Genomic DNA, 53,428 nt, shown 5'->3' on the forward strand with positions numbered 1-53,428 from the left:
CCCTCGGTCCACGGACCTACCAGAAGATTCATTATTCTCTTCTGCTAGCTCACGAGTGCCTCGAGCACGCCACACTCGAGTTGGATAATACGGCTCCCGAGCTGGATTGGACTCGGTGGCCGGGCCGTGTTTGCTTAGATCCCACGGCCCCATTCCGCACCCGTGAACGGTCTTCTGACCGTCTACGGTTTTCAGAATGGTGTTGACCCGGTCAGTGAAACTACGGTATTCCACACCGAGAGATATCCACCGAGCAGAATCAGCTCGATCGGGACGCCGATCGCGTACTCCCGTGGCGCGAGTCGATAGAGGCCGTAACAGACGCCGACGGCCAGCGCTTTCAACGGCACCAGCGCCCAGAACCCCAGCGCGTCGATCGCCGGCCCACCGATCGGATGGGTTTCGACGGCGCCGAACTCGGCGATGAAGTAGATGGTCGTGACGAGATCGCCGACGCCGAAGAGGACGAGCGCGAGTATCCAGAGTGTGGGCTTGAGGCTAGGAGTTTCGAGGGATTGTCTCGAGTCGGCGTAGCTCATTACGCGAAAGAAAATCAGGAATCGTGTTAGGTCTATCGGCGACTACCTTAGGCCGTGTTGCCTTCCACAACAACGGTCTTTTCGCCTTCTTGCACGACTGTCGAAGTATCACCGGAGTTTGCGGTTGCGACAATCTCCACAGTCACTTCGTCACCCTCGTATTGGGCGTTGTTTCCGCCCGTTTCGGTATCATTGATGAGCACTTGAACAGAGGAACGATCGCTGACACTCTCGAGCGTCTCAGTGGTGCTCGTCCCGGTGGCCTCATCATTCAGCACATATGTACTGGTCGAGTTATCGCCACCGACAATCTCATAACTCACTTCGACGTTATCGGCGTTTCCTTCAGCTTGCCAGGTAACACTCACTCTATCGTCTTGAGAACTGGTATCGACGCCTGCTTGCGCTTCGCCACCCATATCATTACCGAGATCCATCACGAAAGCGGCAATAACTGCCGCTAATATGACGGTTATAGCTACCATCAAAATGACACCTATGACGGGTGACACTGCGCGCTCTTCTTTACTTCCTACCAGCTTGCTTCGGTATTTACTTAAATCCATAGTGGATCACGCACCCGCAAACGGTCGGAAGGGTTATTGCCAGTGGTGCGAAACCACCGCAATGCGCGTCAGGGGATTGGGCTACCAACCATCCCGGCACATCCCTTCCGTCTCCGTTATCTGGATGCTAAATTACTCGAGACAGTCATCCCTACATATAGGTAGGGGATTGTGAAGGTTCAATTGTCAGAGATCTATCTCGAGACAGTTTCAGATTTGATAAGCAGCGGCCCGCTGAACCCGTTCAGCGGCCCCTTGGATTGTTCATGGCGGCTGATATCAGCGGTTTCAGAACTCGGCAATAACGGTTTTGGCCGCCCGGTTCATCGCCCCGAGTATGACCGATTCGCCGCTTGTGACTGAGCGCGCTCTCGCGCGCACCTACGATAGTCGTGCCTACGCTGACACGTGGGATGCCGTCGACGACTATCGCCGCGTCCGTGACTACGCCCACCGCAATCCGTCGAAGGGCTCGAGTGCGATCGCCTCCGCGCTAGATCTCCCGCGGGGCCGCATCCGACCGTGGCTCGACGAATCGAAACCCGATGCCGTCCACGGTCTCGAGACAGCCCGCGAGTACGGATGGCTCGACTGCGAGTTCGGCGACCCTGCGTTCACCGCGTTGAACACGCTCGTCGCGAACGTCTTCTCCGGTGGGTCGCTCGCCGAACAGTACTACCAGCCAAGTTTTGCACTGAATCGCCGCGGCGAAGACAGCCACGTACTCGACGCCCTCGAGCTGGCCGGCGTCGACTATCGCGTGGTCGACGATCGCGACGGCCGGGCCGACGAAGTCCGCCCGACTGACGCCGCCAGCGTCCTCGGTCGTGTGCTCTCCGTGCTGGGTGCCCCGGTCGGTCCGAAAGCCGACCAGCATCTTTCCTTGCCGGCGTATCTCGACGAGGCGCCAACCGAGGTTCGGGAAACGTTCGCCTACGCCTATCTCGAGAATCGGGCGATCGAACACGACGGGAAGGCCACGCTGACGATTCGGGAAGAACGCAACCGGGATTATCTCGAGGCGTTGGCTGGGTTGCTCGCATCGGTTGCGGGTGGCGGTGTCGAACTCGGGGAACGGGATATCGTGATTTCTGCCGACGCGGCGACGGCGCTGGGGACAGTTCGGTAGTCCGACCGGACGCTTTCCGTCGTTAGTTAGCGTTGCTACTCACTGTGTAAGGATTACTCACCCGATAATGTCCTGAATGTCATCTTTGACAGAACTGCCGCGACGAGTGACCTGAATCCTGCATCGTCGAGCGCTAGCAGGAGATTGAATGTGTCCGCGCGACCGTGCTCCCACGAGGTGAGCGATAGTGGTGGATCGGACGGTCTACTAAATCCAGACCGACGGACGTATCTGCACAGTGTCAGCAGTTATTGATTAGTTTTATACTTTCACCGGCCCCGTACTGGAGCAATGAGTCGTAAAAACCGTTTTCTTGAACTCTATCGGTCAGGCGGTTTACGGAATATTACTCGAGGGGTCTGGGATTGGGTTCTAACGACCGAATTATCGAAACGCATTCGGGCGCAGGCAACCCGCTTCGGCGGAGAATCCGTCTGGGAGAGAGACTGGGACGTTCTTTGCATTCTCGATGCGTGCCGTGTCGATTTGTTTCAAGAGGTAGTTGGCGAATGTAGTGTAATGACTTCAGTTGGATCAACTAGCCGTACTTGGATTAATCGAACGTTCAATAACCGAAACGTAGATTCGGTCGCATATATCTCTGGAAACCCGTTCGCAGACCAACTTGAGCCTGACAGTTTTGGGTATCTACATATCGAAAGATCAAGGAGTACCGATTATGGCGTCGAAACTATCCCTCCACGTGCTCTTTCCGATCGTGCAATTGATGTCTGGCGTCGTCGAGACGAGCTTGGTGTTGACAAACTAATCATTCATTTCATGCAGCCACATGCACCGTTTCGGTCTCAACCGGAATGGTTCGAACGCGCTCGCGGGACAAGTAGTTTGAGCGGCAACATTTGGGAGCGACTTCGAGAGGGTGAATTCACGTATGATGAAGTATGGGAGGCGTATGCGGACAATCTCGAATGGGCAATGACCGATGGGATTGCCCCTCTTACTCAGAACTGTGAGGCTACAATTGCGTTATCGGCCGACCATGCAAATGCGATCGGTGAATGGGCCGTCTATGGCCACCCGTTGGGTTGCCCTATTAGTGCTCTCAGGGATGTCCCATGGAAAGTAATCGACGGTGTTGATAAGCAGACGGTTGATCCAACAATCTCTGATGAAACGGCCGAGATCGATGTTGAAGAACAACTCGCGGCACTTGGCTATATGTGAGAAAGTTACCTTTCTTGCTTCTCTAATGTAACCTTCTGGTGGTGTGCTCCAATGTACACCGCATCCTCTTTTGAGGATACAACAGTCCTCAAATCACAGGATTCGCACATGACATGCCATTCGTACTCGACGGACCAATACCGAATCAAACGTTCAAGCTGCGCCCCGAGCCAGTTGATGACCATACCAAATATCGAAATTGAAACGGATTAAATCTACCTACGCCGAATCCAGTTCGACGATTCTCGAGTCGCGATGACGACGACTTTCCCTTCGGGTGTATCGTTGTCCGGCTCATATGCTCTGGTGGTTATCTGATACCCCTCTCCGATTGCTGCGATCGTATCCTCCGCTGGAACGCCTTTCTCTGGATGAGTCTCACAGATTATCGTCTCTGGCTGGTTTCCAAGACCTGATAGAATACTTTTCTCTGCACCCTCACAGTCAAGAACCAGGATGTCCGCGAATGAAAGCTCAGATGGCGGAATTGGTTCCGCTTGTTTCCCGTCACCATAGATATCGATACCTTCCCCTACGATTGAGTGCCGAACCTCTAATTTACCGTCACCAGTCCGGTTCACATCGACAGTATGCTTTCCAATTTCGATCATTTCGGCTGCCGCTTCATGGGCTGTGACCTTGGCTGCGCCGGCACTGAGGGCATACACTGTTGACACTCCGCGACCGAACCCGACTAGTTCGACTTCATCCCCTTCATTGACGTGCTCTGTAATAGCAGTAAGTAACCCCTCTTTGTAATACGATTTCGTCGATGTGATGTCTAAAATCGGGCCGTCATAAACAGCAACTCCTGCGAACACACGATATTTTTTCGGCAATATATCTCGGAGGGTGTTATCATAGAAACCCCGAACCAGATCGAGCATAGGTACTCTCTGTGCAGTGTTTTCCCTTTACTCTATTGGAAACATATTACCTCCTGGGCAGTGTAACCACTACGTGTAGCCCCTCCCGGCCAAGGTCATGGGGCTCCGGCCTACTCGCGGTTTTTGACGATGGTGTACTCGTCGGCGTTGTCGATCTCGAGCTGTGTCTCGACAGCGGTCTCGATTCCGTCCTGATAGTCTGCTCGCACAGGACTATTCGCAACCAACTCGTCAAGCGCTTTCTTCGGCAACGTTACGCTGACACGAATTTTCTCGTCCGACGACTCACCATCATTGGGCTTGTCGCCCATGCGTTCTCGGTGACACGGCCGCGTCAATAATGTATGGCATTTCGGAGTCTGGAACTAGCTCGCAGTAGCGTGCGATTACTCGAGAATGCGCGAACAACTGTGCGCACACTCACGAAAATGCGGTTGTAAGGGCAATCAATAAGTAACTAGCCGTGTAGATGTCTATTAAGAAGCTCATCGCAGCGGCGTCCTACTGAGGACGGGTGCCCGGAGTCGCGAAACGGGGGTTGAAATGCTCTCGTCCCTCCGACACACGGAACGCCAGCGGGCGGCCGATCTGCGTGGGCAGTTCGCGGACGAGAGTATATCCAATGTTTTCACCCATGAGCCAAAGCCAACAGCGCCTCGAGCAACAGCGACGCGAAGCGGCCGATGAGTCGCCATTCCGTCGCGATATGTGGTGGGGCAAAGACCGAGACGGCACTGAGAAGACAACTGGCCACGACCCGCAACCGTTCCACTACCGGAAAGAGCGGTGTGAGTACGTCATGACCGGCTTTTGGAAAGAGACGGCCGAACGCCTCCTCTGTCCGGTCGCCTATCACGAACCCGGCGAGTACGATCTCCATGACGAGCCCTGCGAGGTCGAAGTAAGCGACCCAGCGGTGTTCATCCCGAAACGGGCGCCCGACTGGCACGCCGACGGCGAGTACGGTGCGATGAGCCACCGCGTGCGGGTTAACGAAGAACACGGCAATCTCACCGGCCCACTGGTTCCCGATCGCCCGAAGCCGGATTTCATGGAGGGGGTCAACGACCTCCTCGGACACTGGGGCGACGAGCTAGATCTCTCGGACGGGAACCTCGAGACGCTTCGCGAGACGGCCGAACGACGAAAACGCAACGGCGATGATCGCGACGTCGATATCGTGGCCGGGCTGATGCAAGACGCCTGGCGCATGGCGAAAACTGGAGAGTAACTGATTCTCATGCACGACAAAACCGCCGACACCGAGAGCCGCTGGACTCGCCTCACCGCGGCGATCCCGACCGGAGCACAGGCGCTGACGATCGTCTTCGTCGTCCTCCTGGTCGCGTCGATGCCCGCGCCGTTCGCGTTCGCGGCCGGCATGAACAGCGGGACGGCCGCTGCCGCGACCTCAACCACGACGACGACGTCGCTGAGTTCGGCGTCACTGTCGACCACGACCACGGCAACGCTTGATGACAATACGTCCTACTATGACGATTTCGAAGACGGAACTGCGGACGGCTGGAACGATAATGAGTCGACTGCAATAATTTCCAGCGAGTCGTTCTACGGGAACAATTCACATCTGGTCTATGACGGCAACGGCTCAGCAGCTAACGTCACATGGGCGGGTGGCCCCACGTTCTCGAGCCAAGAGAACTTCGAACTCACTGGCACATACCGCGCAGATCACGGCGATGGCAGCGGCGGTGCGATTCGATTTGGCCTTGGAGAGAAAGACACAGTCGAATCGGGTGGCCCCATCTGGGCTGTCGTTTACATCCAACCCAACGAGAACGAGATTTGGCTCGAGTCGAGCGGACCGGACACGACGACGAGCGAAAAGAGCTCCGAAAGAATCAATGCAACGTTCGATGACATTTGGGCCGACTTCCGGTTGCAGTTCGACAGCGGCCAGATGAAATACAAAGTCTGGGAGGCTGGCACAGGAGAGCCAACTGACTGGATGATCACACACGACGCACCGGAGGATGTCAAATCACAGTTCTTCGCCCATGCCGGCCAGTCCGAACACGGGCAAGAGATCCAGTTCGACCAAGTCGACGCTGGCGGCCACGCAATCACTGGACAGTTCGTTGACTCAGACGGAAATCCAGTCCCGAACGCGACCGTTGAGGGCTATGGCGTCGACTACGCGAACGTCGAACAGCGGCTCAAGGAACAGGCCGATGATAACAACGTCACCGCCGAGGAACTCGAAGAAGAGGCTCAGAAACTCTTAGATGAAGCGGAGGGCGTTGAACCGCCTGACGGATGGACAAATTTCTACGAGACGTATAAAGAGAGTCCTGAAGCGATTAGTTCTGAGGAGTTTTCCGAGGGACTTGACGGAACGTATCCGTTGGTCCACGAGTACGACGACTGGGGGCAGGGAAGTACAGACATCCTCAGCGAGGAGGTGGACGCCCCACACCACACGGTTGACTCTGGCGAAATGGTTGTAATCTCGCTGTGGGATCTTGAGGAAGAAAACCCGATCCTCCCAGAAGGTCCGGTTAGCAACTCCCACCCCGGCGAGATTACGGACGGGCCAGTCGTCATTGAGGAATACTCGGCTGGCGATCAAGTCGACTCGAAAATAGTCGGGATGCAGGATGACGCGTTCGTTATCGAACGTCCGTCGGTCATGCCGAACACCGACGTTCCGGCGTACAAAACCTACCTCTCGACAGGAATCTACCGCGTCTACCCTGAGGGCAGCCCTGAGAAATCCTACTGGGTTCAGGTCGGCGACGCCGAAGAACAGTGGAACGCGCTCGAGACCGAACTCGAGAACCGAGCCGACGATCTCGAAGATGAATCCGACAAACGCACCCAACGCGCGCAGGATCTCCTCGATAACATGGAGGTCGGCGAAATGGAACGCCGGACGACGACGACCGACGAAAACGGGACGTTCTCGATCCGATTCCAGACGGGCGTTCAGAGGGCCGCCGTGCAAGGCTACCGTGCCGACGGGACCGTATTGACCGACATCACGGGACCGTCGTTCGACGACCTTCGTGATGAATCCGAGTCTGGATACAACGGCACCTACGTTCTCAGCGCGCCCAAGCGCTTCGACGTCCCGGCCGAAGGCGTCACGATCGAAGGCTACCGCGCTGACGAACTGCCACAACACCCAATCGAGGACTTCAACGACTTCTTAGAGTGGAAACAAAACCAAGTCCTCAACGAGACGGTCAACGACCTCCAAAGCGAGTACGACCAGCGACTTGAAGAACTGAACCGGACCCAACTCGAGGCTCGCTACACGACTCACCGACCGCTCATTGAGACGGTGCCGGGAGCGGAAGAGCGCTACCTCAGCCGCTCGCAGTTCGATTCCATCCAATCCGCTGAGGACCTCTCGGACGACGACCTCGAGACCGAGGTCGGTCACATGGAGACGGTCCTGCGGAGCACCGACCAGATCGCCCCGCCGGAGACCGATGACTCGGACTCGCCGATCTCAATCGAGGACGGCGAGCTGAACGCCGAGTACGGGCCAATACCGAGCGGCATTGACACGGACACACTCCAGCCGGAACTCCACTGGTCGAACGGCGAGAGCGAGGAAATCCCCGAAGAGTACTGGTCGATCGAATCGACGGGTGCACTCGGACGGAGTTCCCAACTCGTCATCGAGGGCTACCCGATCGACGACACTGACCCGGCGGCGTTCGACCTGCGTGTTCTCGGCGGCGGCGCTGGCGGCGTGCTCGATGACCGCCTCTCGGCGCTGAACCCGTCGTTCAGCGGTACAATCCCCGACGTGCAGGCGTTCGATCTGAACACGATGGCGCCCGGAGACAGCGAGACAGTCTCCATGACCGTGCGACTGGGTGATGACGACAACTACGGCGGCCTCGAGTCGGTCGAAGTCTTCGGCCCCGAGGGCCAGCAACTCACGACCGACGTGACTGGCGACAAAGCGTCGTTCGAAACCAACGGCGCCGGCAAACACTTCGTTCGCGCGACCGTCACGGACTCGACCGGCGGCCAATTCGTCCACACGTTCCAGCTCCGCGCACTCGAGCAAGGCCGGGACGATCCGGCGACGGTTCGGGCTGAGACAGCGATCGGCGACCGCGTGTTCGCGCTGGTCGGCGAGAAACTCGAAGACGCAGAGATTCGCGCCAACGGCGGCTCGCTCGAGGTCGACGCGATCGCACCCGGCGGCGAGATTCCCTCGTCGATCCACATCAAGCCACGCGCCGCGATGGAGCAGTCGGCGACGGATATCAACATCCGCGTTCTCGAGGGCCACGACGAGGCGACCGTCGACACGACTGTCGAGACGGTCATCCATCTGGATTCACTCGCCGACGGCGCCGTTGTCTGGCGTGGCGATCCCGGCCTCCTCGGCCAGCCACTCGCCGACGGTGGCACGCGCTACGGCGAGGTGATGGAGCGCGACCTCGGCGACGGCGAGACGAAGTACGTCATCCGAACGTACTCGGACTCCGACGGCTCGGTCTCGTTGACCATCAACGAGGACCCGGGGCTGTGGGCCGGAACCGAGCACACGATTGCCAAGAGCCTCCCGCGCCCGTCACTCCCGGTCCTCTCGATCGTCTCGAGCCTATTCGGCTCGCTATCGGTCGTCGGCGTCGGACTCATTGCGCGCCGCCGGCAGCCAAAACTCCGGTGATACCATGTTCAGGAGAGACTTTCTGACGACGGCAGGAGCAACGGCAGGCACACTCTCGACCCCAGCGTTCGTCGGCCCGTTCGACGGCCGGATCGGCTCGAGTGACACACTCACACTGGCTGCGCTCGACGCGGAGAACATCAAGACGTTCGGCGATTTGAACCCGTCGTTCGTGTTCTTCTACAGCGACGACAGCGCCCGATCATCGTTGCAGTCGTGGGTCGACTCGAGCGACGACCGCGTACTCAAACGCGACCATCCGACGGTCGGTATGATGACGATCTCGATGCCCTGGTCGGAGGTCGGCCTCAAGCAGTACTCCGCTGGCGTCGGAGACTACGATGTCGGCCTCGAGCGCATCGACGGCGGTGCGCAAGCCCTCGAGTACGTCGATACGATCGACGCGAACATGGTCATGTCCCGACCGGAACCGCTCGAGGAACTCGAGGGGACCGGCGTGGCCTCTCTTGACCTCGGATTCCGCGAGAAGGTCTCGATGCTCGCCGAAACGGGGGCGTGGAATCCCACGCCCGAGACGGCCGGACTCGCGTTCGACGAGGACGCGCCGGAAGCGACACTGTCCGAGTCACGCGCTCACGTGCGCGCGGACGATACCGTTCTCTCGGGTGTCGACACCTCGAGCCTGACCGTCGCCGTCATCGACACCGGTGTCAACACGGGGCTCAACCTCGACGAAAGCCGCCTCCACGGCGAGTCGACAGGCTACGCGAAGGATGGCGACCCGACATACAGCGAGGAGGGCACCGACGCGATCACCGACGGCGACGGACACGGAACGTGGGTCGCCCACTGTATCGCGGGTTCGAACGGCTTCGCTCCCGATGCGACCGTACTGGGGCTCAAGGTGCTGGGCGACGACGGGAGCGGCGACACGAAAGACATCATCGCCGGCATCGAGAAGGCGATCGACGTCGGCGCCGACGTCGCCTGCCTCTCCCTTGGCAGCCCGCAGTGGTCCGAGTCGCTTGCGGCGGCGCTCAACGACGCTCGAGAGGCCGGTGTGTTCTGTGCGGTGGCAGTGGGCAATGATCGCTATGGAACCGTGTGGGTCGCCAGCCCGGCAGACGCTGACGGCGGCTTCGGCGTCCAGGCGTGTAACGTCCCCGAGTCGGGCGACCGCGACGATACGGAACTCGCGTACTTCGGGAACACCGGACCGGACCCCGGCAGCACCGACCTCTCCGGTGGCGACTCGGAGGGTGCGGTTCCACTGCTGGCCGCGCCGGGGATGTCGATTACAATCGAACTCCCCAGTGGCCTGAGCACGCTCTCGGGAACCTCGATGGCCGCACCCCACGTGGCTGGCGGCGCGGCCGTTTCCCGAGCAGCGGGCTACGGCGTCGACGAGACGTGGTCGCGACTCATCAAGTACGCTTACCCGCTCCCGAACGCGGGCGCAACCGAGGCGAAACACGGTCTGCTCGACGTTCAGGCGCTACTCGAGGGAACCGAACCAGCCGACGATCCGGCCGACGTGCGGACGGTTGAAGCCGCCGCACGCGACGACTTCAACGAATCGCTGTCGACGGTCCTATAGACCATGCACCGACGAGAGTTCCTTGCGACCACCGCGAGTCCCGCGTTCCTCGGGCTCGAGTGGGGGCCGTTGGCCGACAACGAAGGCCCGGAGACCAACAACCTCGAGTACGACGGTTCGATCCCTCAGTTTCCCGACCACATCACCGACGTTCGTGACGATATCGACGAGCTGGAAAACTACCAGCCGCGACTCGAGATCGCAACCCAACAGGCCCGCGACGATATGCAGGGGATGTACGGCTGGTCGGCCGACAGCGAGGACTACGACGTGACGGCTCACTACTACTGGGTCCGCTCACATACCCAGCGATCCCTCCTCTGGTACGCCGGCCTTGACGGAATCGGCCCAGAGGAGCATTTCTATGACCACGAGCCCATTCTCGTGTTTCAGAATCCCGACGGCACCGTGGACACGGTCGTCTTTTCGGGCGGCCATCACCTCGCCGCGGAAGAAGACGGCGAGTTCGGCCATCTCATCGAGGACCGCGTGGCCGATCGCCGAACCCACGTCGTCCTCCGGCAGATGCGCCCGCACAACCATTTCGTCCCGGCTGAATCGACGACCGACGGCGAGTGGATTCAAGGCCACTCGGAGTTCGGCAGTTGGCTCGACAAGCGCGAGTCCTGGTATCGCAACGGCCGCTACGACAAGACCAGCGACGTCGCCGTGATGGACCCGTTCAGCTTCTACGAATCGGGCGGCCGGACCCACTGGTGGCGCGAAGGGACGTGGGACGCGTGGGCGGCACAGAACGTCTACGTCCGCCGACTCGCGACGCCGGACACAATGCGGTACGAGGAGGTGTAATTTTCAGTTATGACAGAACACACACTCACACGCCGTGACGCGATGGCCGGGACGGCCGCGGCGGCGATCGGTGCCGCCGGTGCTCTCTCGATCACCCAGCGTGTCGCGGCCACGAATTCAGGAGAGGCAGAGCTCACGATCAACGGCACGATCCCCGATGGGACGTCGATCGATGCAACGGCCAACGAATACGACACGTCAGATTCCTCGACACCAATCAACTCCCAGACCGTCACTGCAACCAGTAGCGGAACGCTGGTCTATGACGGTCTCGAGGGGATGGGAGATTACTACTATGAGATCACGCTCAGCGTCTCTGGTGATGGGTCGGCAACGCCGGAGCTTGAGACGCCGCTGGTATTCGAAGTACCGCCGAACTTTGCGTATACGAACTACACCTTATCGCAGGAGTGGTCAGAGAAGCCAGATGGCGTACAAATCATCTGGGATGAACAACGACTGTGGAAGTACCAACCACTCCTCCAAATGGATGCGGAGACGAGGGACCGATTCGACGGCCTCTACGGCTACGTCGCGACCTCCGAGGACGAGGATACTGACGTTCTGTGTTACTGGTCAAAAACCGAACGCGTGAAATCCTTACCAGGTGGTAACGATACACTCGGCAGTTCGATCGGCGACCACGATCCGATCTATGTCTTCGTCAACAGCGATACGGGCGAGCTCGAGCGTATCGTCTATAGCGGCTACAATCTCGAGGCTGCCGAAATCCAACCGGGTACGGATGACCTCGTGACACAGCGGGCCGACTCGCCGACCCATGCGACGTTCACGGTCGTCAACGGCTGGCACCACTACCGGCACACTCCTGAGAAGACCGGATTCTTCACGGCACTCAAATCGTGGCCAGCGGTTCGAGATACGTGGTCTAACAACGGTTTCGGCCCAGATACAACAGCGGTCCAAAATCCCTGGGAACTAACGACCAAGAACGACTGGCGGGCCAATAGCGGACTGTTCTCGCTGACGGATATTTGGATCAGCCTCGGCAAAACATTCGGCTGGTATGGTGCAGACGAAACTGACGACCTTCGAGGGTGATACACATGGCATACGAAACAAGCGGCACGGCCAAGACAACGCGGCAGAGTCCGACAGACGAGAAGATAACAGTCGATAACTGGGACAACCCTACGCTCCAAAACCTCGTCAACGACAATGGGACTCTGCGGTTAGCTGAAACTGCAACAATTCCCGATTCCGCGATTTATCGTTGGGCGTATGGTAGTGGAAGCGGATCGACTGCGACGGATAGCATCGGCAATGCCGATGGTACGATCAACGGGGCGACATGGAACAGTGGGACATGGATCAAAGATTACGCGCTTGACGGAAACGGAACGGATAGCTATGTATCAACGACCGGTCTGGGGGACTTCGGCACGACTGTGATGAACGGAAGTCACGCGATCGCCTTCACAATGAAGTCGAGCGATATTACGTCCAGCTCATCCCTATTCGGGACATCCAATTCCAGTGGGCGCCCCTCGTTTTGGATCGACTCCGGGCAGTCGGGGACTGGTGGAAATATAGAGGTCTTCAATAGAGGTGCGAGCTCGGGTGGAGTAAGATTGGCAACAGACAACACGTTCGATGATGGTAACCCACACCGGGTCGTCATTAATTACTCAAGCCAATCTGCCTCGGGTATAGACATCTATGTTGATACGAATTCAGAAACGTTCACAACAGTTACAGACGACCACGATGGGACGTTTGAAGATTTCGCCAACCCCTTCTTGCATTTTGCACGATATAACGGCGGTGCTGAAGCATTCGCTAACGTAACTCTCGATGATATTATAATTTTCAACGATACGCTGAACAGTACTCAAAGACAAGATGACTACGACCGACAGCCGTGGTCGTGACGAGTTCTCCACCGATATGATGTCATCTGATCAAATACCGTCCGACAAGCGAGATTTTGACGCCCAACCAATGACGACTAGACGAGAGGTACTGGCTGGCAGCATGTCACTCGGAATGCCGGCATGGTTAGGCGGCTGGGGCGACGAGTCCGACACATTGGAAGATCTTGGTTTCTTCGACACGCATTACGTCGCCAATAGTGGAAAGAAACTCAAAATCGACCCCAGCGTTCTAGACTTTGACGAAAATCTGGAAGCGAGACTTTCATCTGAGGGTGTGACGATTTCAGGCTCACGAACACCGACTTTAGACGAAATCTCGGGCTCTATCGCTGGTGGTGGGACGATTTCCAACCTCACGGGGACGAATTTGTATATCGACGATACCGGGACGCTCAATGCCACTGCAAGTAGCGACTCAACCGACACGACTCTCAATACAATCCATCTATCGGATTCAGACGACATTCACAACGTCATCGACTCTGCAGCCCCCTACACGCGGATTATCGGCGACAGAGACAACCAACATACACTCTCAAAGCGGATTGACATCACAACTGACGGCCTGATTCTACAGGACTGCAACCTCAAACTCGGGGCAAGCGTCAACGACGACGTCATCTACGTCCACGACTGCAAGGACGCGAAGGTCCTCAACTGTTTCATCGACGGAAACTACCAGAACCAAGACTACACCAACAACGGCGTCAGTAACGGGGTTGAGGTCTCGAACGCGCATAATATCGAGGTCGGAGACAACGAAGTCGTCCGCGCTGCTGGACAGGGTATCACGGCCACTTCGTACCCGCTCGCGCAAAACAATGATTACGGTGGCGACAAGCCGGGTGGCCCGATCTCAAACATCTATATCGAGGATAACGAACTCTCGGAGATTCAGAACGGTGATATCCTTCTCTCCGGCGGCAACGGAGTTGCCGCTGAGTACGGTTATATCACCGGGAACGTTTGTACGTCGACCCAGCAGGATATTCTGAACGTCATTGACGGCTTCCAGCACGCGAAAGTCGAGGACAACTACTGTATCGGTGGCGGTGTCGGGCTCGCCATCGAACAGCACGGGAGCCGTGGCGTTGACCGGAAGGTCCACGATGTGACTGTCCGGAACAATACGTTCGAGGTGTCGGGCGCGAACGGCATCGAGTTCGACCACGACACGTACCCGTTCCGAAACATCAAGCTCAACGATAACACGTTCATTGGGAACAACACTGGCGTGTACGTCCCCTCGAGTTTCGACCTTGATGGCTTCATGGTTCGGAACAATACGTTCGAGAGTTGCAGCACGGACATCAGCATCAACTCCACAATCTCGAACCAGTCTGTAGGCGACAACCTGACATGGTGATTCTCGTATGACCACTAACCCAACTGAGACAATTCGTTTCGCTGGTGGAGGGGTACCGCCGCCGCCGCCTTCGGTCCCACCGCCGTTTGGACCCGCGCCTGTATCGCTCTCTAACCAACCTCTTCATTCAACACAAACACAATGAGAAACTTCACCAAGCGAGTCGCAACACTCGGCATCATGCTGGCGGTCATCACCAGCATGTTCGCGATGCCGGCTGCCGCAACGTTCTCAACCCAACCCGCAGTCGATAGCTCCTCGGACATTTCCGACGGCGCAACCATCTCGGTCGTCGACGCCAACGAGAGCAACGTCTCTGCGCTGGTCGTCGACACAGACGCAAACGACACGATCGAGTCGGCCGACGTCACGGTCGACCTGAACAACTCCGATCGGAACTACACGGTCTACGACGCGGATACTGCGAGCAGCGAGTACTCGGTCAATAGTAGCATCGACACGGACAGCGACGGGACTGCGGACACGGACCGTCACACCTGGAACGTCAGCCACGACGAGTTCGCTGACGTCCCAGTCGCCTACAACGACACGACTGACCTCGACTTCACCGTCGAGTTCACCGACGGCGCTGGCGACACGGCCAACGTCACCGGCACGATCACGATCTCCAACGACGGCGAGCGCGCCGTGACGGTCGTCGACAGCGCGTCGATCGATAATAGCGGCGTCGGCCCGTCGGTCGAAAGCGAGAGCCAGGAGGCTGGCACCCTCGCGAAGTACAGCCCGTTCCACGACGAGCCCGAGCACGACATCTACACGCTCGATGACTCGTTCGGCTCTGACGCAAACGTCACGCACGAAATCTACCTCGCTGACGGCGACATGGCCAGCGCCTACGACGCCAGTGCCGAGGACACCGAGGCAGGCGACGTCCTAATCGGACAGACGATGCTCGCCAACGACGGCCTCGTGCTGACGTTCGACTCCGAGGCCGACTCGGATCTGGTTGATACCTCGAGTGATGCCTACGCCGTCTACGACAGTTCGGCGGACAAGCTGACCCTCGAGCCCGCCGACGACAATGCGACGCTCGACGTCGTCTCGATGAATCAGAACCCGGTCGACGTCGAGAGTGTGAGCAACGACGACATCGCGAGCACGTTTGACGACGCGTTCGGGACCTACGCGCTGTTCAGCAACTTCTCGGTTGGCGTCCTGATGGCCTCGTTCGGCCTGCCGACGCTGGCGTTCCTGTTCGCCGTCGGAGCGCCGAAGGCCCGCAGTCGCATCGAAGCGTAACCACCCAACTACCCCTACCCGTTCTCGCCGCGCAGGCGCGTACCGCTGGTTCGATTCCGCGGGCGGCGACTTTTCATGACTACCAAATACCCATCCCTCGAGCCACTGCTCCACGAGATCGGCGTCGACACCGGTCCCACCACACCTCGCGCAACGGTCGACCGCCGGTACGCACCGTTCATCGGCACCGAGTCGGAACCCTTCGAGTACCTCCGCGACGCCCTCCGGCGCGAAACCCGACTACGAGTCACGCCGCCGGACCCGTGGCGTATCCGTGAGGACTCCCGACGTGCCCACTCGTGGACGATTCCCCGGCTGGGCTATGAGGTGCGGCTGACGACTGACGGGATTCGGGACGGCTGGACGCTCGAAGTCAACGGCGACGTCGAGCTCGCCGACGCCTCGCGACTCGAGGCCTTCGAACGCGCGGCCGAGCGCATGAGCGAGATCGCCGCGCACGTGCCCGCGGAGGTGTCCGAGTAGATGCGCCACCGACTCGCGACGCTTACGCCGGAGATCGACCGCGAGACGCTGACGCTGTACGGCGGACTGTTCCTGGTCGTGATGGCCGCGAGTGGAATGGCAGTTTCCGTCTCCGCCTTTGGAGTCAATTCGACGGCTGGCCTCTCACCCGGACTCTGGACGTACGTCGCCCTCTATTACGGCCACGTTCCGGCGTTCGCCGCGGTCCTGTTCCTCAAAGGCTACCGCTACGCCTACCCGCCCGATGCGTAACGACGACCCGCGACCCAGCGGCCGGGACTGGCGTCCTGCAACGCGGGTTCGATTCCCGCCGGCTGCGTGCCCGGCTTCGGCCGGGCCACCAGTGGGGGCTCGCTTTCCTCGAGTCCTCGCACTCCGTCCCCCTCTCCCACCCATCATTTCAGTACAACCAACCATGACACAGAAATCCCAAACCAGACGGCAGTACCTGCAACGCACCGGCGGCGCCGCGCTCACGGTAACGGGAGCGAGCGCGCTGGCAACGACAAGCGCGAGCGCCCAATCGGACAGCCAACAAGGCATCCTCGCCGATGGCGTCGGCGAGGGTGGCAACTTCCGGGCGTTTCTCGAGGGCAAACTCTCCGGCGTGAGCGTTGGCGGCCCCTCTGAGAGCGCCGAGGTCTATGCCGACCGAATGCGCAACGAGTTCAATGCGAACTCTGAGCATTGGATCAACTACGGCAACTGGTTGATCGACGAGTACGACGTGCAAGCGGCCGGCGATACGGTCGTCGGCGTCGACGTCCAGGTATCGAAGTTCCTCCGTGGCGACGACGTTGTCTCGACGACGGTCGACGTCGGCTACGATTCCGAGACAGACCAACTCACGTCTCTTGAGTGGCGTCTCGGCGCCCCCGAGGAACCCGATTACGAAGTCGTGCTGATTGATGACGCCGCCGAAAACGGCGCCGACGAGCTGGCCGATCTCCGCCGTGAGTTCATCGATACCAGCGGCGAGGGCGACCACTCGGTCCCGTCAGAGGAGTACGTAAGCCGGCACGTCGGCCAGTACTCGAGTTTCATCGACCTCGGCAATGACGGCCAGACCGTCTTCGAAATGCTCCTCGGAGAGGTGAAACAGTAATGCCCTGGAAGCGAGACGACGAGTACAACGACAAGCCGTATGGCGACCCGCGCCGGGCGGCGAACATCCGGTGGGAATCCCGGCCGAAACGCACGCTCCGGCGCACACGAGAGGGCGCGGGCTCGCTCCTCGGTCTCGTCGTGTGGCCACTCCGTGCGCTGGGGCGGTCACTCTCGAGACTCACTAGGGGGCGATAGCTATGCCAGACCTTCGACGCGCTGGCGGCTACCTCGCGTCAGCGGCAAAAGCCGTCGCCCTCGCACCGGTCGCACTCGCCCGGTTTGCGGGCCGGCAAGCCTCTGGGACATACCGTAACGTCCGCGGCTTTTTCGGGTGGTTGTCGATCGATAACGCACTCCCGCCCGCGGTCGCGTCAACGCTCCGGTGGCTCGGCGAGACCGTCCCGAAAGCGCTCGGGCTCGGGTCGTCCTACGAACAGACGGCTGCGGCAGGCGTCCTCATCATCGGTGCGATTACGGCGACGATTCTGACGTTCGGACTCACGGCGGCGATCGTCGTCGCGGCGGTTCCGTTCCTGTTGATCGGCTTCGTGCGATTCGTTCCGCTCGCCAACGGCTACTGGAAGGCTGGCCGCAGTAAGATTCGCGACCGAGACGGGGTGAGTAAACCGAAATGGGATCGCTAACCACGCCTCGAGTCCTGTTCTTGTGTCTGGTCCTCGTGCTCGCGCCGATCGGCGCCACGATGCCGGCGACGGCGAGCACGATGACGATGACCGACGACCAACCAGAGTGTGAGACGACGGTCACGCACGACGCGTTCCGAACGGACAACGAGACGGTCACGGCGGCCCAGAACGGCACTGCAACGAGCACGGTCGACAACACCGACGTTTCGGTCGATACAGACGTCGGGTTCGTTCACCTAAACGCGAAGAATCCGAACGGTTACTGCGTGCGGTATGTCGTCGAGATGAGCCCCGACGTGATTGACCCGGCTGACCTCGGTCATATCGACGCGAACAACGGCTCGGAGACGGCGACGTGGCGCGCAATTCACGACTTCGACGCCGACGAGACCTACACCGAAGTCGAGTTCGTCCTCCAGGGCGGCGAAGAAGCGACCTTCGCCCCCTCGAAGCTCCGGGTCACGTCGCTCAAGTGGACCGGCACGGCGAAAAACGCCACAAACGGGTGGCTGCCACAGGTCGATCTCAGTCTCGGATCGCTCTTCGGCGACGGCGACCTCGAGCAACGACAGTACACGCTATCCGCCGAGAACAACAGCGAAGACAGCGTGTCGGTCTCGCTGGCCAACGAGAGCCTCGGGAAAGAGGTCTCGGAATATCAGGCGGTCTACCGGACTGACGACGGCCGGTGGACACCAGTCGGCACCGATACCGGCGACCCGGTCTACAAATCCGAGTCGGGCGACGGCTCGGTCGTGAACTTCCACTTTAACGACGCCGACGCGGAGGTCGAGTTCACCGCGAATCCGACGGCCGTCGACAAAGCGAAACACCAGTACCGCTCGTATCTGAGCGGAATTGATTTCCTCGATGGAATCATGCCCGGTCTCGCTGGTGGCTCGAGCGTCCTACAAACACTCTCACTGCCGCTTGTAGCGGAGGTGAAACCGAATCCATGAACTGGTTTAACACAATCGTCGCGGTTGGCATCGCTATCATCCTCGTCCCAGCACTCCTCGGCGGTGGATGGATCATCGCGTTTGGGTTAGCCCTCGCATGGCTGGCCGTTACGTTCGGCGGTCGGATCGGGCTGGATATCTTCAAGGAACGCCAGTCCGGTGCAACGGCGGCGAAATACAAGTCTCGAACGCTCTCTCGAGAGCGCGACGACGGCCAACGGTGGGACCGATGAACGGACTCCTCTTCGCCCTCGTCGCGATCGGGACGGCATTTCTCGTCAGCGGCGAGCTGTACGATCGCCGTGGCGACCAATCGATTACCGTCTCGGCGATTACCGGACTCACGTCGAACGTCATCTACTCGGCGGCGGCGATCGGGCTGGTATTGAGTTCCGCGATGGGCGGCAACTACGGCCTCGCCATCGTCGGCGTCCTCCTCTTGATCCTCCTGTTTTTCCTTGCCCGTGGGAACTTGGAACTCCTAAAGGAAAGCGAGATTCGGGCGAAAATCGCGGGGCAAGCGTGACTGACGCGACTCGAGACCGTGGCCCCGGCCCGCCTTTTCTTTGTCGCCGCCGATTGCAGCGAGCTTCCAATCTCCTTGAAATCACGCACACGCTTTGAGACATGCAACATCACCCGATCCGACTCGAGAGCAACAGCACTGACCGATCGGAGGTGCCGTAATGGCACTCCAAATTACAGGGACCTTCGATAGTCCCTCGGAATCGACACGGCGGGTCTACATCCCGGCGGATATCGTCACCGACTCGGCGTTCCCCTTCGAGGCGGGCGACCCCTACGTCCTCCGCGTCTCGAGACACGAAGGCTTTGCCGTGACGCCGCCGGATTCGGCCCGTGAGACAATCGAACTCCCACCGATCGACGAGGACCTACTATGAGACACACCAGTACGACAGAAGCCCAACAGCGCCGCCAGCGAATCGACAAACTGTACGAACACTTCGAGGACGTGGTCGGGCTCATCACTGAGACCGACCTGCAAGACGCCGTGCTCGATTGGATGGACGACGCCGACGAAGTGCCGGCCGAATCCATCCTGACGCACATCGAGACGATGCTCGCGAACTTCGAAACCGAGTACGAGATGTACGCCACCGACATCAACGGCGCCGACCACTTCCCCGACGACTGCTCGGACTGTGAGCACTACGGGATCGCCTGTCCCGTGATTACGAACCGCTACGAAAAGATCGAACGCGACCGACTCCGCGACCGACTTCGCGGGGCCGGCGAGGACGAAGTGAAACGCGAACTCCGACGCTACGCCGGCCGAAACGGTTGCGAGGCGATGATCGACGAGATCGACGAATGGGAAGGCGACTACCGCGACCTCCTCGAGCGGGGCCGGGAGCTTCGCCGCGAGACGTTCCACTACCTCCGGCCCGCCGAAGAGTACGAGTACGCCGAGTCTGAACTCGGCGAGACGAACGCCGACGCGATGGAGGGGCGGCCGTGAACTGGAACTACGTTCTCATCGGCGTCGTTGCGATCGCCGTCCTCCTGGTACTCGGCTATCTCATCGAGCGGTGGGGTGTCTTCGAGGACTCGCGAGCGGCAACCGGCGCCGAACGCGTCGATCGGTCCGCGAACGGCCCCGAAACCCGCCCACGCATCCCGGTTCGGGATAAGCCCCGCCAACTCCCGACGGAACTCAAGATCATTTCCTTCTGTCTCATCGGGATCTGTGCGATTGTGGCCTTCTACACCTACCAGTTCCTGAAAAACGGTTCTCCGGCGGAGTTCCAATATACGGCCCAACTCCAGTTCGCTGTTATCGCGTTGATCGGTGTCGGGACCGGCGTCGCCTACCGAGGCCACAAGGACAGTCACGTCGGCGAGATTCACGTCATCAACGAGTCGAAAAACGGCGACGTCAACAGCGAGCACACGATTCTCTACGAAAAATCGTCGGCTGAAACAACGAACGGAAAGATGCTCATCAAGGAACTCCGCGACGAGCGGCTGTTCGGGCTCTTTCGCCGGTACAAGCTCGTTGGCCACGACCGAAACCTTCGGTCGGATCGGCCACTCGGCGATATCATCACCCACGAAATCCACTCGGACGCGGTCGAACTCGAGGATGGAAAGTGGGTCATGCGAACGCAGGGCCGAATCACCGTCGACGGCGGCACCAACAACCCCGCCGATTACCGCTACCACCCACCCGTGAGACTCCCCTACGAGAAAATGGTCAAACAGCAAGAACAGATGCGGAAAAAGGACATTCGGATGGACTCACTCCGTGCTCAACTCGCGGAGGCACACAGTCAGATCGGCGACCTCGTCCGCGTCCTCGAGAACGGCGAGTACCGCCAGCGCGAGGAACTGAAAGACGACCTACGAGACATCAAAGACCTCGTTGGCACGTCACAGGAACACGTCACGGTCCAACAGGACCGCGGCCAGAAGCGCCGCCAGGTCAACGGCCAGCGAGATATCCCATCTCGAGACAACGGCACCGCGGGGGGTGAAGCCTAATGCGGCGAGCGTTCGCGTTGCTTGCGGTCTGTCTCGTCCTCCTGAGTGCCGCCGTGCCGGCCACAGCGGCCGCGGCGACGACGGCCGACGCTGGGGCCGCCGACGCATCGATGCCGGCCTACGCACTCCAAGAGGACAACGAGAGCGACGCCAACAGCACGCCCGATACCAGCGCACCGACCAGCGCTGAACAGGTGCGGATCAATCCTGCCGGCCCGGACGTCGAGTACCAGTCGACCGAGGTCACCGAAGAGGATTCGACGTTCAACACGACCGGCGAGTTCGCCTATTTCAGTCTGACCGAACCCGTCGACGCCGTTCGGATCTCCCAATCGAAGGCGGAAGCGCGCGTACTCGAGGGCGGCCAGACGGTCCAGGTCTCCTACGAGCCCGACGCGGCGCCGCCGGACCAGACCTCGCTGTACACGCTCGAGGTGTTCTTCGAGGACGGCTCCGAGAAAGACGTCGAGTTGTACGCCAGCGAGACCGACCAGAGCGTCGAAGCCGCGGAACTGAAAGACTGGGAGCCGACCATTGAGACGCTGAAAGACAAAGCCGAGGAAAACGGCTACGAGAAAACACCGGAGGGCGCCGAGTCCTATGTGACGTGGGTCGACGATCGTGCCCAGCTCGTCGATGGCTTCCTTACGGAACTCGCCGCCCAGACGATTGCCTGGGTCATCGCCGGCCTGATGAACCCGCTGAATATCATCATCGGCCTCTCGCTGTTTGCGCTGGCAATGTGGCGGCGTCGTTCGAAACACGGCGATATCGTCGACGCCCTCTCGAGTATGACCGGGCGGTACGAACAGGAACTCACGAAACTGCGTAACGGCCGGCAGACGGCCAAACGCACCGCCGACGACGACAAACTCTCGGAGGTGCCAGCGATCGGCTCGGAAGCGGACTACTACGAGGACGCGTTCGGGACGAAAAGCCCGGCCCAACTCGCTCACCTTACCGCGACCGGCGAAGCGCGAGCGACCAACGACGGGCTCGAGATGGTCCATCACGGTGTGGACGACCTCAACACCGACGACCTCCATGGGACGTGGCTCGAGCCCGTCCTCCGGCATATCCCGAACGAACGGCGAGTCCTGAACCACTTACTTCAGAACATCAAGTACATGGAAACAGAACATAATCTCGGATCGAACTACCGAGAGACGCGCAACGAACTCGAGGTTATGCTCGACGACCTCGAGCGCAAGCAAACGCAACTGACCGGCACGCCGGCCGCCGCGGGGGATGATTGACGATGGAGATGCCGGATACGCCCGACAACGATCCCGAGGAAACCGATTCTGACGGGGCCAGCGGTGGGGTATGGGCGGCGATTTGTGCCCTCCCCGGCCGTCTTTGGGCAGTACTGGCGTCGATTCTGGCGACGCTCCTCGTCGGTCTCCGTGGCGTCGGTCGCCGAGTCCGCGGCGTGTGGACGACAGTCCGCTACCGGGCCACGCAGGCGCTCGTGAGCTTCATCATGGGCTCGCATCCGAACACCTCGCGATTGCTCGCGACGGCAGTCGTCGGCAGCGGCGTCGCCGCTGGTGTCGGGATCATGGCCGTGGCCGTCAACCAAGCCGAAACGAGTGCGTCCTCCGGCCCGATCGTCCGCTTTGCGCTCGGACTGGCGACGAGTCCGTGGGTGTGGATTCTCGCAATCGTCCTGTTGTTCCGGCAGGTGCTGTTTTTCGGCGACCGGCTGCTCGCCCGCGTGACCGCAAGCGAGTCGGGATACAGCTACAAGACGATTCGCCGACTCGCCGAAGAGGCCAAACGCCCCGACTTAGACCGATGTGAGCGCGTCCTCGTCCAGTCGGGTGACAGCGCCGAACGCATCACCGAGTGGTGTCTCGACGCCCTCTCGGGCAACGGCCACGACGCACCGACGTTCAACCCGCCCGGTGCCGACGACGACTCGAGCGACGAGACCAACCTCCCACGCCAGCGGACGGCCGCCGACGAACCGATCGACGTCGATCCGGCCGACGATGACGACGAGCCGGACTTTTGGACGCAACTCCGCTTGTTCCGCCTCGAGTTGGGATCGGCGATCGACCTGAACGGGATTCTCTGGCGGTTTCTCGTCCCGGCCGGACTCACGTTCGTCGGCATCATGCTGTGGCTTCGGATCTGGATACAGCCGTGGGTCCTGCCGGTCGTCGTCGCGGCCGCTGCGTTCGTCGGCGGTGCCTACTACTGGGCCGTCGACCTCCGACATCGCCGCCGCCTCAAGGCGCTGCGTGCCGAGGAGACCACGACGCAGTGGACCGACCTCGCAATCTTAACGAAGACCGTCGAGGTGCCCGAGACGACGATGTACTACGGCTATCTCGATGGCAAGGTCTACGCCAGCGAGGACAAACGCGACCTCGCCGAGACACTCGCCGACCGGGCGCTCGACCGACTCGAGGGCCGCCAGCCCGCGCCAGCGATCGAAGAAAAGAACGCCTACCTGTTGAAGCGCTATCTCCCCATGCTCGAGGCGTGGGAACAGGAATACGAACGCAAGGCGATCATGGACCAACTCATCGATACGGTCGCCGACGCGCCGGAGGGACTGCTCCCACGGGATATTCTGATTGACGAAGTAGTCGAGTACGACCGCCGCTACGTCGCGTTCGGGCTGTTGTTCATCGGCCGCGGCCGTGACCCCGATCTCGTCCGCGAGGTCTACCAGGACTTAGTCGAGATTCACGCCCTCGCCGAGACGCCGGTGACGGTACAGGACACCGAGACCGGCGGCGAACGCGAGCTGATCGCTGTCTCGAAGGGTGACGACTCGTTCCCGCCGAACGTCGTGCAACTTCGCGGCGAGTTCTCGAGTCTGTTCGGGAAACAAGCCTTCCAGACGCGGTACGACGCCCCGGAGATCGACGCGAACACGACACCCGCACCGTTCATCCGACCGGAAACCCGCGAGACTGCCGACTAACCCCTACGTATGAGTTCACAACATCACCTTCACCAACCGAGTGACAACACCGAGACGCGAGTTGCGGTCCGGAACAAGCTCTCGGTCCGGATCGAACGCCAACGGCGTAAAGAGACGCTGAATACAGAGGCCCATGTCCGCGAGTTAATCCGCGACGCCGAGGGCGCGATCGTCGGCGACGACGAGACTGACCGCCGCGCCGAGGAACTGCTCGAGGAGTTGCACCTCTATCTGTGGCATGACCCCGAACGAAAGGCACCAACCGACGGCGATACGCTCCCGGCAGACGCTCGGTACCGGTTCAAACAGATTCACCGCCAATTCCAGGCCGGCCACGATATCGAATCGCGGACATGGTTCGAAACGCTGGTGTCGGTCGCGAAAGGCCTCAACTACGTCGAAGCGTTTACCGATCTGACCCAGTACGCACCGGTCCGTCTCGAGACGTTAAACGAACAGGGCCGCCAGGGTAACGTCGAGACGGCGACGCCGATCGGTCGCCGTCGGATCGGGGCCGACGACGCCGCCGACCTCGAAGACCGAGCCGTCGAGATTACACACTCGTCGTGTGACCACATTCTCGCGGTTGCACTCCCGCGGTCGGGGAAGGACTCGACGATCACCAGTATCGGGATGAACCTCTGGAAAGAGCACAACTACTCGTATTTCAGCATTCTCGACGACGGCCGGATGGAGACACCAATGGTCTCGATACCCAACGACGAGGATGCGATTCAACGAAATCTCGAGCGGATGGGGCAGGAACCAGAGGCGTTCGACGCCGAGGTGTTCGTCCCGGCGATGGACGGCATTCCGTCACACCTCCCGGCGAACTTCAAGCCGTTTACCATCGGGATTGACGACCTCACACCCCATCTGATTCTCCGACTCGCGGGGATTACGAAATCCGACGCGAACACGGAACAGCGGATCAAACAGGCACTCGATAAGACCCTCGAGCGCACCGGCGAAGTGACTGAGTTGGTCTCGCGGTTGCAGGTCTACGCGAAGGAAATGGACGCGACAATCGAGTGGGTCGAGAAAGGCGACGACTCGGTCGAATCCAAAAGCGTTCAATACCACATGGAGGCGGAGGATGCACTAAACAAGGCCGCCCAGCGGCTTGCTCACCTCGCTGGCGAGGGGCTCGTTGCGTCGCCCAGCGCCGAGACGAACATCGATATGGCCTCTGTCATCGCGAACCAGGAACAGGCCGCCGTCCTCTGTTGTAACTTTCTCACGCAAGGGCAAGAGGCGCTGAAATACACGATTATGGACCTCTGGTTGCGGTTGATCTATCAGGCCCGAGACGGTGATATGCGACTCCCGCGTGTCTGCCTCGAGATTCGCGAACTGAAGAACATCGCCCCGAGTAAGCTGGCCGACGTTCGGTACAAAGAGACCATCAAGACGCTTCGACAGACCATCTTCTTTATTTCAACACAGGGTGGCAGCCGCCGAATCTTGATGCTTGGCTCGACCCAGAAACTGAACGACGTCTACAAGCCGGTCCGGTCGAACATGGCGACGAAGATTCTGTTACGACTCGGCGAGGAGGAAATCGAGACGCTGGACCGGTCGTACAATTTCAGTAACGAACAGATGCGACAGCTCTCCGAGTTCGATATCGGACAGGGGATGATCCTTGCCGGCGGCGAGGCCTACTGGCCGATCGAACTCCGCGGGGCGCCGTGTGGGCTCGGACTCGGCGATCGCCATTGGCTCGACCGGTATGGCCTCGCGTGGGGCGCTCGCGTTCGCGAGAGCGAGTACGACGGCTGGCGGACGAAACACGGCGACTGTGCGTACTGGGTGGATCTAACCGAGAACACGGTCGTCACCGACGGCTCGGTCCCCGAGGTCGGGACGTGGCACCTACTCCCCGAGGACTTCGATGCTGACCTCGAGCCCGAGGCCGTCGACCAGGAGGCGATCGACGCCGCCCTCGAGCGGCGCCGCGAGTATCCCGTGAAGTCCGACCTCTCACTCGAGCCGACCAGCTTTGGCGACCGGCAGCGCGACCTCTCCTTACAGCAACAGGACCGAGACACGACGCTCTCGGAGGTGGTCGAACAGCACAACATCCCCGAGGCCGTCGCGCCGTGGCTCTCGAAAGAAGCGCCGACGCGAGAGCAACTGGTTGCGGCCTGTCGGGCGATCGACGAGCACGACGACCTCGCACGACAGGCGGATATCGCCGAGCATATCGACTGGTCTCGTAGCAACCTCGCGACGCATCTGAGCAAGAGCGAGAGTCTGAAGAAATGTGTCACGAAAAGCGGCGGCACCTACGAGTTGACGCCGATCGGGAAGCGAGCGGCAGAGGTCAAATGGAAAGTCGTGATGGAGGAACTGAAATAGATGTCTTACGACGACCCACTCGAGGCGTTCACCGACTTTTTCACCGGGCCGTATCGCGAGCAGATACAGGAGCTTGACGACGGCTATCCCGACGAGCGCTCGCTCCGAATCGACTGGCACACTCTCGAGTCGTGGGACGGGTCGGTCGCCGACGAGTTCCTCCGCAAACCCAGCCGAATGCGACAGTTCGCGACGAATGCACTTACTCGGCTTGATGAAATCTCGGTCGTCGGCGTGAACGTCCGCGTCTACAATCTGCCCGATCGAAAGACCGTTCGCGTCGGGAAGTACCGCACGCGCCAACTCGGAAAGTTGCTCTCCGTCCGCGGGAAGGTCGTCGATATGGACGGCGTGCAACCGTATGCCGAAGAAGCGGCCTTCGAGTGCCCGTTGTGCGGGACACTATCCCGAATGCCCCAGAGCTACGGCGACCTCATGAAGCCGAACGAATGCGCGGGGTGTGAGCACTCGAAACCGGGCTTTCGATTCAACCGCGAGCAGTCCGAGCTTGTCGATTTGCAGAAAATCGTCATTATCCCGCCGGACAGCAATCTCGAGGAGCCGCCGGCCACGATCGCCTTTCTGAAAAACGACCTCGTTGATATGGTCGGCCCCGGCGACCTCGTCACGTTGAACGGCATCTACGAAACGTTCGACGGGCAAAGCGAATCGACGCTCTCGACGTATATCGAAGTGCTCGACCTCGATATCACCGAACGCACCGAGATTGACACCTACGGTGCAAGCGAGATTCGCGAGTTCATCATGGACGCGCTCACCGAGGAGATCCAGGCGACCGACGACTGGGCCGCCGACCGAGCAAGCGTCGTCGACGCCGTCGTGGAACGCCACGGCGTGCGTCGCGAAGAGGTTGACGACCAAATCGAGTACCTCATCGGCGAGAACGACGTCGGCGCGGAGGGCTCGAGGCTGTTCGATATCTAAGCCGCTGTTCGGCCGCTGTGTCCGTTGCTGTCTCGCGCGTCCCGAACAGCCTTGCACATGGCGCGGTCGGTTCTCGAGCGCGAGAACGGCCGCGTCGGGCCTGTCTCGAGTGGGATTGTCTGCGTGTCCCACCCGGCCGCGCCGTGTACGCCATACACACTAGAGTCCGGTTGTATTCTAACAGTGTCGCTGTCCGACAGACACCTCGGCGTCCGGTGGGGGTGGGGTGGGAAATAGGAGTGTGAACAAGGAGCACAGTAGATGACCAACAATCGCCTTTGAATAACCAATGCCACCCGACGACCACGATCGACCAGCACAGTCTCCCCGCGAACAGATCGACGCGCTCGCCGAGGAGTACGGCGTCGATGTCGACGACCTGTTGATCCAGAGTCGCCGCCGCGACCCGATGTACAAGGGCACAGACGCCGACCACGCGAAAGCCGAGTGGTTCGCCCGCCTCTGGCAGCAAGCCGTCGAGCAACGAGAGAGCGACCGTATCCACGTCCGCGGCGTCCACTACACAGTCTACATGTCCGATATGGACGTCGAGCCACCGACGAACTGTTCGTGGGAGAGCTACGACAACACCCAGCGCTGTTATGACTACCTCGAAGAGTGTGCTGTCCTCGCGCGAATCCTCGGCTACATCCCGCTGGATGGGATTATCGACAAGCGCGCGGATACGCGAACCGTCACGGAGTATGGAACCCACACCCTCGAGCCCGACCCCGAGGGTGTGAGTGCCCCGACCGGGGTTGCAACGCCGACGATTCCCCATCCAGAGGCTCGCGCCGGCCTTGTCTTCGATCCTGCGGAAATCGACTACTCTCAGTGGGTCGGCGGCCGCGTGGCCTCGAGCGCCCGCGAGCAACTGTCGTTTGACGAGGCCCGCCAGTCGCCGTATCACATCGAACTGTGGTCTGAAAAGACGCTTCCCGATTACATCCGCGGTCCCGGTGGGCTGGCCGCCGAGTACGGCTGCAACGTCATCGTCGAAGGCGAGGGCGACCTATCGTTGACCGTCGCGAACGAGCTGGCCCAGCGAATCGAGGCCGCCGGGAAGCCCGCGGTGATTCTCTATCTTGCGGACTTCGATCCGAAAGGCTACGATATGCCGGCGAACATGGCGGGCAAGCTGGCGTGGCTTCACCAGCGCGGCGATCTCGAGCAACGCGTCGCCATCGAGCGGCTGGCCGTGACGAAAGACCAGATCGAACAGCTGGAACTCCCGCGAAAACCCATCGAGGAGAGTACGGCGACCGGCACCGGCGGCGTCGCGTACAACCGCCGCGTGACCGAGTGGGAAGAACAACACGGCGCCGGGGCGACCGAGTTGAACGCTCTCGAGCAACAGCCCGAGGAGTTCCGCCGAATCGTTCGGTCGGCGTTGGAGCGATACACGGACCCCGACCTCGAGTCCAAGAACGAACGCCGCGGCGACGAGTGGGAGGACGACGTCGAATCACGGATCGAGGCGCGGCTTCGCGAGGCTGGCGCCAATGACGATCTCGATGACCTGGAGGCGTGGATCGACGATTTCAACGACGCCTATGCGGAGGTCGCGGACGTATTCGGGCGCTTACGCGGGATGATGGACGACGAGTCGGCGCTCGGGGCGTGGGAATCGATGGTCGACGAACTGCTCGCAGACACCGAGTTTCCCGTCGCGACCGTTCCCAAGGGCGACGCGGCGTTGCCCGATGATCCGATCTACGACTCGGGGCGTTCCTACGCGGAAAATAAGATGCGGATCGATCGGTATCGGGCGTCGGAGTAGTCGGGGAAACGCTCTAGAACCAGTGCGAGACACTTCAATTCGAACTAATGCCACAGCTCAATCCAACACAGATAGCGAACCGTATCGGACGTATTGCCCTTGCAACCATCCTCGCCGGAGTCTTGTGCGCGCTCGTGAACGTGCCCAGCGAGGTCCGGTCGGGAACGTTCCCCGATCTGACCGACCCGATCGATATCTACCTCTCCCTCTTGGTGGAGGTGTGGACGTACGGGATAGTCGCTGCAGTACTCGTCCCGGTCGTACTGGGCGTGTTGTGGGGATTCTCGGAACGGTTCTCCCGTGTCCGTGTCTGGCAGGCGATTCTCGTCGTTACGGTCGGACTCGCGGTCGCGATGTCCCTCGAGTCGTGGGGCCACCCGGCCGCGTTCGTGCTCGCAACAGTCGGCCGGCTCGCCTCTGGCGGCGCCGTGCTGGCGGCAGTCGTGATTGTCGAGTTGCTGTTCGCGTGGGATATCGCCTCGCAAACCTCGCTCGAGGGGTTCGTCACGGCCTCGGGTGGAACGCTCGCGGTCGTTGTTGCCCTGGTGCTCGTCGTCGCAACGATCTCGACTGGCGTGCTCGCCGTGGCCGGTACCGCGGGCGTGTCGTTGCCTGAGGAGAGCCACGACCACGGGTTTGGGTCGGCGTCGGCAGACGAACTCGAGACCGAGTACAGCCACTATCTGGACGTCAAATCGGGCGACGAACTCACCTGCGAGCCGGCGACCGTCGAACGCGAGAACGTCCCGGCGGCCGCACAGACCCACGAGAACGACCTGAACGACTTCGAAGTTAACGCGACGGTCTACGAGGGGATGGGTGCAAGTATCATCTACGAGTGGACCTACACCGGTGAGGGAACGCTCGAGACCCAGCGCAGTGGTACCGTCGAGAACGGTGCAGTGGAACTCGACGGCTACTGGGATCGGCCAGTCAACGAGGGGAACCACGAAATGCCCGTTATCGACGGGACGGCCGTCGCCGACGGTGGCGATTCGATCAACGGCACCTACGTCGAGTTCGACGTCGTGAACGACGACGGCGAGTTGATTCGGTACACCGGGACGCTGTGCGACAAGAATCTTTGATCGGTGTATGGCTGCCTTCTAACCCCATGCTCGAGACCGCAGAAACCCTCTTCTACCTCGCGCTCGGCGCCGGGACACTCGCCTACTACGTCCGCGACCGCCTCGAATCCGATCCCGACCCGATCGAGGAGGCCAAACGCCTGTACGCCGACGGGAAGATCGACGAACCGGAACTCGAGCGCCGCATCGAGGAGGCCGTCGACGATGACCATAAGGCGATCCGGCTAGTCGTCGAGGACGTCAACGGTGTGTCCGAGTCACGCTCGAAGGCGATCGCCCGCGAGTACGAGTCACTGGACGAGCTGCGAGCGTCCGATCGGGCACGACTCGAGGTCGTGCCGGGGATCGGCGAAGAGTTGGCCGCGGCCGTCCTCGAGCGAGTGCAGGACGAATAGCGTCGCACCCAGCCTCTCGGAGACCTCCTATCGGGGCTACGATATCACGTGCGCTAGTCCTGTCGCGTCTGATTCCAACCCGCTCGGGATTGTGTCGGGAGTTGGTCGTCCACGGTGGTGCGTCTCGGTCCCGATCGCCGCGTCTCAATCGCGGGAATCAATCCCGATAGTGGTGGGAGATAGAGAGTCAGTGGGGGCGAGAGGAACTCGAGCACATCGACAGTACCCGTTTGAGGATCGAACAAGGCCATCTCATAATCTCGATAATTGACCGCGACTCAGGAAGCGAATCGTATTATAGTCGTGATCAGAATTTCCCATTAATATTCTCGGCTAGCATCACTAATCATAGCACTAAGACCAGTGCAATCTCATATGTGATATAGAGGAGAATCAGTACGAGAAGGACCTGAATAACGTCGCCAGCGAGATTATTTGGTAGCTGATTGTCGATTTCAGTTACTCCTAGTTCAGGCAATGTGCCAGTTTGCGATTGTCTCCGAGTTGCCGGCATGCTCCGGAAGAAATCGTCGCCGAACATCCGTTCCATCTCCCTATCTTGGCGGTCCATCATGGCCTCCATTTCATTATAATCATCAAATCGGTTCGTTACTTCACTCACGTATGATGCCGAACAGTTGCATGCATCTGCGATTTCCTTGTTCGTTGCATTCGGGTTTTCGTACCATGTCAGTAGGATGTCACGCTGTAGATCCGTTTTCCCCGTCTTGCTCGTAGACATATTGCCATAACACTTCCCTTCGGTGATAAAAAAGTTGCGAATAAAGTCACTTCATATGATAAGTGACTTGATATAGAGTTCAGTCTGGTTTTGCAATATTAGTCAGATGATCAATGACCTCCTGCTGGGTCATCTTCATATCTTGTGCGATTGAAGCTGGTGATTCTGAGTGTACAGCATACCGGTACGCGACGATAGTACCCTGACCTTGTGCCGCAATGTCTGTTGGAACACTACCTGGAGGGAGTTCTTGTAGAGGGCCCCATGTCTGATCAAGAGAACCGTATACATTCGCCTGTTGGCGTCGTTCTGGGATATCCTCAAAGTCGTTGAATGCGACTGGATCTCGATCATCTGCAGGAACGTACTCAACCGTCTCACTCTGTTCAATAACCGTTGCACCATCCGAGAATTCCCGGATCACTTCCTTATCTGGAGTGATAGCTGCCCAAACCTGCTCGGGGAACTTCACAACAGCAATTGCTCCGAGAAGAAATAGCATTCCGACAGCCTCGATAGAATAGCCAATACCAGTCGGGTTCAGAATGAGATAGAGACCGATGGCACCCAGACCAATACCTGCTTTTTTCCGCACTTCTGCATCATCAAGTGGATCTGGCAATTCGGTCTGTGTTTCGGTTATCTGCGATCGCTCGACAGGGTCAGTTGACGACGTCGATAACGATGGGGCATATTCTTCGACAAGATCATAGGCACGCTGCTCTTGAATCAACTCAACCAAATCGTCCCCGTCAATAAGCTTGACATTATGTTCACTTGCCCATTCTTTAGCGGTTGATGTGAACGTCGACGTTGTTACGATAACGGCTGCATCCGCTTTTGCATCCTGTACTTTGAGCGCGTAATACTGTTGAACATCTGGACGTCCAATTTTATTCCCATTGCTATACCGTTTTACCTGGATCACTTGGCGATGATCGACTCCTCCGACTTGTTTATCGGCAACAATATCAACACCCTCGTCATTAGATGCTGTTGATACTTCTGTTTCCCATCCTTGTCGACTCCAGAGATCAGCTACAAAATGTTCGAATTCGATCGGATCAATATTTTGTAACCGTGGGAGTAGTTCACTCCGTTCTTCCTCTTGTACAGACATACATATCATATACTGTGAACACGAGACTTGAACTTTACTGCTTCCTGAGATTATCGGTAGTGGTGAATAGTTACTGGATTGGAGTTATCTGGTTGGCACTAAATTGTACGAAATCAAGGCTCACAGACACAGATACCCCGGAGTCGCGAGTAGTCTTGGACTCGTTAGACGGCCCGCTGTGCAGACAGGTTATATCGATGTGTTCGATCGTCTCTCACGGACATAGACTCTCCAGTTGAGAGTTCTACTAGAGTTGTATGATCCCCTCAGTCTCGGAAACTCTCAGCCTGGATATCGCAGTGTCTCGGCGCGCTTGCGTTCGACTCGCCGCAAGAACGCCTCGAGCATATCAGTGGTCGGTTCGTCGTCGATCCCCACTGGTAGGAGTCACCGTTAGAGTCCTCGTAGCCGACAGTCGTGAGGAACTCAGTCAGCGTCATATCGTGGTGTTCGCGCAGCGCGTAGACAATCCCCGAATAGCCTACCTCAGTGACCTCCTTGTGGTCGGCCGCGAATCGAGATCCAAGCCAACGCGAGCAAGTTCCGAATCGATTTTGGCAGTCCAGATCGACTGGAGTTCTACAAGGGACTTTCTAGATAATTGACTCTATCGGCGTCGCTTATATGCTCACTACCCCGGGAAGGCGCATTTCTCTGGTCTGGATGAATCTAAGAGTTACATTTTCGTACGTCCATGTATTTGTAATGTTCAGAACTATACTCAATTTAAAAGGTAATCTTCTCTAATCTGGTCGATTCTTGCTTCATCAACTTTTCCGAGGTTTTCAAATTTATCAAGCAGCACCTCAGCGTTCTGTGAGACATTATTGTGGTTGGACCGCTTCAAGAGATTCTCTAGCCGGTCCAGAATCTGATCCTCCTTTCCGAAGAACCCATCAAACTCAGATATATGGCCTAATACCCTGGCCTTTTGACGGTCATTCAAATTGTTCTGTGTGAGCTGCTTGCTAATGCGGTCCATGAACTGCTGACCGTTCTCCTCTACCAGATATCCTGTAATAGAACTCATCACCTCGATCAAAGCATCAAGATGTCCAGGATTCTGATTCCGACTGAAAGCTTGCGCCAGCTCATTGCGAACGTCTTCTGCTACGGTCTCCTTCCTGTCTGAGTCAACGTCAGACTCTATCTTCTCCCAGAGATCTCGGTACAACTGGTACTCGTTCTGGTTACCACTGAGTAGATTATCTATCTGACTGATGTAGCTCTCCTGTTCCGGCCCATTAAGCTTCGAGAAGATCTTTGCTCCAACCTCCAAGTAGCGCCTCTTTCGATTAATGTTATTTTCGCGGTTGGCTTGATTACCACAAATGTCAATAACTTCCCCCCAGATAGGCTCGAACCGGTCTGAATATTCGGTGAAGGTGTCGATTCCAAGCTGACTGTGATTATTATTGTTGTTCTTTATAAGATTCTTCACCTTCTCATGGAGATCTTGGCTGAACTCCTCGGGAATGACAGGTATAATCTTATTCTTGACAAAGGATTCGTTGTCTATCGGGTTCGGGATCTGCTGTAGAATTGAATTAACTTCTTCCTCTGTCTCTACGATAGAGACCCGATACTCGTCACTTAGATCGAATAGTTCCTCCGTATTATTGGCATTCCAGTTACGGAATAGTTCGCTTAACCAACTATGAAACTCGTCTTGTGTCGTGGTAGGGAACGAATCGTAGAAATGGAAACAAATCTCGACAAGATCGACGGGCTGTCTATTTCCGCTATTTTTCACGATGTCACGAATACCTTCGAAAACCTTCTCCCCGCTCGATTGAAGAATATGTCCCTTAATATCTAGCAACCGGACTGCTAGCTCTTGATCGACTTGCTGTTCTTGGTTGCTTGAATAATCCTGTCTCAGATCAAGAAGGTGCGTTGCGTATGCTCCTCTTGCTTTCTGACTTGCCACATCCTCAAAACGAGTATAGTACTCTGTATCTGTGAACTCATTCTTGTTATCTTGGAGTTCTATCATCGATACGGCCCGTTCCAACGTCTTTGTACGAATGATGCAGTTCTTTGCTTCCTCAAAAGAGTTTATACAGTCAAGTGCGGTCTTGAATTTGTCATCTCCGAGTGACTCGACTTGGTTAGACGCCTTACGAGCAATGCTCTGCGGAATGTCTTCAGCATAGTTCACAAAGGCTTCTAATATATTCTTGCGCAGGTCCTTGCCATCAACTAGAAGGTCAGCATACTCTGCCAGTAGTGACTCTGAGTCGGGGTCGCGCATTTGAATAATAATTGGGAACACTGAATTAGGTTCCAGATCAACCAAGAATCCCTTCCCAGGTTCGACGGTTAGAGACTCCCCAAGGAGTCGGATCAATCTCCCTTGTGAACGCTGATCAAATTCGTCGAAGGCCGCGATTGTGGTGTCTATAGTCCCGAACAGTGGTTGTTCCCTCCTCTTTGTAGTGTACTCTTGGACCGTATTCTCAATTGCGTCAACATATGGACCATAGTCATCCACCTGTTCAAGTTCTTTCCGAACCTCTTCTTCCTGCCCAGTCCTAAGATTTTGCAGGAAGCCGTCGACATCGGTAAGACTGGTTGCATAAGACGGTTCAGACAAGTTCAGAAACGGATTTGGATTCTCAATATGGATACGGCGAGTAGAGCGGAGAAACGCCTCTAGACGAGATTCTTGATTGCCGTTCTTCTCTGAACCATCATCTGGTTTCAGAACCGCTTCGATTCGGTTCTGGTCGCTTGAATCACCAAGCTGGTCTCGGAAGTAGTTGTTAATATCTCCCAGCAACTGAGGATTCTCCGAGAGTGTGTCATAGAACTCTGGGTATTCCTCTTCTAAAATGGATACCTTCGCTAAGAATGGGATATTATTGGTGATTCTACCCTCAGTTAACCCACCGGTTTCCTCGATCTCCTCTGCTAAAACTCTGAGTGTTGAAAGACGGTTGAGTGCATGCTTGATTCTCCGTGGATTGTCGATGTATGCATTAGTGAGTACGTCGAGAGCTTCCTCTTCGAATGGATTGGAAAGCCTCTGATTCTCCGTTTCAGTATATTCCTCAATATCCTCCGGCAAGAACGGTGGAATCCGGATGTGGGTTTGGAAGAACTTCCGGAGAAACTCTCGTTCATTCTTCCCTTCCTCAAAGTATTCACCTTTATCAATTGACTTGATATGGCTCTCTAGGGCTTTGTCATCACAGGGAATAAGATATATACAATTATCATTTTCCATAAACGTCTTGAGAGACACAAGAACGTCGTAGACGGTCGAACTCTCGCACCTATCTAAATTATCGATAGAGATTACGATGGTTTCTGCGTTCGATTTTTCGATTATATCCTCGAATATTCGCTGGTACGCACCAGACCACTCTTTTCTTGGATGCAAAAACTTTTTTTGAATCGTCTGAGCCACCGTATCCAACTGCTGGAGAATATACCCGAGAATCGGGAGTAGTAATCCAGTAACAGCCACTGATGCCAGTGTCGACTGGCCAAGATATTGTAGTAGTACAGCAGCACCGGCAATAACGACAAAACTGATTGTGAGTATTGGACTATCTTCCCAGAAATTCACTATAACTTCTTTTGGGTTAGCAGGCCTCGAAACCTCTTCTTCCTCTTCCACGTCGTATAGCCTGCCTGTGATCTCATCTTCGCCAAGAATGCCATCTGATTCTTCTCCGTTTACCTCCTTACCTATTCTTTCATCTAGTTCAAGAAGTAGCTCAGTTCGGATGGATCCTTCCGCGTGAGACCAAGCATCAAATTCCACAAAAACAGTATCTTCAAACTCTTCTTTTGCCCTGAGACGATTATACAACATCCGGATTATAGAGGTTTTACCGGAACCCCACTCTCCGAAGATACCGATGTGCCACGGTGGATTAGCATTTCGTAGAATCCTCTCTAAACTGTCTGCGTACTCTTTGTGTCCAAATTCATCATCGGTCTCTGAGGTAATAGCTCGATCCGCTAAGTAGAGATCTTCATTCTCAGGAGGCATTAACGAAAATTCGTTTCTCCAATCATAAATAGCCTGTCTCTTTACAAAGTGAACTATCTCTGGCCGCGTCGCGCGAATATATTGCAGCCTTCCTCTCAGTCCTTATTGTTTTAGTCGGGATTTTGCAACTCGTTAGATAACGATCAATCCCGTACCTCATCAATCGAGTCAGCTACGTTCTCAGCCTGGATGTCCGAATACGCCTTATGTGTGGTTTCGATCGATTCGTGTCGGAGCGCCTTTTGTGCTAACTCGGAGTGGCCTTTTTCGTACAGTTCAGCACCGAGCGCCCGTCTCGCACCGTGAGGTTGCAGATAGTTCGTGTCGCCATCGACCTCGATACCAGCCTCGTCGGTGAGCTGCTTGAGAATCTGCCGACCGGCCTCCTTGGTGATCGACGGTGGGATGATCTCCCGCTCGCGAAGAATTGAATCAATATCGCTACCTGGTTCCGGCCGATCGCCCGTGGCGTTCTCGACTGCTTTGTACTTGCTCGCAGCGTGATCCGTCGGGAACAACGGCCACTCGTCGGTCGGTGGGTCTTGAACGCGCTCGAACCGCGACAGGGCGTCGTGTGCGGCCTCGGTCAGTCCAACAGGTTCGTACTCGCGTGACTTGCCGTACACTTCGATCCGGCCGCGCTCGAGGTCGACGTCATCCCACCGGAGGCCTTTCCGTGCATCGTCGTTTCTGTCGCGAAAGAGTTCGGCCCCACGGAGGCCGAGTTCCGCGAGCAGAATGACGATGGTTCGGTCACGGTAGGCCCGTTCAAGCGGGACATCGATGGTCTCCTCGCGAGCCATCCGGACGCGTTCGTCGGCGTACTCGAGGAGTCGCTTCCGCTGCTCAGGTTCCCAGAACTGGGTCTCGCCGGTCGATTTGTCTTCGGGAAGGAACTCCTCCGCCCGTTCGGTCTGTGCGGGATTCGTATCGAGCAGCTCGTCGCGAACACAGAACGAGAGGAACGCCCGGACGTAGGCGAAGTACGTATTCGCCGTCGACCCAGCGATTTCCCCGTTGGCTTTCTTCGTCTTGAGACGTAGTCCGTACTCGCGACAGTCGCCCGAGTCGATCTGGCCGACGTACTCGATTCCCTCGCTCTTGCAGAAGTCAGCGAAGTCGTCGAGGACGGGTTTCATCGTAGCTCGGCTGCCGCCGGCCTCGAGTTTCTTCTCGAGGTAGCGGTTCACCGTCTCTTCGACGGTCTTTCCCTTGGGGTTGCGGTCTCGAGACGTAGCTTTTTCCCGGCTCATTCGTTGCTACTGATGGAGTACTCGTCGAGCAGAACTTGCTCATCGTTTAGCGCTGACTCAAGAAGGTCATCTAACTCATCGTCGTCTATCTCCCCGTCCGCATATGCCTCTTTCACCTCGTCAACGTCCGGGTACCAGTACTTCGCAACGGAACCGTCGTCTTGGGTCACAAATAGAGAGCCGCGGTGATTGACCGCGACAGAACTTACTTCGGTTGTATCCTCCGAATTTCCCTCTGGCATGATCCTCACTGCGGGGTACAGCTTCGGGGCTAGTAAATCTACTTGGTCAAACTGGTATTTAAACAAGTACTTGCTGGAATGGCTCTATCGGGTGTTCGCGGTGTTCTCGAGTCTTCTACCCTGAAAATCGTATGTTCTAAACTGTATAGTGCTATATCAACTGCGGGCCGAAACTCAAAACTCGACTCGAGTAGTGAGTCGTCCAAAACCGGCGGTCTCGAGAACGGACACGGCGGTTAGAGAATAAGACTACTCTCGATTCCAGTCGTCGTCCTCCTCGAGAGGCTTCTCAACAACCCAGATATTGGCATGAAGCGAAACACCTTCTTCTAGATCCTTGTCGTCAAAGTCGTAATCGTGAAAGTGATAGTCCAGTCGGCGGTGGACAACTTCATACCGATCTGACGCGGAAACAACCTCTGCTTCCCCATCCATATTCTCAAATGATCCAGACATCCTAAGATCGGCAAGCGAGATGATGTCGCCGACAGCAGGAGCAGTCATTTCAGTGGGGATAATTCGGTCAGTGAGTTCTTCTTCGCTTTCACGATCGTAAATGGTCAGAGAAGTGTAGTCCATTTCTGTTTGGGTTAGATTCACATTGACCGTTGTTTCATTGTTTTGCATAGTGAATAGTCATGGCTGCTTACCAGAAAAGGGTTCCGTGACTGGGGTGAAAGTAAACGTCAAGCCGTCTCGCCACCGGCAAACGGCGCGAGTCTCTGCTTTTCTATTCGAGTTTCGTTCGCTGGGCCAGCGCATCCACGACCTCGAGTCCGTGACTCGCAGCGATCTCCTCTGCGAGTACCCACGCGCGAGCCGCCCGTTCGGGTTGGATTGCTTTGCGATCGTGATGGTATTCGACCAGCGCCTCGATGACCAGGAGGTCTTCCTGTGGGTTTCGCATACCGCCGTTGGCCGCGGCTTCGAATAAAAAGTCGCGGCTAGTCGTCCTCGAGCCATTCATCCAGCTCGCCGAGCGCGCCCTCGGCGACGACCAGATGGTCGAACTCCGGCGGCTGGTGGCGACCGGGCGTCGGCTTGCGCAACGTGACGAAGTAGTGGGTCTCCTCGAGCGGAACAGTCGCACCCGTGACGGCACAGACGGCCGCGCCGGAATCGTTGGTCGTCCGACGGGGCACCGTCGTCACCTGCCAGCCGTCCTCGCGATCGGGCGGCGATCGGCCACGGACACGTTGGGTTCGGGACTGGGACATGCGCGAGTAGTAGGACTCGAGTCGAATCAGCGTGTCGGCCTACTCCCCGCGCTCGAGCACGTTCGTCCCACTCCGTTCGACCACGTTCCCCTCGGAATCGGTCTCGAGGATATCCTGGTAGACGGTTCCGCAGTCCCGGCACTCCCACGCGAGCGGGTTGTGATGGACCCGCCGGTCGGGAGAGCCACAGGCCGGGCAGGATTCGTCAACATCGGGCATATGCGAGCGATTCGGGCGGGTGCGAATAGGTGTTCTGGCCTACTTGTCGCCCTCGAGTGTCTCGCGAAAGCCCTCAGCGGACCATTCAGCCTCGGGAACCTCCGCGCCCTCTATCTCGAGGTCGTCAAAGATCGCTTTCAGCGCCGGCAGATCATCGGCACGAAACTCGTATTCGCGGCCGTTGACCGTCATCGTCGCCGTGTCCGGTGCGGACGCGTCGAACCTGTCGATCGGTGCGTCGGTCATACCAGTTCCTCCGGTTCGGGATTCGCGACGTAGTTCGATAGATAGCCGGCGACCGTCGCGACCAGGACGGGCCGCCACGTCGCGGTGGCGATCGCCGCGATCGTCTCGAGTGCGAACAGCGGGCGGTGGTAGAGCACGACCCCGCCCAGGCCAAGTACAATCGCCACGACCTCGGCAAGCACGACGAGTTGGAGCACGACTTCGGTGTAGAACCGCCACGTCGCTGTCTGTGCGTCGATCCGTTCGGCCCGTTCTCGAGCGGCTTCCGAGACGCGCGTCTCGCCGAACTCGGAGAGTGGGCCCGTCGGACCGTCGGTGTCTGTCGCCATACCTGAATGTCGCCAGTCTCCGGGGTAAGCGTTTCCCTCGCAACGCCCGGATTCGCCAGTCTCGCCTACCCAAGCCGCCGGTAGTCGGGGATAGCCTTAACTATCCGTTACACGTAACTTACAACTATGATTTCGGGCGCCTCGCATACTCGAGGACGCCGGAATCAGGAGATCTAAGACATGAGCCAATCCCAACAGACGGCACGACCGATCGGACGGCTACAAGCACAGCGCGACCCGCTGGCCGACTGTGACGACGACCAGGTGCTCCGGTGTGACGATCCGACGACCGGCTGGCGGTGGTTCTACGAGGTTCGTGGCGACGGGCGAGTCGAACGCTACCACGAGTACCACGGCTACGGCCGAGAGATCGTTCCGCGCGAGCACGCCAGCGAGACGGCCCGCCTCGAGCGGGTGGAGAGTGTGGCGGTCTCGAGGGTGCATTTGGCTGTTGCACGGGGTGACGTGTAGATGAGTAGCGATCTAGACCAATTCGAGCAGTGGCTTCGAGAGCGACGGGAAGGGGCGAAATCGGACTACGAGAACAGCGGCCCGCGGTCGTCGAACCCACGGCAAAGCGATATTCGACTAGGGAAGTCTCGCGCCTACAAGGAGGTCTACCGGGAGTTCCTCGAGTGGCGCTACGAGGACGAATCGGGTGATACCGGCGAGAGTGACGACGACCATCCGTATGCGCTGGCCGGCGAAGGTGGCGGGATTCCGTCCCAGCCCGGTTGCCCATACGGCGAGTGGGAGAATGCGATCATGGACGCCGTCAACAGCGACGCGCACACGGTCGAACTTGTCGGGGCGGCAGACGGAAGCGCACAGGTCGAGATCGACGGCACGCCCATGTTTGAGGGCGTCGCCTACCCGCCCCAACAGTTCACAATCGGCGGGTGCGAGGAATATCTCTCACCCGAGGGCGTGGCGAAGCTTCGCGAGGTCGCCGAGAGCGAGCGAGGTGAGGTCGGTGAGTAGCGAATCCGCCGAGTGCCGATACTGCGAGACGACCCTCTCCGGGGACGACCCCACGTATCGCGTCCTCTATGGGAAATTCGAGCACGCCCACGACGGCGTGGTCTCGAACAAGCTCGTCGCCGGGCCGAACGAAACCCTCGAGCCCGGCACCGACGAACGCTACTACTGTCTCGGCTGTTACAAAGAGCACCACGACCGAGAGCCGGGCGCGCATTTCGAGTACGAAAGCGCCGACGAGCTGTGGGCGATTCTCGAGGCCGCAGACGGGCGGCTGGTCGCCGACGCCAGACCCATGACGATCGGCGGTCGCGGCTGGTTCCGCGTCGTCGACGGCGACCTCGAAGCCCGGCATTCGGTGATGGTCAAGGGCGGCGAGGACGACGACTGGGATATCGGCTTCGAGACCGAACCCACACCCGACTTCGGCGAAGAGGACTTTTACGAGTTCTTCGGCGGCGACAAGGAGATTCGACTCGTCTATTTGAAGTCGGTCGAAGAGACGCCGCTGGTCGCCGGGATGAATCGAACGCTTGGGGCGGTCGACAACGCGGAGGGTAACGATGAGTAGCGACGACCCACCCACCGGCCCGTTTCACTACACCGGTCCCGACGGCTTCCGGGCGTGGGGCTATCGCTTCCCGTCGGGGTTCATCATCCTCGAGTGGATTCCCGAGAGCGTCCCCGAAAGCGACGAGAAAATCACGGGCGGCCACCAGTCGATCTACCACTCCTACGAGGACTTTCGGACAGTCTGTACCGGCGAGATTCACTGGGGCTGGTTCCCCGATTCGACAGGCGATGAGTGGACACCCGAAGATCGCTGCCAGCGGGCGGTAACACAACTCAATTCACTCGAGACGATGATCCACGACGAAGACCTCAGCGAGGACGGCATTTGTGAGTACGTACGAGAGATCCGGGCCGGCCTTGGCGGGACGGGACGCGAGCGAGGTGAGGGCGATGGGGAGTGACGATCGCCAGTTCGAACACGACCCCGTCGCGTGCGAGGGCTGTGGCGAGTACGTCGTCGTGACCCGCAACCCCGACGCCGAGTACGATGACGAGACGGTGCAGTTCGAATGCGGGTGTGCAGTTGGCTACATCGGCGCCGTCAAACCCGACTCGTGGACCGGAGGGGCGTTCCTATGAGCGGTGTCCTTCGGAATCCCGACGCCGTGGTCGTCGGCGAGTGTGCCCACTGTGGCGTCGTCGTCGAACGCGACCTCGAGCAAGCGGGGCTGACGGTCGCGGAGAACCAGGAGATCGCCGAGGCCGTCGCGAAGAACCACGCCCATCGGTGTCCGAAGAGTGGCGAGGGGTGGCACGAGACGGTCGCCGTCGACGTGTCGGTCAAGCCGGCGGAGACTACAGCGGAACCGCGGGGTGTTGAAGGTGAGTGAAACCGTCACCGTCCACGTCTGGCAGGGCGGCCGGCTCGATAGTTACGACGAGCTGCTCGAGCGCGACCCCGACGTCTACGAGGTGCCGATCGCCGAGACCGAGTTCGGGAAAGTGTGGGAGGTCGGCGACGACGAACGGGTCATGCTCGCCGAGTCGATCGACCATCACGGCACCTACGCCTTTGACGTGCCAACCGACGAGCGCCCGGCGACGCTGAACGTGCACACGAACGATAGCTATCACGACCGCGAAGACTGGGGCGACCCGGTCGAACGTGGGCTCGAGTATCGCGAAGGGGACGACTACGAACCCTACCAGTGCGAAATGTGGGGTCGGATCATGATGTGGGTCGACCGGCCCGGTGAGAGTGAATGAGTAGTGACCTACTCCATGATCGGACCGGGGCGGCGTTCGCCTTCGGGATTGTCGGGGCGGCCTTCGGCGGGTCGGCGGTCGGCGCGGCGCTTGCCGATCTTGGATTCTACGACGTGTCGAATCCGTATTTCACCGCCGTCGTTGGTGGCGCGTGTATCGTCTTCGTTGCCGTGCTCGCTGGGTGGTATCTCCCATCGGCGGAGACGGTCGCCCGGCAGTGGCACGAACACCAGGCGCTCGAGGAGCGTGATTCGGAATGACCGACGAGAACACCGTTCCGACGCCCGCCGAAAGCGAACTCACGGGCACGCTCGAGACGGTCGCCGAGACCGAGACGGCCTACTGTCGCCTCTGTGATGAACCCGTCATCAGCGGGGCCGACAACTGGGGCGACGTGCTCGAGGCGCTGGCCGACCACGGCATCGAGGCCCACGACCTTCCCGAGGACGAACCGTGGACGAACGAGATGCTGGCCGCCGAGGGTGAGTCCGATGGCTGAGTTCGGGGACTTTTTCACCGAAACCGAGGCCTCCCGCGAGGGCTATCTGTGGAAGTACTACGACGACCATGGGCAGCCGAAACTGACATACAACCCAGATACCGTCGCGTTCCGCCGCGAGGTATTCGGTCACGAGTACACGATTATCAGCGGTTTCGAGCGTGATTCGGAATGACCGACGACCACACGCCCCAGTGGCTCGAGCAGTTCCGGGCCGGCAAGTACACACTACTCAACACCGACCAGCCCCGACGGCGCTCACTCGAGAGTCTGCCGACCACAGCTCGCCAGCGCCTGGTCGAATCCTCGGGAACGCCCTTCGCGCCCGGCCCGGCAGTCCGGCCGGTCGTGGAGGTGATGGACGGCCGGAAACGCAACGACGAGATCGAGCCCGCGGACTGGCGGGCGGCGCTCGAGGCCACCGGCGGGACGGTCGCCGTCTACTTCGAGGTCGCCGCCGACCACGAATGGTGGCTGGCCTACGATCCGGTCGGCGAGTACGACGGCTACGACGGGCCGTTCCACCTCTGGTCGCGGTATCCGACGGGCGCGTGGAACCACGTCGAGAATACGAGCGGGATGTTGGAAATGGCCCTCGAGAACATCTACGGCGAGGACGACCGCGATCGGGAGTGTGAGTTGTATCGGTCGCGCGTGGTCTGTCTCGAGGACGCGCCGGCGTTCGTGCAGCGAAAAGTCGGCGGCGATACGTGAACATCGGTCGGAGGAGTACTAGTCTGAAAGGACGAATCCCTGTCCGTTTCCGATATGGGCGTCGGTCTTATCGACTACAGTTCGATCGTAGCACTGGTTGAGTGCGTTTGTGGCATTGGGGTGCGACGGGCCGGAACTTGGGCAAATAACTCGGACCCAGTCACTAGCGACTCGATAGTACGTCGCGTTCCAACTCCGTTTCAGAACCTCGAATCTGTCGGATCGTTGAGCGCGTGCTTGGAGGTCGTTTCGTAACCCATCCATATCGTCGATCGTCTCGAGTAGTTCGTGGAGGTCGCGTCTCGGCACCGTATAGTAACTTGCTGCCCGGTCTGCAACACGATTCGGAATCGGGTGAGAATAGTCCTCGTCCTCTCGCATATGAAGGTAGTTGCTACTGCAAGCTCTTAGTTTTTGTTGCGTTCTTGATGTTTCGTGAATTTCTATCTTGCTGATGAGTATGAATAACCAGCGGCGCTTTCCGATAGTATTTTCGCGTAATAGTGAGTCGGCAGAAACTGGCGTGTCCGGGGCTACGGGCACGCCGCCCGTTTCCTACTCCGAGTTCTCCTGCACGTCGCCGCCAACAGACGTGTACGACGGGCGGTCACAACAGGACCGATTGGCGTCGATAAATTCGTCCAGATTCCGGTAGCCGAATTTGCCCGCCATGTACCGGAGTGAATCCCATTTGCGTTCGGGGAACGTGATTGTCGACCCACAGTGACACTCGTAGACCGCGACGTCTTGGTTTGCCCTCATCGGTCGGCCTCCGAGTGTTCTGTTCCCGTGTTCTGTGTGCGTGGCTTTCCGCCGTCCGTCGCTGCAATTATTCCAGGGAACTCCGATAGGTCACGCTCGAATCGGCGCTCGACGACGCAGAACGTATCCCGGTAGCGACCGCCGTGAGCGAAGATCGCCAGCTCCTCTTTCTCGAAGCCTCGAGACTGAGCCATTCCGGTCGACGTGAATCCGAACGTCAGTGTCCGCCCGCCTGGACGCACGACCTTCGAGACCTCGTCTCGAACGTGCTTGAAGTGGCCCGCGTACTCGCCGTCGTACCGCTTCCGAGACTGGATAACAGAGTACGGCGGGTCCATGATGACCGTGTCGAACGAGTTCTCGCCGAACCGCTCACGCACCTCGATCGCGTCGAAGTGATAATCCGCGTCCCGGTCTTCATCCAGGTCGACGCGAACTATCTCGTCGTCGTGGTTGAGCTTCGTCTTCCCTGCGAACAGGTTCAGAACGCGACCCTCGAGTCGTTCCTCAACGAACTTCCGAATCGTCGCCGGTTTGAACGTCCAGGTGTTCGTCTTCGTCCGGTGGTACGAGAGGTCGAAGTCCGGCCGCTCCTGGACGATGGGCCGATCGTCGTTCATAGTAGGCACCCGCAGTTTTCACAGGCAGCCGCCTCTCGGCGGTAGTAGTCTACCGAGTCCGGTTCCCCTTCGTGATCGCAGTTCGGGCAGCGTTCAGTATCGCCTGAGGCGTTGCCGTTCGAGGACATCAGACCACCTCCACTCTCGAGCCCTCGACGCGGCCACCCTTCACGAGGAGGTCGCGGCAAGGTCCACACAGATTCAGATTCTTTCCATCGACCTGTTCCTGGCACCGACTACGTCCGCTGCTACAGATGTCGCACGGAGTGTCTTCGTCGCCGCCGTCCGTCGTATCGTGTGCTGTCATAGTTTCTACTCTGCGTGAAAATCCTAGTACGTTTCGCCGACTATCCCTCAAACTCTGCGAGCGTAACCGTCTGCTCGCCGTCGCTCCATTCGAGGCGCTCCACGCTTCCCGACACAGACGTCCGGTCGCCCTCTCGAATCTCCCCGTCGCCCCACGACTGCGTGCCATCGGCGAGGATGATGGTCACGCGGGCCGCGTCGAGCCGATCGCCGCCGGTGTGCTCGAGGACGGTCGCCGTCCGGCTGGCGGTCGCCTCGAAGTCGGCCGTCGGGGTGTCGGTCTCGTCGGTGGGCTCGAGTGCCGGTTCGGATGGCATGTCCATCGCGAGCACGAAGCCGGCGACGGTGGCCGCGAGTGCGATGGTGATTCCAATGAGTAGTACAACGCCGATAATCGGGCTGATCGCCCGTTGGGTGTTCGTTGCCATTTGGTTTCGAGCGGGTTTCCCCGTCCGTGTGATACATCATACTGAGTGAACTTAATAGTATACGATTTGCTGTATACAGTACACAGAAAACAGTATGCAGTGAATTGGCGGCTGAATTAGATCGGTTCGTCGTCCAGATTCTCGAGTTGCTGTTCCATCTGGGCCTTCTTGAACGCCTTCCGGCCGTCTTTGGCCGTCTCGAGAATGTCGCCGTTTAGATCCGCAATCGCATACCGGAGTAGTTTCCGCACGGCTTCGGCTTGTGTGGCCGACTCGAGGTCACGGTCAAGCGCGGCCGCGGCCTGTTCGGCCAGTGGCTCGAGTTCGTTGGCGTCATCGAGTCCCTTGAACAGCGCCGCGAGGGATCGGTCGCGGGTCGCAACGTGTTCGTTCGCGTCGCCGTTGTCGATCGCCATGTAGGCGTCGGCGATCGCCGCCTCGAGTGACTGGGAGTCGTCGGTGTCGTCGGTCGAATCGTCATCGACGAGTGTCTGTTCACTCGACTGTTGGAGCATTTCCTCTGCCTTTTGTTTGTCGTCGTCAGTCATGGTTAGCGTGCCTCAAGTCGGTCGAGTAGGTCGGTCGTCAGATCACGGTACGCTTCGCGTGCGCGTTCGGCCGTATCGAGTAGTTCGTCGTCCTCGAGTGCAAAGATAGTCTGGCCGTTGCCCTGTTCACGGCCGATGTCCGTCGTTTTGGAGATCCGCGGGCCGACGATATCGGAGAACTCGTCTTCAACGGTCCGGGCGAAGCGCTTGTGTTCGGGTTCGCGCTTGTCGATCATCGTCGGTGCGACCATCACGAGTTCCGGGTCGACGCCGTCGTGTTTCTCGCTGATTGTCTCGAGGTCGCGCTCGAGATTGTCGAGCTGGTTCAGTTCGAACTGGCCCGGTCGCAGCGGGGCGAACGTCTGTTGGGCGGCGAACAGTCCGTTCAGGACGATATTGTTCTCGTTGCCCGGCAAGTCCATGATAACGAGATCGTACCGCGGTGCGAGTTCATCGGACACGAAGTCATCGAGGACCGTGAACCGTTCGTCGAGCGGGACGTTCGCGAGGTTGTTGTTCGCGCCACCGAGCCCGGGGTCGGCCGGAATCAGGTCCGGCCCTTCGTCGGTCTCGAAAACCATCCGGTCGACTACGTCGTCGATGTTCGTGCGAATGAACTCCCAGTTCTCGCCGAAGATCGCCGAGACCGGCGCGTCCGGGTTCGGCTTGTCCTCCTCGTCGGTTGGGAGATCGACGCCGAAGTTCGTCGCGAGGTCGTTCTGTGTGCCGGCCAGATCGATCAACACGACATCGAGGTCGTGGTCTTGGGCCGCCGAGACCGCGATGTGAGAGCTTGACGTCGTCTTCGCCACGCCACCTTTCTGCACGTAGGTCGCGAGTCGTTTTATCTCGTCGCTCATTGCCCGCCCTCCGTAGTGTACCGTTTGCTGTTTCCCATGTTCCGTATACAGTAAACAGTGTACCGCACACATATACGTTATCCTGACTACCGTGTTCGGTAATCCAGTTCAGGTTACAGGGAACGGAGCTCAGGAACCAGTACGCCGGTCGCGTGCCGCTAGGAGTGCACGAGATAACCGTCGGCCACTACGGCTCGTCGCCGAGGCATGGCAACAACACCCTGTTGAAGGCCCTCCACGACGTCCGGTTAGCCGGCGGCGACCAAGGGTTCTGCCCGCTCCCGTATAGCGGTTTCGGCGACTAGATGGGACACCACGTTTCGAGTGTAACGCGGGGAGACCACCCCTCGTGTCGAGTGAAAACCAATCAGTCGGAACGGGACTGTCGCCAGCGCTCGTAGCAATCAGGACAGAACTTCTCGCCGCCGCGACCGACCGTGTGGGCCTCGGCAAGATCGACGTACCCGCCACAGTAGCCTTGGCACGTTCTACGCATCGTCGCCCTCGTGAACCCGGATTCGGTCGTCGAACCACTCGACAGTCGCCACGGTCTCGCCGTCCTCGGCGACGATCTCGCTGCCCTCGAGTGCGACGAGGTCCTGTTCGACCGGACGGTCGGTCTCGCCGAGCTGTCGATCGCAACCCTCGCAGTAGACCGCGTCGGGCGCATAGAAGTGAAGGGTCGACCGCCAGCCACACTCATCACACGCCCGCCAGACATCCTCGCCACCACGCGCCACCGACAGGGTACCTTCGTCGCTCCCCGGATACTCCACGGACTTCCCGGCCCAGTACTCGTATGGCGTCTGTGCTGGGAACTCGTCGGCGTCGATCGGCTCGGCCTGCCGCCACTCGAGGTCGTAGCCGGGTTCCCACTCGCCGCTGGTCGCCGTCGCAACGTCGTCGGGGCTGCGACGCGTCTCGAGGACCAGCGCGATCGTTTGCTCGAGCGTGAGGTTGTCGTTGGCGTGCTCGCGGACCCACGGCACCGCACACCGGAACGTCCCCATCAGCGGAATCCCGTCGTCGGTCTCGACGGCCAGCCGAAGGATCGCCTCGAGCGGGTAGTCGAGTCCGGCCTCGGCGACGAGCCGCGCATACGCCTGAAAGACCGGGCGAATAGCCATCTGGCGGGCCTTCTCGGGACCGACGCTCGGATGGACCGAGACGACGACCGAGAGGAACTGCTCGCCCGTCTGTTCGTCGTCGGTGGTATCGATAAAGTCGATTCCAATCGGCATGTCCGAACAGAAGTGTTCGAAGACCGTGCGGACGTTGTCGGCGGTGTCACTCACTGTCGCTCACCTCGCTCGCGCGTTGCAGCTCGCCCGTCTCTGGGTCCTCGAGAATTTCGGCCGTGCAGACGCCACAGACCCAGCCGACCCGTCCGTCGCTGGCCGTCCCGAGGTGGTAGGCCTTGCGCTCGGTCTCACAGGCCGGGCACTCAAGGACTGTGTAGTGCTGTTCCTGTACCTCGTGCTGGCCGACTTTCATCGAATCTCCTCGAGTAGATCCGCGGCCGTCGTGTCGCTCTCGATACTGTCATCGAGGAACTGGCGCCACTTGTCGGGATGGTCGTCGAGCCACTCAAACGCGGCCTCGCGCGTCATCGGTTCAGGCAACTCGATAATCCCGAGCTTGTCCATCGGCTGGTGGGCCATGTGCTCGAGGGCGTCGTTCTCCGCGCCCGGCGCTGCGAAGTGGTCGACCCACGACTCTTCCTCGTACAGCCAGTGGTCCTCCTCGTTGATGAGATCGAAGCGGATCGTGCCTTCGTCGATTGTCTCCGGGCCGTCGGGGCCGGCGACGTCGACCGTGCGCGTCGCGCGGCCGACGCGGAAGGCGTCGTACTCCCACGTCTCTTCGTCGAAGTCGTCGGTCATGGCCACAACCACCGCTTTTCGCCGTCCTCGAGTTCGATATAGCCGTCCCGTTCCATGAGCTCCCACTTCCGCATGATCGGCGTGAATCCGACGCTCTTCCCGAGGTCAGCCTCGGCGATCTTCTGGTAGCCCCGCTCGAGCTTGCGTCGTCGCCACCAGGTGCGGAGTCGCTTACGCATCGAGCCACCTCGCGAGGGCGTCGTGATGGTCCTCGCAAAGATTCAGGAACTCCCCGCTGCCTTCCCACGAGCGCGTCGCGGGAGCGTCGCACTTATCGCAGGTAATCAGGTCGTCGCCGGTGCCGACGCCGCCCGCGGGCATTTCGGCACCCGGCGCCGGGTGATCGATCATAGCGCCACCTCGCAGTACGGACAGCGGTTGCCCTGAAAGCCCGCCAGCGTCAGCGAGACCGCGGCCCCACAGTGCGGACAGGTCGTCGTCTTGGTTTCGACTTGCATCTACGCCGGCACCTCCTCGTCTTCGAAGTGAATCATGTCCGCGGTCACGTCGATCCACTCGTCGGCGTCGGGCGATTGCTTGCGCTGGATGGTCGAATCGTCGCCGGGCTCGCGGCGCTCGAAGCCGATAACGCCGTCCCACTCATCAGAGGCTCTCTCGTAGCCCTCGAGTGCATCCTCGCGGTCGGTCCACTCGGAGCGTCGCCAGACGCCGCCACCACAGCCCGTGACGCGGTACTCGTAGGTGGTCATGCTGGCACCTCCGTTTCCTCGGCTAGCTCGTCCTCGGCGAACTCCCGAAGCGACTCTTTCTCGAGTCTCGAGACCCACCGGCAGGTCTCACACCGGAACGGTCGGCTTTCGAAGTCCTCCGGGTCGCCCTTGAGCGGGTTCGTGTTCTCGCATCGCGGGCAGATGAACGCCCAATAGGCGAGCCCGTCCTCGAGCGTCTCGTCGGGAAGCTCGTGGTCGGTCGTGTACTCGGTACAGATTGAGTCGCTTCGCTCCTTGCGCTCGCGATCGGCCTCGGGGTACTCCGACGTGAGGTAGTCCCACAGCTTTTGGGACGTTCGCCGCCCGACGCCGCTGTAGTCGGTGAACGACACGTCCTCGCGGAACGCGTCGACCAGTTCCGATTCGTCCTCGAAGCGATCGGTCAGCGCGGCCGCGGGGCGGCCGGCAACGTCGATCTCCTCGGTGAGTAGCGTTTTGAAGGTGGACATTACGAATCGCCCTCGTAGGTTTCCTCGATAGTCTGGACTCGAAGCCCGTCCGACGTACCGGCGATCTGGTCGAGTGCGGCCTGTGTTCCGTCCTCATCGTACCCAAGCGATCCCTGTGCAAAGAACGTCACTCGGCCTTCAATGTCCTCATACTGGAAGGCGTGAACGCCGTCCTCGGCATTCACGACGAGACACCGATCTTGGTGGCGCGTGAGGTATTCTTTCCAGTCGCTGGGTGACATCGATTCCATGTCCGGTTGTTGTATTTCGTCGGTTCCGGTATCCCGCCAGTCCCAGACTCTCGTGATTTCCAGCCCGTTCACGAGCGGCTGGTCCGGCGAGTTGCCGAGTTCGTAGACGGTGAGCGAGTCGGGGTCGACGACCCTCGAGTGTGGCTTCCCAGGGTCGCCGAACTGGATATCGCCATTGTGCGAAACGAAATCGACTTCGCGGTTATCTCGCCACGTCGTTTCTTCGCCGTTGATCTCGCCCTCGGCCTCGATCGTCAGTTCGTCGCCAGATTTGACCGACTCGAGAATCGTTCGTATCTCGCCACGGTCACGGACAACAGGCTCGGTCGACATCACGCATCCCCTCCGTCGAACCGCTCGGCTTCCCACTCACGACGCGTCTCGAGAACCTGCCGCGCTCTCACGGTCAGCTCGTACTCGTTGGTTCGCCGGTCGCGCTGGCCCTTCGAGACGAGGCCGCTCTCGACCAACGCGTCAAGATTTGGGTACAAACGCCCGTGGTTGACCTCACTGGCGTAGTACGCTTCCATCTCATCCTTGATTTTCAGGCCCTTGGCGGGGCCAACGTCGGCGATAACGAACAGTAGGTCGCGCTTGAAACCGGACAGTTCCGAGGTCGGGTCGTCGGTCGTCGTATCAGCTTGCGCCATATTTCAGTGTAGTGGATAATCGAGTATAAACCTTCTCCCGACTACCGGATTTCTGGCCTCGAGAACGCGAGAGAACAGCGAATTAGTCTGAAATCCGATACTGAAATCGCGGGCCGATTACCGGCAGTCCTCGAGCGAGACGAACGACTCGCCGAGTGCCGAGACCCACGCGGTTGTCGCGAACCGGGACTCGTCGCTATCCCCGGCGTAGATCGTGAGCGCGCTGGTGCCGTCGCCGTACTCGACTTCTGTTTTCTTCACTCGGTACGAGGGGTATCCAGCCGCAGGGAGATCGCTCGCGCGAACGAACGGCGAGTCGGTGTTCGTGCTCATGCCGCCACCTCTTCGAGCAACTGCTCTTTCGCACGTTTCAGCCGTCGGAACTCGCGTTTGCTCCCGCCGTTGTCGGGATGGGCGTCGATCGCCTGCCGGCGGTAGGCCTGCCGGATATCCTCCGGTCCCGCGTTCGGATCGACGCCGAGCACGACGTGGGCCGGCGGCTCGGCTTCGACGGCGATCTCCTGGTCGGCCGGCGGCAGGCGGGCGTTGGCGAACTCCGACTCGCCGGTCGTGACCGGCCGGGATTCCATCTTGCGTTTCTCGTGGATGTATTTGTACAGCGACCGGATATTGTCCCGCAGGCGCGTGTAGGCGTCACACGCGGCGGCGTACTGGTCGCCGTCCATCGTCCAGCGCACGACCGCGCCGGGGTCGTCGGGGCTGGCGTCGGCGTAGGGATACCGCGGGTTTCGCTTTTGGTGTTCGGCGGCGGTCTCGAGGCGCCAGTCGTCGGCCCCGACGCGCTCGAGTTCGTCCGCGAGGTCGTCGATCGACTGCCGGAGCGAGGTGTCGAAGCGGTTGTTCGGCTGGCGATCCTCCGCGGAAGTTCGTGGGAACTGGGGTGGCCAATCTATCGTCATATCTTGCCCTCCATGCGTCGGGCCAGCCCGCGAGCAAGCGTCTCGGTCTTCCCGATCGCCGATTCGCGCATCGACTGGCCGTAGCCCGGTCGGTTCTCGAAACTGCGTTCGTCCCACACGAACCAGCCGTCGTCGGGGTAGCAGTCGGTGATGTACGTGTGGCCGTAGCCCTTCGGGAACGAGTCGACGCCCGGCGCGTGGACGTAGCCGCGGTAGTAGGTCTCGTTCTCGCCGTAGTCCGGCGACTCCTGCGTGAGACGGCCGGATTCGAAGTACTCCGTCACGCGAATTAGCATGCACGTCAGTCCGTGAGCCGTCCAGTGGTCCTCGAGCACGTAATCGTGGATCGTTGCGGTGCCCGTCTCTCGGAACGTCCAGCCCCGAATCGGGCCGTCGTCGTCCCACGTGCCGGTCGTCGCGTCGGTTTTTGGCGGGCGCTTCATCACGTCCTCGAATATCGAATCGTCGGTGTTCGTGCTCATTCTGAGTCAGCCTCCTCGAGTCCGCTGGGCGTTCGAACGCGACCGGCACGCAGGCGCGTCGCGAGATCCACGGCACCGACGCCGACGGCCGCCAGCGTCCAGAGGACGACGATCGCCGCGAGCGCGGCCGTGGTGAGTGC

General features: G+C 59.2%; 72 protein-coding genes (1 of these 72 cut by a window edge). 38 read left to right on the top strand and 34 right to left on the bottom strand.

The window, feature by feature from the left end; all coding sequences use genetic code 11:
- Positions 1–191 precede the first annotated feature (191 nt).
- Positions 192–539: a hypothetical protein gene (locus HTUR_RS24845; RefSeq protein ID WP_012946136.1), complete on the bottom strand. Its 348-nt coding sequence runs from the start codon at positions 537–539 to the stop codon at positions 192–194.
- Positions 540–586: 47 nt separating this feature from the next.
- A complete protein-coding gene (locus tag HTUR_RS24850; RefSeq protein ID WP_012946137.1) occupies positions 587–1,105 on the bottom strand; it encodes a type IV pilin in 519 nt (172 codons plus the stop codon).
- Positions 1,106–1,442: 337 nt separating this feature from the next.
- Between HTUR_RS24850 and HTUR_RS24855 the strand changes: the two genes are divergently transcribed.
- The gene (locus HTUR_RS24855) at positions 1,443–2,234 is read left to right on the top strand and encodes a hypothetical protein (protein WP_012946138.1); all 792 of its coding nucleotides are present in this window, start codon (positions 1,443–1,445) and stop codon (positions 2,232–2,234) included.
- Between the two features lie 291 nt (positions 2,235–2,525).
- Positions 2,526–3,419: a hypothetical protein gene (locus HTUR_RS26525; protein WP_012946139.1), complete on the top strand. Its 894-nt coding sequence runs from the start codon at positions 2,526–2,528 to the stop codon at positions 3,417–3,419.
- 215 nt (positions 3,420–3,634) lie between these two features.
- Here HTUR_RS26525 and HTUR_RS26530 read toward each other — a convergent pair whose 3' ends face one another.
- Entirely contained in the window at positions 3,635–4,306 is a 672-nt protein-coding gene (locus tag HTUR_RS26530; RefSeq protein ID WP_012946141.1) for a hypothetical protein, read from the bottom strand.
- A 110-nt stretch (positions 4,307–4,416) separates the two neighbouring features.
- The gene (locus tag HTUR_RS24865) at positions 4,417–4,617 is read right to left on the bottom strand and encodes a hypothetical protein (RefSeq protein ID WP_012946142.1); all 201 of its coding nucleotides are present in this window, start codon (positions 4,615–4,617) and stop codon (positions 4,417–4,419) included.
- A 323-nt stretch (positions 4,618–4,940) separates the two neighbouring features.
- On the opposite strand from HTUR_RS24865, the gene HTUR_RS24870 reads away from it, so the two are divergent.
- The 25 genes from HTUR_RS24870 to HTUR_RS24985 all read left to right on the top strand — a co-directional run bounded on the left by HTUR_RS24870 (position 4,941) and on the right by HTUR_RS24985 (position 31,057).
- Complete coding sequence (locus HTUR_RS24870) at positions 4,941–5,537, top strand: hypothetical protein (RefSeq protein WP_012946143.1); 597 nt, start codon at positions 4,941–4,943, stop codon at positions 5,535–5,537.
- A 9-nt stretch (positions 5,538–5,546) separates the two neighbouring features.
- Complete coding sequence (locus HTUR_RS24875) at positions 5,547–8,963, top strand: hypothetical protein (RefSeq protein WP_012946144.1); 3,417 nt, start codon at positions 5,547–5,549, stop codon at positions 8,961–8,963.
- Positions 8,964–8,967: 4 nt separating this feature from the next.
- Positions 8,968–10,521 (top strand): S8 family peptidase, encoded by a 1,554-nt coding sequence (locus HTUR_RS24880; protein ID WP_012946145.1) that lies wholly within the window; start codon positions 8,968–8,970, stop codon positions 10,519–10,521.
- Between the two features lie 3 nt (positions 10,522–10,524).
- Positions 10,525–11,331 (top strand): hypothetical protein, encoded by an 807-nt coding sequence (locus HTUR_RS24885; RefSeq protein WP_012946146.1) that lies wholly within the window; start codon positions 10,525–10,527, stop codon positions 11,329–11,331.
- Between the two features lie 9 nt (positions 11,332–11,340).
- The gene (locus HTUR_RS24890; RefSeq protein WP_012946147.1) at positions 11,341–12,393 is read left to right on the top strand and encodes a hypothetical protein; all 1,053 of its coding nucleotides are present in this window, start codon (positions 11,341–11,343) and stop codon (positions 12,391–12,393) included.
- Between the two features lie 5 nt (positions 12,394–12,398).
- On the top strand, positions 12,399–13,223 hold the full coding sequence (locus HTUR_RS26535; RefSeq protein WP_012946148.1) for a hypothetical protein: 825 nt from the start codon (positions 12,399–12,401) through the stop codon (positions 13,221–13,223).
- Positions 13,195–14,592, top strand: a complete 1,398-nt coding sequence (locus tag HTUR_RS24895; RefSeq protein ID WP_049942167.1) for a hypothetical protein — start codon at positions 13,195–13,197, stop codon at positions 14,590–14,592. Before HTUR_RS26535 ends, HTUR_RS24895 begins: the two co-directional genes overlap by 29 nt.
- 141 nt (positions 14,593–14,733) lie before the next feature.
- Entirely contained in the window at positions 14,734–15,852 is a 1,119-nt protein-coding gene (locus HTUR_RS24900; protein ID WP_012946150.1) for a hypothetical protein, read from the top strand.
- A 75-nt stretch (positions 15,853–15,927) separates the two neighbouring features.
- A complete protein-coding gene (locus tag HTUR_RS24905; RefSeq protein WP_012946151.1) occupies positions 15,928–16,335 on the top strand; it encodes a hypothetical protein in 408 nt (135 codons plus the stop codon).
- Positions 16,336–16,587 (top strand): hypothetical protein, encoded by a 252-nt coding sequence (locus HTUR_RS24910; RefSeq protein WP_012946152.1) that lies wholly within the window; start codon positions 16,336–16,338, stop codon positions 16,585–16,587.
- Positions 16,588–16,750: 163 nt separating this feature from the next.
- Entirely contained in the window at positions 16,751–17,440 is a 690-nt protein-coding gene (locus tag HTUR_RS24915) for a hypothetical protein (protein WP_012946153.1), read from the top strand.
- A 199-nt stretch (positions 17,441–17,639) separates the two neighbouring features.
- Entirely contained in the window at positions 17,640–18,086 is a 447-nt protein-coding gene (locus tag HTUR_RS24920) for a hypothetical protein (protein WP_012946155.1), read from the top strand.
- Positions 18,074–19,048 (top strand): hypothetical protein, encoded by a 975-nt coding sequence (locus HTUR_RS24925; RefSeq protein ID WP_012946156.1) that lies wholly within the window; start codon positions 18,074–18,076, stop codon positions 19,046–19,048. The genes HTUR_RS24920 and HTUR_RS24925 overlap by 13 nt, the downstream gene beginning before the upstream one ends.
- Positions 19,045–19,281 (top strand): hypothetical protein, encoded by a 237-nt coding sequence (locus HTUR_RS24930; protein WP_012946157.1) that lies wholly within the window; start codon positions 19,045–19,047, stop codon positions 19,279–19,281. Before HTUR_RS24925 ends, HTUR_RS24930 begins: the two co-directional genes overlap by 4 nt.
- A complete protein-coding gene (locus tag HTUR_RS24935) occupies positions 19,278–19,574 on the top strand; it encodes a hypothetical protein (protein WP_012946158.1) in 297 nt (98 codons plus the stop codon). Before HTUR_RS24930 ends, HTUR_RS24935 begins: the two co-directional genes overlap by 4 nt.
- Before the next feature lie 160 nt (positions 19,575–19,734).
- Positions 19,735–19,950, top strand: coding sequence for a hypothetical protein (locus HTUR_RS24940; RefSeq protein ID WP_012946159.1), 216 nt, complete (start codon positions 19,735–19,737; stop codon positions 19,948–19,950).
- A complete protein-coding gene (locus HTUR_RS24945; protein ID WP_012946160.1) occupies positions 19,947–20,528 on the top strand; it encodes a hypothetical protein in 582 nt (193 codons plus the stop codon). Before HTUR_RS24940 ends, HTUR_RS24945 begins: the two co-directional genes overlap by 4 nt.
- Positions 20,525–21,550, top strand: a complete 1,026-nt coding sequence (locus HTUR_RS24950; RefSeq protein ID WP_012946161.1) for a hypothetical protein — start codon at positions 20,525–20,527, stop codon at positions 21,548–21,550. Before HTUR_RS24945 ends, HTUR_RS24950 begins: the two co-directional genes overlap by 4 nt.
- On the top strand, positions 21,550–22,806 hold the full coding sequence (locus HTUR_RS24955) for a hypothetical protein (RefSeq protein WP_012946162.1): 1,257 nt from the start codon (positions 21,550–21,552) through the stop codon (positions 22,804–22,806). Before HTUR_RS24950 ends, HTUR_RS24955 begins: the two co-directional genes overlap by 1 nt.
- Positions 22,807–22,808: 2 nt before the next feature.
- Positions 22,809–24,488 (top strand): hypothetical protein, encoded by a 1,680-nt coding sequence (locus HTUR_RS24960; RefSeq protein WP_012946163.1) that lies wholly within the window; start codon positions 22,809–22,811, stop codon positions 24,486–24,488.
- A 9-nt stretch (positions 24,489–24,497) separates the two neighbouring features.
- Entirely contained in the window at positions 24,498–26,849 is a 2,352-nt protein-coding gene (locus tag HTUR_RS24965) for a hypothetical protein (protein ID WP_012946164.1), read from the top strand.
- Positions 26,850–27,794 (top strand): minichromosome maintenance protein MCM, encoded by a 945-nt coding sequence (locus tag HTUR_RS24970; protein ID WP_012946165.1) that lies wholly within the window; start codon positions 26,850–26,852, stop codon positions 27,792–27,794.
- A gap of 289 nt (positions 27,795–28,083) precedes the next feature.
- Positions 28,084–29,574, top strand: coding sequence for a hypothetical protein (locus HTUR_RS24975; RefSeq protein WP_012946166.1), 1,491 nt, complete (start codon positions 28,084–28,086; stop codon positions 29,572–29,574).
- Between the two features lie 134 nt (positions 29,575–29,708).
- Positions 29,709–30,662, top strand: coding sequence for a hypothetical protein (locus tag HTUR_RS24980; RefSeq protein ID WP_148225496.1), 954 nt, complete (start codon positions 29,709–29,711; stop codon positions 30,660–30,662).
- Between the two features lie 26 nt (positions 30,663–30,688).
- The gene (locus HTUR_RS24985) at positions 30,689–31,057 is read left to right on the top strand and encodes a helix-hairpin-helix domain-containing protein (RefSeq protein WP_012946168.1); all 369 of its coding nucleotides are present in this window, start codon (positions 30,689–30,691) and stop codon (positions 31,055–31,057) included.
- Between the two features lie 346 nt (positions 31,058–31,403).
- On the opposite strand, the gene HTUR_RS24990 is transcribed toward HTUR_RS24985, so the two are convergent.
- From HTUR_RS24990 to HTUR_RS25035, 11 genes are all read right to left on the bottom strand, one after another.
- Positions 31,404–31,799 carry a winged helix-turn-helix domain-containing protein gene (locus HTUR_RS24990; protein ID WP_012946169.1) on the bottom strand — a complete coding sequence of 132 codons (396 nt, stop codon included), beginning with the start codon at positions 31,797–31,799 and terminating at the stop codon, positions 31,404–31,406.
- Positions 31,800–31,878: 79 nt separating this feature from the next.
- Positions 31,879–32,919: a restriction endonuclease gene (locus HTUR_RS26545; RefSeq protein ID WP_187291529.1), complete on the bottom strand. Its 1,041-nt coding sequence runs from the start codon at positions 32,917–32,919 to the stop codon at positions 31,879–31,881.
- A gap of 721 nt (positions 32,920–33,640) precedes the next feature.
- Positions 33,641–36,922 (bottom strand): KAP family P-loop NTPase fold protein, encoded by a 3,282-nt coding sequence (locus tag HTUR_RS25000; protein ID WP_012946171.1) that lies wholly within the window; start codon positions 36,920–36,922, stop codon positions 33,641–33,643.
- Between the two features lie 143 nt (positions 36,923–37,065).
- Positions 37,066–38,175 (bottom strand): tyrosine-type recombinase/integrase, encoded by a 1,110-nt coding sequence (locus HTUR_RS25005; RefSeq protein WP_012946172.1) that lies wholly within the window; start codon positions 38,173–38,175, stop codon positions 37,066–37,068.
- Positions 38,172–38,417 (bottom strand): hypothetical protein, encoded by a 246-nt coding sequence (locus HTUR_RS25010; protein ID WP_012946173.1) that lies wholly within the window; start codon positions 38,415–38,417, stop codon positions 38,172–38,174. Before HTUR_RS25010 ends, HTUR_RS25005 begins: the two co-directional genes overlap by 4 nt.
- A 249-nt stretch (positions 38,418–38,666) precedes the next feature.
- Positions 38,667–39,044, bottom strand: coding sequence for a hypothetical protein (locus HTUR_RS25015; protein WP_012946174.1), 378 nt, complete (start codon positions 39,042–39,044; stop codon positions 38,667–38,669).
- A 103-nt stretch (positions 39,045–39,147) separates the two neighbouring features.
- Complete coding sequence (locus HTUR_RS27790; RefSeq protein ID WP_187291527.1) at positions 39,148–39,324, bottom strand: hypothetical protein; 177 nt, start codon at positions 39,322–39,324, stop codon at positions 39,148–39,150.
- A gap of 37 nt (positions 39,325–39,361) precedes the next feature.
- The gene (locus HTUR_RS25020) at positions 39,362–39,634 is read right to left on the bottom strand and encodes a hypothetical protein (RefSeq protein ID WP_012946176.1); all 273 of its coding nucleotides are present in this window, start codon (positions 39,632–39,634) and stop codon (positions 39,362–39,364) included.
- A gap of 39 nt (positions 39,635–39,673) precedes the next feature.
- Complete coding sequence (locus HTUR_RS25025; protein ID WP_012946177.1) at positions 39,674–39,853, bottom strand: hypothetical protein; 180 nt, start codon at positions 39,851–39,853, stop codon at positions 39,674–39,676.
- Positions 39,854–39,892: 39 nt separating this feature from the next.
- Positions 39,893–40,099, bottom strand: coding sequence for a hypothetical protein (locus HTUR_RS25030; RefSeq protein WP_012946178.1), 207 nt, complete (start codon positions 40,097–40,099; stop codon positions 39,893–39,895).
- Positions 40,096–40,428, bottom strand: a complete 333-nt coding sequence (locus HTUR_RS25035) for a hypothetical protein (RefSeq protein ID WP_012946179.1) — start codon at positions 40,426–40,428, stop codon at positions 40,096–40,098. The genes HTUR_RS25030 and HTUR_RS25035 overlap by 4 nt, the downstream gene beginning before the upstream one ends.
- 180 nt (positions 40,429–40,608) lie before the next feature.
- Between HTUR_RS25035 and HTUR_RS25040 the strand changes: the two genes are divergently transcribed.
- From HTUR_RS25040 to HTUR_RS25090, 11 genes are read left to right on the top strand one after another with little or no spacing between them, the layout of a single operon-like run.
- Entirely contained in the window at positions 40,609–40,899 is a 291-nt protein-coding gene (locus HTUR_RS25040; RefSeq protein WP_012946180.1) for a hypothetical protein, read from the top strand.
- The gene (locus HTUR_RS28375; RefSeq protein ID WP_012946181.1) at positions 40,900–41,409 is read left to right on the top strand and encodes a hypothetical protein; all 510 of its coding nucleotides are present in this window, start codon (positions 40,900–40,902) and stop codon (positions 41,407–41,409) included.
- Positions 41,402–41,977, top strand: a complete 576-nt coding sequence (locus tag HTUR_RS25050) for a hypothetical protein (RefSeq protein ID WP_012946182.1) — start codon at positions 41,402–41,404, stop codon at positions 41,975–41,977. The genes HTUR_RS28375 and HTUR_RS25050 overlap by 8 nt, the downstream gene beginning before the upstream one ends.
- A complete protein-coding gene (locus tag HTUR_RS25055; RefSeq protein ID WP_012946183.1) occupies positions 41,970–42,380 on the top strand; it encodes a hypothetical protein in 411 nt (136 codons plus the stop codon). Before HTUR_RS25050 ends, HTUR_RS25055 begins: the two co-directional genes overlap by 8 nt.
- Positions 42,370–42,558, top strand: coding sequence for a hypothetical protein (locus HTUR_RS25060; protein ID WP_012946184.1), 189 nt, complete (start codon positions 42,370–42,372; stop codon positions 42,556–42,558). The genes HTUR_RS25055 and HTUR_RS25060 overlap by 11 nt, the downstream gene beginning before the upstream one ends.
- Positions 42,555–42,809 (top strand): hypothetical protein, encoded by a 255-nt coding sequence (locus HTUR_RS25065; RefSeq protein ID WP_012946185.1) that lies wholly within the window; start codon positions 42,555–42,557, stop codon positions 42,807–42,809. Before HTUR_RS25060 ends, HTUR_RS25065 begins: the two co-directional genes overlap by 4 nt.
- Positions 42,802–43,185, top strand: coding sequence for a hypothetical protein (locus HTUR_RS25070; protein ID WP_012946186.1), 384 nt, complete (start codon positions 42,802–42,804; stop codon positions 43,183–43,185). Before HTUR_RS25065 ends, HTUR_RS25070 begins: the two co-directional genes overlap by 8 nt.
- Entirely contained in the window at positions 43,182–43,445 is a 264-nt protein-coding gene (locus HTUR_RS25075; RefSeq protein WP_012946187.1) for a hypothetical protein, read from the top strand. Before HTUR_RS25070 ends, HTUR_RS25075 begins: the two co-directional genes overlap by 4 nt.
- Complete coding sequence (locus HTUR_RS25080) at positions 43,442–43,684, top strand: hypothetical protein (protein ID WP_012946188.1); 243 nt, start codon at positions 43,442–43,444, stop codon at positions 43,682–43,684. The genes HTUR_RS25075 and HTUR_RS25080 overlap by 4 nt, the downstream gene beginning before the upstream one ends.
- Positions 43,677–43,859 carry a hypothetical protein gene (locus HTUR_RS25085; RefSeq protein ID WP_012946189.1) on the top strand — a complete coding sequence of 61 codons (183 nt, stop codon included), beginning with the start codon at positions 43,677–43,679 and terminating at the stop codon, positions 43,857–43,859. Before HTUR_RS25080 ends, HTUR_RS25085 begins: the two co-directional genes overlap by 8 nt.
- Positions 43,856–44,398, top strand: a complete 543-nt coding sequence (locus tag HTUR_RS25090) for a hypothetical protein (RefSeq protein ID WP_012946190.1) — start codon at positions 43,856–43,858, stop codon at positions 44,396–44,398. Before HTUR_RS25085 ends, HTUR_RS25090 begins: the two co-directional genes overlap by 4 nt.
- Positions 44,399–44,953: 555 nt before the next feature.
- On the opposite strand, the gene HTUR_RS25095 is transcribed toward HTUR_RS25090, so the two are convergent.
- The 19 genes from HTUR_RS25095 to HTUR_RS27795 all read right to left on the bottom strand — a co-directional run.
- Positions 44,954–45,160, bottom strand: a complete 207-nt coding sequence (locus HTUR_RS25095) for a hypothetical protein (protein ID WP_012946191.1) — start codon at positions 45,158–45,160, stop codon at positions 44,954–44,956.
- Positions 45,157–45,780 (bottom strand): SAM-dependent methyltransferase, encoded by a 624-nt coding sequence (locus HTUR_RS25100; RefSeq protein WP_012946192.1) that lies wholly within the window; start codon positions 45,778–45,780, stop codon positions 45,157–45,159. The genes HTUR_RS25095 and HTUR_RS25100 overlap by 4 nt, the downstream gene beginning before the upstream one ends.
- A gap of 347 nt (positions 45,781–46,127) precedes the next feature.
- Entirely contained in the window at positions 46,128–46,514 is a 387-nt protein-coding gene (locus tag HTUR_RS25105) for a type IV pilin N-terminal domain-containing protein (protein ID WP_012946193.1), read from the bottom strand.
- Between the two features lie 116 nt (positions 46,515–46,630).
- A complete protein-coding gene (locus HTUR_RS25110; RefSeq protein ID WP_012946194.1) occupies positions 46,631–47,062 on the bottom strand; it encodes a hypothetical protein in 432 nt (143 codons plus the stop codon).
- Positions 47,063–47,064: 2 nt separating this feature from the next.
- On the bottom strand, positions 47,065–47,922 hold the full coding sequence (locus tag HTUR_RS25115; protein ID WP_012946195.1) for a ParA family protein: 858 nt from the start codon (positions 47,920–47,922) through the stop codon (positions 47,065–47,067).
- A 367-nt stretch (positions 47,923–48,289) separates the two neighbouring features.
- On the bottom strand, positions 48,290–48,418 hold the full coding sequence (locus tag HTUR_RS28520) for a hypothetical protein (protein WP_264183156.1): 129 nt from the start codon (positions 48,416–48,418) through the stop codon (positions 48,290–48,292).
- Positions 48,411–49,217 (bottom strand): hypothetical protein, encoded by an 807-nt coding sequence (locus HTUR_RS25120; RefSeq protein ID WP_012946196.1) that lies wholly within the window; start codon positions 49,215–49,217, stop codon positions 48,411–48,413. Before HTUR_RS25120 ends, HTUR_RS28520 begins: the two co-directional genes overlap by 8 nt.
- Complete coding sequence (locus HTUR_RS25125) at positions 49,210–49,416, bottom strand: hypothetical protein (RefSeq protein ID WP_012946197.1); 207 nt, start codon at positions 49,414–49,416, stop codon at positions 49,210–49,212. The genes HTUR_RS25120 and HTUR_RS25125 overlap by 8 nt, the downstream gene beginning before the upstream one ends.
- Positions 49,413–49,805, bottom strand: coding sequence for a hypothetical protein (locus tag HTUR_RS25130; protein WP_012946198.1), 393 nt, complete (start codon positions 49,803–49,805; stop codon positions 49,413–49,415). The genes HTUR_RS25125 and HTUR_RS25130 overlap by 4 nt, the downstream gene beginning before the upstream one ends.
- A complete protein-coding gene (locus HTUR_RS25135; protein WP_012946199.1) occupies positions 49,802–49,984 on the bottom strand; it encodes a hypothetical protein in 183 nt (60 codons plus the stop codon). Before HTUR_RS25135 ends, HTUR_RS25130 begins: the two co-directional genes overlap by 4 nt.
- Entirely contained in the window at positions 49,977–50,156 is a 180-nt protein-coding gene (locus HTUR_RS25140) for a hypothetical protein (protein ID WP_012946200.1), read from the bottom strand. Before HTUR_RS25140 ends, HTUR_RS25135 begins: the two co-directional genes overlap by 8 nt.
- Before the next feature lie 107 nt (positions 50,157–50,263).
- The gene (locus HTUR_RS25145) at positions 50,264–50,515 is read right to left on the bottom strand and encodes a hypothetical protein (RefSeq protein ID WP_012946202.1); all 252 of its coding nucleotides are present in this window, start codon (positions 50,513–50,515) and stop codon (positions 50,264–50,266) included.
- Positions 50,512–50,985, bottom strand: a complete 474-nt coding sequence (locus HTUR_RS25150; protein ID WP_012946203.1) for a hypothetical protein — start codon at positions 50,983–50,985, stop codon at positions 50,512–50,514. The genes HTUR_RS25145 and HTUR_RS25150 overlap by 4 nt, the downstream gene beginning before the upstream one ends.
- Positions 50,985–51,569, bottom strand: coding sequence for a hypothetical protein (locus HTUR_RS25155; RefSeq protein ID WP_012946204.1), 585 nt, complete (start codon positions 51,567–51,569; stop codon positions 50,985–50,987). Before HTUR_RS25155 ends, HTUR_RS25150 begins: the two co-directional genes overlap by 1 nt.
- On the bottom strand, positions 51,569–51,886 hold the full coding sequence (locus HTUR_RS25160) for a helix-turn-helix transcriptional regulator (RefSeq protein WP_012946205.1): 318 nt from the start codon (positions 51,884–51,886) through the stop codon (positions 51,569–51,571). The genes HTUR_RS25155 and HTUR_RS25160 overlap by 1 nt, the downstream gene beginning before the upstream one ends.
- Positions 51,887–52,003: 117 nt before the next feature.
- Positions 52,004–52,219, bottom strand: a complete 216-nt coding sequence (locus tag HTUR_RS25165) for a DUF7511 domain-containing protein (protein WP_012946206.1) — start codon at positions 52,217–52,219, stop codon at positions 52,004–52,006.
- On the bottom strand, positions 52,216–52,806 hold the full coding sequence (locus HTUR_RS25170; protein ID WP_012946207.1) for a DnaJ domain-containing protein: 591 nt from the start codon (positions 52,804–52,806) through the stop codon (positions 52,216–52,218). The genes HTUR_RS25165 and HTUR_RS25170 overlap by 4 nt, the downstream gene beginning before the upstream one ends.
- Positions 52,803–53,288 carry a hypothetical protein gene (locus HTUR_RS25175; protein WP_012946208.1) on the bottom strand — a complete coding sequence of 162 codons (486 nt, stop codon included), beginning with the start codon at positions 53,286–53,288 and terminating at the stop codon, positions 52,803–52,805. The genes HTUR_RS25170 and HTUR_RS25175 overlap by 4 nt, the downstream gene beginning before the upstream one ends.
- On the bottom strand, positions 53,285–53,428 hold the 3' portion of the coding sequence (locus HTUR_RS27795) for a hypothetical protein (RefSeq protein WP_012946209.1). It continues 12 nt past the right edge of the window; 144 of the gene's 156 nt are visible here — the last part of the coding sequence; the start codon falls outside the window, past its right edge; its stop codon occupies positions 53,285–53,287. Before HTUR_RS27795 ends, HTUR_RS25175 begins: the two co-directional genes overlap by 4 nt.

The sequence above is a fragment of the Haloterrigena turkmenica DSM 5511 genome (assembly GCF_000025325.1).
Lineage (GTDB): Archaea > Halobacteriota > Halobacteria > Halobacteriales > Natrialbaceae > Haloterrigena > Haloterrigena turkmenica.

Coding starts and splice junctions, on each gene's coding strand:
- HTUR_RS25020 (WP_012946176.1), bottom strand. CDS start 39,634: ATGTCCCAGTCCCGAACCCAACGTGTCCGTGGCCGATCGCCGCCCGAT.
- HTUR_RS25095 (WP_012946191.1), bottom strand. CDS start 45,160: ATGAGGGCAAACCAAGACGTCGCGGTCTACGAGTGTCACTGTGGGTCG.
- HTUR_RS24900 (WP_012946150.1), top strand. CDS start 14,734: ATGAGAAACTTCACCAAGCGAGTCGCAACACTCGGCATCATGCTGGCG.
- HTUR_RS28520 (WP_264183156.1), bottom strand. CDS start 48,418: ATGCGTAGAACGTGCCAAGGCTACTGTGGCGGGTACGTCGATCTTGCC.
- HTUR_RS25150 (WP_012946203.1), bottom strand. CDS start 50,985: ATGTCCACCTTCAAAACGCTACTCACCGAGGAGATCGACGTTGCCGGC.
- HTUR_RS25055 (WP_012946183.1), top strand. CDS start 41,970: ATGAGTAGCGACGACCCACCCACCGGCCCGTTTCACTACACCGGTCCC.
- HTUR_RS25125 (WP_012946197.1), bottom strand. CDS start 49,416: ATGAAAGTCGGCCAGCACGAGGTACAGGAACAGCACTACACAGTCCTT.
- HTUR_RS26545 (WP_187291529.1), bottom strand. CDS start 32,919: ATGTCTGTACAAGAGGAAGAACGGAGTGAACTACTCCCACGGTTACAA.
- HTUR_RS24975 (WP_012946166.1), top strand. CDS start 28,084: ATGCCACCCGACGACCACGATCGACCAGCACAGTCTCCCCGCGAACAG.
- HTUR_RS24865 (WP_012946142.1), bottom strand. CDS start 4,617: ATGGGCGACAAGCCCAATGATGGTGAGTCGTCGGACGAGAAAATTCGT.
- HTUR_RS25035 (WP_012946179.1), bottom strand. CDS start 40,428: ATGGCGACAGACACCGACGGTCCGACGGGCCCACTCTCCGAGTTCGGC.
- HTUR_RS25170 (WP_012946207.1), bottom strand. CDS start 52,806: ATGACGATAGATTGGCCACCCCAGTTCCCACGAACTTCCGCGGAGGAT.
- HTUR_RS25005 (WP_012946172.1), bottom strand. CDS start 38,175: ATGAGCCGGGAAAAAGCTACGTCTCGAGACCGCAACCCCAAGGGAAAG.
- HTUR_RS24905 (WP_012946151.1), top strand. CDS start 15,928: ATGACTACCAAATACCCATCCCTCGAGCCACTGCTCCACGAGATCGGC.
- HTUR_RS25105 (WP_012946193.1), bottom strand. CDS start 46,514: ATGGCAACGAACACCCAACGGGCGATCAGCCCGATTATCGGCGTTGTA.
- HTUR_RS24920 (WP_012946155.1), top strand. CDS start 17,640: ATGCCAGACCTTCGACGCGCTGGCGGCTACCTCGCGTCAGCGGCAAAA.
- HTUR_RS25130 (WP_012946198.1), bottom strand. CDS start 49,805: ATGACCGACGACTTCGACGAAGAGACGTGGGAGTACGACGCCTTCCGC.
- HTUR_RS24915 (WP_012946153.1), top strand. CDS start 16,751: ATGACACAGAAATCCCAAACCAGACGGCAGTACCTGCAACGCACCGGC.
- HTUR_RS25010 (WP_012946173.1), bottom strand. CDS start 38,417: ATGCCAGAGGGAAATTCGGAGGATACAACCGAAGTAAGTTCTGTCGCG.
- HTUR_RS24985 (WP_012946168.1), top strand. CDS start 30,689: ATGCTCGAGACCGCAGAAACCCTCTTCTACCTCGCGCTCGGCGCCGGG.
- HTUR_RS25025 (WP_012946177.1), bottom strand. CDS start 39,853: ATGCCCGATGTTGACGAATCCTGCCCGGCCTGTGGCTCTCCCGACCGG.
- HTUR_RS25140 (WP_012946200.1), bottom strand. CDS start 50,156: ATGATCGATCACCCGGCGCCGGGTGCCGAAATGCCCGCGGGCGGCGTC.
- HTUR_RS24940 (WP_012946159.1), top strand. CDS start 19,735: ATGGCACTCCAAATTACAGGGACCTTCGATAGTCCCTCGGAATCGACA.
- HTUR_RS24895 (WP_049942167.1), top strand. CDS start 13,195: ATGACTACGACCGACAGCCGTGGTCGTGACGAGTTCTCCACCGATATG.
- HTUR_RS25085 (WP_012946189.1), top strand. CDS start 43,677: ATGGCTGAGTTCGGGGACTTTTTCACCGAAACCGAGGCCTCCCGCGAG.
- HTUR_RS24990 (WP_012946169.1), bottom strand. CDS start 31,799: ATGTCTACGAGCAAGACGGGGAAAACGGATCTACAGCGTGACATCCTA.
- HTUR_RS25135 (WP_012946199.1), bottom strand. CDS start 49,984: ATGCGTAAGCGACTCCGCACCTGGTGGCGACGACGCAAGCTCGAGCGG.
- HTUR_RS26535 (WP_012946148.1), top strand. CDS start 12,399: ATGGCATACGAAACAAGCGGCACGGCCAAGACAACGCGGCAGAGTCCG.
- HTUR_RS25160 (WP_012946205.1), bottom strand. CDS start 51,886: ATGGCGCAAGCTGATACGACGACCGACGACCCGACCTCGGAACTGTCC.
- HTUR_RS26530 (WP_012946141.1), bottom strand. CDS start 4,306: ATGCTCGATCTGGTTCGGGGTTTCTATGATAACACCCTCCGAGATATA.
- HTUR_RS24925 (WP_012946156.1), top strand. CDS start 18,074: ATGGGATCGCTAACCACGCCTCGAGTCCTGTTCTTGTGTCTGGTCCTC.
- HTUR_RS24850 (WP_012946137.1), bottom strand. CDS start 1,105: ATGGATTTAAGTAAATACCGAAGCAAGCTGGTAGGAAGTAAAGAAGAG.
- HTUR_RS25155 (WP_012946204.1), bottom strand. CDS start 51,569: ATGTCGACCGAGCCTGTTGTCCGTGACCGTGGCGAGATACGAACGATT.
- HTUR_RS25110 (WP_012946194.1), bottom strand. CDS start 47,062: ATGACTGACGACGACAAACAAAAGGCAGAGGAAATGCTCCAACAGTCG.
- HTUR_RS24910 (WP_012946152.1), top strand. CDS start 16,336: ATGCGCCACCGACTCGCGACGCTTACGCCGGAGATCGACCGCGAGACG.
- HTUR_RS24965 (WP_012946164.1), top strand. CDS start 24,498: ATGAGTTCACAACATCACCTTCACCAACCGAGTGACAACACCGAGACG.
- HTUR_RS25100 (WP_012946192.1), bottom strand. CDS start 45,780: ATGAACGACGATCGGCCCATCGTCCAGGAGCGGCCGGACTTCGACCTC.
- HTUR_RS24880 (WP_012946145.1), top strand. CDS start 8,968: ATGTTCAGGAGAGACTTTCTGACGACGGCAGGAGCAACGGCAGGCACA.
- HTUR_RS24845 (WP_012946136.1), bottom strand. CDS start 539: ATGAGCTACGCCGACTCGAGACAATCCCTCGAAACTCCTAGCCTCAAG.
- HTUR_RS25030 (WP_012946178.1), bottom strand. CDS start 40,099: ATGACCGACGCACCGATCGACAGGTTCGACGCGTCCGCACCGGACACG.
- HTUR_RS24970 (WP_012946165.1), top strand. CDS start 26,850: ATGTCTTACGACGACCCACTCGAGGCGTTCACCGACTTTTTCACCGGG.
- HTUR_RS24890 (WP_012946147.1), top strand. CDS start 11,341: ATGACAGAACACACACTCACACGCCGTGACGCGATGGCCGGGACGGCC.
- HTUR_RS25040 (WP_012946180.1), top strand. CDS start 40,609: ATGAGCCAATCCCAACAGACGGCACGACCGATCGGACGGCTACAAGCA.
- HTUR_RS25065 (WP_012946185.1), top strand. CDS start 42,555: ATGAGCGGTGTCCTTCGGAATCCCGACGCCGTGGTCGTCGGCGAGTGT.
- HTUR_RS25080 (WP_012946188.1), top strand. CDS start 43,442: ATGACCGACGAGAACACCGTTCCGACGCCCGCCGAAAGCGAACTCACG.
- HTUR_RS24875 (WP_012946144.1), top strand. CDS start 5,547: ATGCACGACAAAACCGCCGACACCGAGAGCCGCTGGACTCGCCTCACC.
- HTUR_RS24960 (WP_012946163.1), top strand. CDS start 22,809: ATGGAGATGCCGGATACGCCCGACAACGATCCCGAGGAAACCGATTCT.
- HTUR_RS25165 (WP_012946206.1), bottom strand. CDS start 52,219: ATGAGCACGAACACCGACTCGCCGTTCGTTCGCGCGAGCGATCTCCCT.
- HTUR_RS25090 (WP_012946190.1), top strand. CDS start 43,856: ATGACCGACGACCACACGCCCCAGTGGCTCGAGCAGTTCCGGGCCGGC.
- HTUR_RS25175 (WP_012946208.1), bottom strand. CDS start 53,288: ATGAGCACGAACACCGACGATTCGATATTCGAGGACGTGATGAAGCGC.
- HTUR_RS24945 (WP_012946160.1), top strand. CDS start 19,947: ATGAGACACACCAGTACGACAGAAGCCCAACAGCGCCGCCAGCGAATC.
- HTUR_RS25060 (WP_012946184.1), top strand. CDS start 42,370: ATGGGGAGTGACGATCGCCAGTTCGAACACGACCCCGTCGCGTGCGAG.
- HTUR_RS24955 (WP_012946162.1), top strand. CDS start 21,550: ATGCGGCGAGCGTTCGCGTTGCTTGCGGTCTGTCTCGTCCTCCTGAGT.
- HTUR_RS24935 (WP_012946158.1), top strand. CDS start 19,278: ATGAACGGACTCCTCTTCGCCCTCGTCGCGATCGGGACGGCATTTCTC.
- HTUR_RS27790 (WP_187291527.1), bottom strand. CDS start 39,324: ATGCGAAACCCACAGGAAGACCTCCTGGTCATCGAGGCGCTGGTCGAA.
- HTUR_RS26525 (WP_012946139.1), top strand. CDS start 2,526: ATGAGTCGTAAAAACCGTTTTCTTGAACTCTATCGGTCAGGCGGTTTA.
- HTUR_RS25145 (WP_012946202.1), bottom strand. CDS start 50,515: ATGACCACCTACGAGTACCGCGTCACGGGCTGTGGTGGCGGCGTCTGG.
- HTUR_RS25015 (WP_012946174.1), bottom strand. CDS start 39,044: ATGCAAAACAATGAAACAACGGTCAATGTGAATCTAACCCAAACAGAA.
- HTUR_RS25000 (WP_012946171.1), bottom strand. CDS start 36,922: ATGCCTCCTGAGAATGAAGATCTCTACTTAGCGGATCGAGCTATTACC.
- HTUR_RS24855 (WP_012946138.1), top strand. CDS start 1,443: ATGACCGATTCGCCGCTTGTGACTGAGCGCGCTCTCGCGCGCACCTAC.
- HTUR_RS24870 (WP_012946143.1), top strand. CDS start 4,941: ATGAGCCAAAGCCAACAGCGCCTCGAGCAACAGCGACGCGAAGCGGCC.
- HTUR_RS24885 (WP_012946146.1), top strand. CDS start 10,525: ATGCACCGACGAGAGTTCCTTGCGACCACCGCGAGTCCCGCGTTCCTC.
- HTUR_RS28375 (WP_012946181.1), top strand. CDS start 40,900: ATGAGTAGCGATCTAGACCAATTCGAGCAGTGGCTTCGAGAGCGACGG.
- HTUR_RS25115 (WP_012946195.1), bottom strand. CDS start 47,922: ATGAGCGACGAGATAAAACGACTCGCGACCTACGTGCAGAAAGGTGGC.
- HTUR_RS24930 (WP_012946157.1), top strand. CDS start 19,045: ATGAACTGGTTTAACACAATCGTCGCGGTTGGCATCGCTATCATCCTC.
- HTUR_RS25075 (WP_012946187.1), top strand. CDS start 43,182: ATGAGTAGTGACCTACTCCATGATCGGACCGGGGCGGCGTTCGCCTTC.